Source organism: Lysobacter sp. TAF61 (genome assembly GCF_052113485.1).
Taxonomy (GTDB): Bacteria; Pseudomonadota; Gammaproteobacteria; order Xanthomonadales; family Xanthomonadaceae; genus Lysobacter_J.
The window spans coordinates 1-55137 of the sequence record NZ_JBFRDH010000001.1 but is presented as its reverse complement, the minus strand read 5'-3'; the positions used below and the strand labels follow the sequence as shown (position 1 = coordinate 55137).

Below are 55137 nucleotides of genomic sequence, written 5' to 3'. Positions count from 1 at the left end.
GACATCGAGGAAACGGTTGCTGACGCGCTGCAGCTTCTCGAACAGCTGGCGGCCCTCGGCGGCGTGCTGGACCTGGTTGGCCAGCACCTGGATGCGGGTCAGGCCGCGCTCGCGGTTGAGCACCTTGATCAGTGCGTAGGCATCGGTGACCGAGGCCGGTTCGTCGCAGACCACGACCACGACATCCTGCGCGGCCTGGCAGAAGGTCAGCACGCCGTCGGCGATGCCGGCGGCGTTGTCGATCACCATCGCGTCGATCGGCAGGTCGAGCTGCGAGAACGCGTGCACCAGGCCGACATGCTGCTGCGGTTGCAGTTCGGTCATGTGGCGCTTGCCGGACGAGGCAGGCACCACCATCAGCCCGTTCGGGCCTTCGATGACCGTATCGCGCAGTTCGCAGCGGCCTGCGAAGACGTCGGCGAGGGTGAAGCGCGGCGACAGGCCGAGCATCACGTCGACGTTGGCCAGGCCCAGGTCGGTGTCGAGCAGGAGCGTGCGCTGGCCGGCATTGACCAGGGCGGTGGCGAGGTTGACCGATACCGAGGTCTTGCCGACGCCGCCCTTGCCGCTGGCGACGGCGATCACGCACGGCGCCGCGTTGCCACCGGGGTTGGGCAACTGGACGGACAGGTGGGCGGAGTGCGGATGGGGGTCAGGCAACTGCATGGCGATCCTCGGCGGCGAGGGTGTTATCGGCAGCACGGCACACTTTCTCCAGTGTCCGGGCCAGTCGGGTTGCGTCGGCGGTATCGATGTCGTCCGGCACGTTCTGGCCGTGGGTGGTGTAGGCCAGCGTCAGGCCGTGGCGGACGGTGACCGACAGCGCCGAGCCCATGCGTCCGGCCTCGTCGACCTTGGTCAGCACCACGCCTTCCGGCGCGGCCGGCCCGTAACGACGGACGACTTCGCCCAGGTCGTGCGGGTGGGCGTTGGCCGGCAGCACCAGCAGGCTGCGCACGTTGCGGCTCTGGTGCAGCCAGAGGATCTGGCCGAACAGGCCGCGGTCGCGCGGGGCATACCCGGGGGTATCGACGATCACCAGCGGGTAATCGGTGAGCTGGGCGAGGGCGGTCTGCAGGCCATCGGGGCCAGCGGCTTCGCACACGGTGATGCCCAGGCGGCGCCCGTGCGCATGCAGTTGTTCGCGCGCACCGGCGCGCTCGCCATCGATGGTCACCAGGGCGACGTCGCGGGCGCGGTGGCGCGCGGCGAAGCGTGCAGCCAGCTTGGCGGCCGTGGTGGTCTTGCCCGAACCGGTCGGACCGACCAGGGCGATCACGCCGCCATCGTCGATGGTTTCGCTGCGGGCGATGGTGAGCATGCGGGCGAGCTCGGCCAGCATCGGTTCGAGGATCCGGGCCGGCTCCAGGCGCGGGTCGATCTTTGCCGCGACGGCCTGGGCGAGCATGTCGTCGCAGCCGTATTCGAGCAGCGCCTCGTAGGCCGCCGCGCGTGCCGGCGATCCGCGCAGGCGTTCGAGCGAGAGCTGCTCCATCTGCTTTTCGATCAGCTGGCGCATGCTCGACAGCTCGGAACGCATGGACACCAGGGCCGGGTCGGGTTGTTCGCTGGTGGTTGCGACGGGGCGAAGGGCCGGGATCTGCGGTGGGGTGCTTTCCGTGAGCACGCTCTCCGCCGCGGCGGTCGCTTCGGTCTGTTCCGTCGCGACGGGCGTCACCGGGCTTTCAATCGCGACCGTCGGCGCGATGGCGGCAACGGCTTCGGGAATGGTGAGGTAATCGGTATCGCTTGCGACGACGCTTGCGACGACGCTGGAAAGCACCGGCACCGGAACGGCCACGGGCATGGTGGCCTCGGCCGGATCGAGCGCGGCCATCATTGCGTCAAAGGGCGTGGCGGGCATCGGCGCAACTGTGGCGGTGGCAACTTCGGCCCTCGGTGCAATCGCCGCGGCCGGTACCTTGGAGGTCGGCGCTGCAGTCAGCTCGGCGAGCGTCGGGCCCTCGATGACCTTCGGACCGTCGCCCACCTTGAACACCGCGCGTGCGCGGGAGACCAGCGACGGTTGCGGCCTGGCAAAGGTCGTCACTGCCGCAGCCATTGCCATTGCGGTTGCCATTGCAGGTTCAGGAGTGCTGGCAATGACCGGCGCAGCGACTGGCGCAACTGCAGGCGTCGCGACAGGCGCAGTCTCCAGCGTCGGCAGTGCGGCGCGCAGGGCCTGCGTCACCAGCGATTCGTCGTAATCGGTGGCGGCGACTATCTCGATGCCGCCCTCGGTGGCGCGGTTGGACAGGATCACCGCATCGGGGCCCTGTTCTTCGCGGACCAAGCGCAACGCGGTGCGCATGTCGGGGGCGATGAAACGCTTGATTCTCACTGCTTCCTCCTGCCGCGCCGGAACGCCGACGCCACGTCTGTCTCAGGGCACATCTGTCGAACTAACCAATCGCACCAACCAGGCGCAGGCGCTTGTCCTCGGGGACCTCGCCGTAGGCCAGCACCGACAGCGAGGGAACGCTGTGCCGCACCAGCCGCGCCAGCGTCGCGCGGACCCCGCCCGGTACCAGCAGCACCGCGGGTTCGCCGCGGCCTTCCTGGCGGGTCACGCACTCGCTGAGGTTCTGATGCAGCCGCTCGGCGAGTCCGGGTTCCAGCGCGGCGCCCTGGCCGCTGACGGAGTCCTGCAATACCCGTTCCAGAGCCGGCGCCAGCGTGTAGACCGGCAGCTCGGCGGCCATGCCATTGAGTTCCTGGACGATGAAGCGCCCCAGCGCGGTGCGTACCGCGGCGGTGAGCAGGGCCGGGTCCTGGGTGTGCGCGCCGTGGTCCAGCAGCGCTTCCACGATCTGCCGCATCTGCCTGACCGGCACGCGCTCGGCCAGCAGCGACTGCAGCACCTTCACCACCACCGACAGCGGCAGCAGTTTTGGCGTCAAATCTTCGACGAGCTTGGGGACGCTGCGTCCAAGACCCGTCAGCAGGTGTTGCACTTCCTCGTGACCGAGCAGTTCAGCGGCGCGTTCGCGCACCAGGTGCGACAGGTGGGTGGCGACCACGGTGGCGGCGTCGACCACGGTGTAGCCGAGCGATTCGGCATGGGCACGCTGGCCCGGCGGAATCCACACCGCATCCAGGCCGAAGGCCGGGTCCTTGCCGGGGATGCCCTCGAGCGGTCCGAACACACGGCCCGGATCGAGCGCGAGCTCGCGGTCGGGATGCAGCTCGCCGCTGGCGATCGGCACGCCGTGCACCAGCAGGCGGTACTGGCCGGGGGCCAGTTCCAGGTTGTCGCGCACGTGCACGGCCGGAACCAGGAAGCCCAGGTCCTGGGTCAGCTTGCGGCGCACGCCCTTGAGCCGCGCCAGAAGTTCGCCGCCCTGGGCCTTGTCGACCAGCGCGATCAGGCGGTAACCCACTTCCAGTGCCAGCGGCTCGACCGGGCGGATCTCGTCCCAGCTCAGCTCGGCATTCGGAGAAGGCGTTGCGGCGGCGCTCGGCGCGGGCGCCTGCGCCTCGGCCTGCGCGCGTTGCCGCAGCTTCCAGGCGGCGAATCCGAGGATGCCCGCCAGCAACAGGAACGGCACGTTCGGCATGCCGGGCACGATGCCGACCAGCGCCATCAGCAGCGCCGCGACGGTGAGGGCGCGCTGCTGGCCGAAGACCTGCTTGGACACCGCCGCGCCCATCTCCTGTTCGCCGGTGGAGCGGGTGACCAGCATCGCCACCGCGGTGGCGACCAGCAGCGCCGGCAGCTGCGCGACCAGGCCGTCGCCGATCGCGAGCAGGGTGTAGGTCCTGACCGCCTCGCCGAAGGCCATGTCGTGCTGGAGCACGCCGATGAGCATGCCGCCGACCAGGTTGATCGCCAGGATAAGGATGCCGGCAATGGCGTCGCCGCGGACGAACTTGCTGGCGCCGTCCATCGAACCGTAGAAGTCGGCTTCCTCGCGGACTTCCTGGCGGCGCGCCTTGGCGTCCTCGCGCGTCAGCAGGCCGGCGTTGAGATCGGCGTCGATCGCCATCTGCTTGCCGGGCAGGGCATCGAGGATGAAGCGCGCCGACACTTCCGAGATGCGACCGGCGCCCTTGGTGACGACGACGAAGTTGACGATGGTCAGGATCGCGAACACCACCAGGCCGACCGCATAGCTGCCACCGATGACGAACTGGCCGAACGATTCGATCACATGGCCGGCGGCGCCCGCGCCTTCATGGCCGTGCAGCAGCACCACGCGCGTGGAGGCCACGTTCAGCGCCAGCCGCAGCAGGGTGACCATCAGCAGGACGCTGGGGAAGATCGAGAACTCCAGCGGCCGCTTGACGTAGACCACCGCCAGCATCACCACCAGCGACAGCGCGATGTTGATGGTGAACAGTGCGTCCAGCAGCAGCGGCGGCAGCGGTACCACCACCATCGCCAGCATCGCCATCACCACCAGCGGCGCGGCGGCGCCGTCGCGGATGGCGTTCATCCAGCCGGCGGCAGAAGGGCGGGCCTGCTCGTTCATCGGGCGTCGCCCTTGTCGGCTTCGTCGACGGCGCCGTCGGCGCCGACATCGACCGTCGCCAGCGACGGCATCGGGCCGCGGCCAGGCACCCAGGCCTTGAGCTGGTACACGTAGGACAGCACTTGCGCGACAGCGGCGTAGAGTTTCACCGGGATTTCCTGGTCGACCTGCGCCTGCCGATACAAGGCGCGTGCCAGCGGCGGCGCCTCGACCACGGCGACCCGGTTCTTCTCGGCCACGGCGCGGATGGCCAGGGCCATTTCGTCGACGCCCTTGGCCACGACCGTGGGCGCGCGCATGCGGCCGGCGGCGTACTTCAGTGCGACCGCGTAGTGGGTCGGGTTCATCACCACCACATCGGCGCCCGGCACCGCCTCCATCATCCGGCGGCGCGACATCTCGCGGGCGACCTGGCGCACGCGTGCCTTGACCTCGGGGTTGCCTTCGGACTCCTTGGCCTCGTCGCGCAGCTCCTGCTTGGTCATCTTCAGCTTGCTGCGGTACTGGAAGTGCTGCCACGGCACGTCGATGGCGGCCAGCGCGCCCAGCGCGGCGACCATCGCCAGCAGCGCGGTCGACGCCAGGTCGACGCCCTGGGCCACAGCCGCTTCCAGCGACGCGTGCGGCATCGCCAGCAGCGAGTTGAAGGCGCGGTGCACCACCCACGTGCCAATGCCGCCAATCAGCAGTACGCGCAGCAACGAGCGCAGCACCTCGGCCAGGCTTTCGCGGCCGTACATGCGGCCCAGGCCCGTCATCGGGTTGAGGCGGTTGAAATCCGGTTGCAGCGACTGACCGGCGAAGCGCAGGCCGCCCATCACCATCGGCGCGATCACGCACGCGGCCAGCGCCGCCAGCACCAGCGGCAGCATTGGCAGGGCGAGGCCCGCGACGAGGCTGGCGGCGTGCGGCACGAGCCGGTCCGGCGCATCGATCAGTGCACGGTCGAAGCTCAACGCGGCGCGCAGCCAGTCGCGCGATGCCGCGCCGATATGGCCGCCGGTTGCCTTGAGCGCGATCACCGCGCAGCCCAGCACCGCGACATTGGCCAGCTCGCGCGATCGCGGCACGTCGCCGCGTTCGCGCGCCTCGCGCAGGCGCTTCTGTGATGGTTGTTCGGTGCGGTCTTCCTGGTCTTCGCTGCTCATCGCGGCCCGCCACAGCTCATCGGGTGAGGCCGCGGGCGGCGTTGAAGGCGTCGTCGAACAGGTGCTGCACCGGCGCCTGCAGCTCGCGCGACAGCATCATCAGCAGCAACAGGCCGACCAGCAGCGACACCGGAAGGCCGATCGCCATCGGGTTCAACTGCGACGCCGCGCGGGCGAGCACGCCAAAGGCGATGTTCACCGCCAGCAGCGCCATCACCACCGGCAGCGCCAGCAACACGCCGGCGCGCAGGCAGGTGGTGAAGAAGGTGGGCACGGCGGCCAGGAAGGCCTGGGTGTCCGGCAGCGCGGCGCCGATCGGCAGGCTGGCATAGCTGTCAGCGAGCAGTCGCACCAGCGCCAGGTGGGCATCGAAGCTGAAGAACAACAAGCCGAACACCAGGTAGAACCATTGCGACAGCACCGGCGAGGACGCGCCGCTGAGCGGATCGGCCATGGTCGCGAACGACAGGCCCATGCCCTGGGAGACGAGCTCGCCGGCGAACTGCCCGGCCTCGAAGGCCAGGCGCAGCATCAGGCCGATGGCAATGCCGACGGCGAACTCGCGCATCACGCCGAGCACGGTGGCCGCGTCGACGGCCATGACCGGCGGCGTTGGCAGCACGGTCGAGATGGCCGCCGCCAGCGCCAGCGTGATCATCAGCCGCGCCCGCGCCGGCAGCCCGTGACCGCCGACCATCGGCAGCACCTGGACCGCCGCGCCAATCCTGATCGCGTACCACAGCACCGTGCCGAGCATCGCGAACAGGTCAAGGCCGGTGGCCGAGGCCAGGGTGACGGTGTCGGCGTCCATGCCTGCGATCAACCGATCAGTTGCGGGATGCGGTGGAACAGGTCGATGGTGAATGCGACCATGCGGCCGAGCAGGAAGTGCCCGGTCAGCGCCAGCGTCGCGATCAGCGTGATCGCCTTGACCACGAAGGCAATCGTCGGTTCGTTGATCTGCGTGGCGGCCTGCAGCACGCCGACCACAACGCCGATGGTGAGCACCGCCAGCAGCGGCGGGGCGCCAAGCAGCATCGCCATCTGCAGGCCGCGGGCGATCTCGCCGAGGGCGACTTCAGGACTCATCGTCGTCGCCCCGTCAGACCGGGTTGAAGCTGGCGGCGAGCGAGCCGACGACCAGCACCCAGCCGTCGACCAGGACGAACAGCAGGATCTTGAACGGCGCCGAGATCAGCATCGGCGACAGCATCATCATGCCCATCGACATCAGCACGCTCGCCACCACCAGATCGATGATCACGAACGGGATGTAGACCAGGAATGCGATCTCGAACGCGGTCTTGAGCTCGCTGGTCAGGAACGACGCGGCGAGCACGCTGAACGGCACGTCCTGCGGCGTGGCATAGGGACCAGTGTGCGACAGGCCTGCGAAGGTGATCAGATCGTTCTGCCGCACCTGCGCGAACATGAAGCCACGGAACGGCTCCGATGCGGCGGCCCAGGCACTCTTGAAGTCGAGGGTGTTGTCCAGGTACGGCGCGATGCCCGCGGCCCAGGCCTGGTCGAACACCGGCATCATCACCATCGCGGTCAGGAACAGGGCCAGCGCCAGCAGCACCTGGTTGCCCGGTGTCTGGCCGGTGCCCAGTGCCTGGCGCAGCAGGCTCAGCACGATGATGATCCGGGTGAAGGCGGTGATGCCCATCAGCGCCGCCGGAAGCAGCGTGATGCCGGTCATCAGCGCCAGCACCTGCAGCGGCATGCTCACCGGCTCGCCGCCGATCTTGCCCACCGTGACCGACGGCAGGGAACGCGACGGCGCTGCAGCCACCGGCGCGGCCGCCGTCGGAGCGCCGACCGATGCAGGCGTGGACGGCAGCGACTGCGCATTGGCAGTGCCGGTGCCCGTGGTGATCGTCAGCACCGCTGCAACCAGCAGGCTCGCGATCGCGCGCAGTGACCAGCGGAGGATCTTGTCGCGACTCATGCTTTCTTTCCGAAATGCTGCGCAAGCAACTGCGCGAAGGCCGGCGTGGCGGGCGTGGCGAGCGGAAGCGGCGCGTCGAGGGTGTGCAGCGTGCGCGTGCCACCGGCGCCGACACCGAGCAGCAACTGGGTCTCGCCGACGGCGACCACGACCAGGCGCTCACGCGGGCCCAGCGCAAGCGAGCCGACGATGCGCAGCGCCGGATTGCTGGCGCCGCCCATGCCAGGCATGCGCCTGGCCAGCCAGGCCAGGGCGAAGATCAGACCGATGACCAGCATCAGCGCCAACACCGCGCCGCCGATGCTGCCGGCGCTGGCCGGCGATGCCACCGGCGTCGCCGCCACGGCGGCGTGGGCGGCCTGGGCTGCGTGCGCGGCGCTCATCGCAGCCTCTTGATCCGCTCGGCCGGGCTGACCACATCGGTCAGGCGCACGCCGAAGCGGTCGTTGACCACGACCACCTCGCCCTGCGCGATCAGCGTGCCGTTGACGTAGACGTCGAGCGGTTCGCCGGCGCCGCGCTCGAGTTCGACCACCGAACCCTGGTTGAGCTGCAGCAGGTTGCGGATCGGGATGCGGGCGCGACCGACTTCCAACGACAGCGACACCGGGACGTCGAGGATCACGTCGAGGTTCAGGTCGGTGCCATTGCCGAAGCCGGAATCGGCGGTCAGCGGATCGAATGCGGCTCGTGCTGCGGAAAGATCGGAGTTCATGGCGTCGCCGTGAGTGAGTCGAGGGTGGGAATGGTCCGCGCGGCGTGCACCTGCGTGACCTTGATGGCATTGCGGCCGTTGTGGATGCCGAACTCGCCGGAGAACAGCGGCATCTGCTCCACCTGCAGTTGCACGCTGGTGGCCAGCTCGATCGGGATGATGTCGCCCACGCGCAGGCGCGACAGTTCGCGCAGGCTGATCTGGCGGCGCGCGATCGCCGAGCTCAGCTCGACTTCAGCGTCCTGCAACTGCAGGCGCATGGCGCGCGTCCAGCTTTCGTCCTTCTCGACGCGATCGCTCTGCACGCCGGCATCGAGCTGTTCGCGGATCGGTTCGAGCATCGCGTAGGGCAGGGCGACGTGCAGTTCGCCGCCGCCGCCCTCGAGCTCGACATGGAAGCGGCTGACGACGATGTAGTCGCGTGGGCTGATGATGTTGGCGAAGTGCGGGTTGACCTCCGAATTGAGGTACTCGAACTCCACCGGCATCACCGGCGCCCACGCATCGACCAGGTCGGCGAAGGTCTGCTTGAGCAGCAGCTGGATCACCCGCATCTCGGTCGGGGTGAACTCGCGGCCTTCGATCTTGGCCGGGTACTTGCCCATGCCGCCGAAGAAGTTGTCGACCACGGTGAAGACCAGGCGCGGCTCGAACATCACGATCGCGGTGCCGCGCAACGGCTTCATCTTGACCAGGTTGAGGTTGGTCGGTACCTGCAGCGAGTGCATGTACTCGCCGAAACGGACCAGGTCGATGCCGCGAACCGACAGGTCGGCCGAGCGCCGCAGCAGGTTGAACAGGCCGATGCGCCAGGTGCGGGCGAAGCGTTCGTTGATCATCTCCAGCGTTGGCAGCTTGCCGCGGACGATGCGGTCCTGGCTGGCGAAGTCGTAGCTGCGCGCCTCGCCCGGCGCCGGCGGCGGCTCGGTCTCGACCACGCCGCTGTCGACGCCATGCAACAGCGCGTCGATCTCGTCCTGGGAGAGCAGGTCCGCGCTCATCACTGGGTGACCATGCTGGTGAAGATGGCCGCTTCGACCTTGTCGGGTGCGCCTTCGGCCTTCAGCAGCTGGCGCACTTCCGACAGCGCCGCTTCCTGCAGGCGTTCCTTGCCGCTGCGCTGCGCCAGCCGCACCGAGGACTGTTGGCCGAACAGCAGCAGCAGCCGGTTGCGGATTGCCGGGGCGTGGGTTTCGAACGCGGCCAGGGTGGCTGGATCACGCGTGACCAGCTGCACGTCGGCCTGCAGGTAACGCACTTCGTTCTCGTCGGCCAGGTTCACCACGAACGCCGGCTCGATGGCGAAGTACTGCGCCGCCGCGCGCACGGGGGACTCGGCCTGCGGTGCTGCCGGCGTGGCGGCCTGGGCCTGCTGTTGCTGCCACCACCAGCCACCGCCGCCGGCCGCGGCAAGCAGGACGATGGCAATCATCAGCCAGTTGCGCTTGCCGCCTTCTTCGCGCGGGCGCTGGCTCGACACTGGGGATTGGGAACTGGGGGCTGGCACGAACGGCGCTCCTGGGGGCTATGCCAGAGTCCGTGCAAGCGGTGTGCCGCGACGATGGCGCGGCGTTGCCGGGGTGGTGTCGGGGTTTTGACGGGAAACTGAACCCGGTCGCGCCGGTGTGTTGACGTGGTACGTGCGCCGATCAGGCGTACTCGTCGAGCAGCCCGCGACTGCGCACGACCGGTGCAGCGAGTACTGACGGTCGCGCGCCCGCCGTTTCCACATCGCTGTCGCGGCCGGCGGGCATCGGGCGCTGGCCTTGGCCGGCGTTGCGCTGGCCGACGTCGGCATGACCCAGCTGCAGACCCTGCTGGCCGAGCATCTCGCGCAGGCGCGGCACGCTGGCTTCGATCGCTTGTCGCACATCGGCGTGGGCGCTGTGGAATTCGGCGTTGACGCGCGTGCCGTCCAGTTGCACGCGCACCTCGATCGGACCGACATGCTCGGGATTGAGACGGATCTCGGCATGCCCCACGCGTTGCTCGGCCATCCACGCGATGCGTGCGCCGATGCCGTCACCGAAGCCGGCATCGGGGTTGTCGGGCAACGCCAGCGGCGGGCCCGGCACGGTCGCGGCCGCGTCGGCGCGCAGTGGCGATGCGGACGGAGCCATGGCGGCGAAAAGGGTGTTGTCGAACGGTGAGGCATCGACGGCGATGGCGGCAACATCGCCGTCGCCGTTGAGCGCCGCGGCGGCGAGTTCGGTCACGACGGGCAGCGCGATGCTGGCGTCGGTGGAGGCGGTCGTGGTGGGCGTGGAGGCGAAGGCGAAGGGCATCGCGGCCGCAGGCGTCGCCGGCATTGACCTGGATGTGCCGGCGTCGGTGGGAGGCGCCGGCGCGGCAGTCGCCGGCGCATTCGTCACAACGGGTGCGACAAGACTTCCGGAAAGCAGTGCAAGTAATTGATCAGGCAGGGAACTATTGGCGTCCTCGGGGCCGGCGACGGCCGCATCGCGCGGTGCAGGTGCGGCGACGGTTGCGGCAGGCGCTTCGGTCTTGGCGGCCAGCATCCCGGCAAAGTCGCTCTCCGGTTCGGCATCGCCGGTCGCACCGTCCGCGGCTGCGTCGCGCTTCGCCGACGCGTTGACTGCGCTTGCGTCCTTGCCGCCGTCCGTCTTCGCACCGTTCTTCACGGGCGCATTCGAGCCCTCGGCCACAGCGCCCGCACTTGTCGCATCGGCAGGACCCGGGCGGGCAGGATTGCCCGCGGTGGCCGGCGGCGGCGCAGGCGCGGACGGAACGCTGGCGGCCGCTCCGATCACTTCTTGGCTTCCGCGGCGTCGGCGGTTTCGGCGGCAACCGCCGCGGCGCGGGCGGCGCGACCGCCGATGTCGTCGAGCTCGCGCTGCACGCGCTGTTCGGCGTCCTTCGACTCCTGCGCGCGGTAGCTGTCGGCCAGCTGTTCGAGCACCTTGGTCTCGCGGCTGGCCAGCATCAGGCGTGCGCGTTCGACATCGCTGACGCGGCGACTGTTGTCGACGACACCGGCCTGCTGCACGACCGCGGCATTGAGCCGTTCGCGGAATGCGAGCCGGTTGACCAGCAGCGCCGGCACGATGGTGGTCGATGTCGGCGCGGCCGCGTATTCCTCGGCGTAGCGCCGCAGGGCATCCAGCCGCTCCTGCTGCGCGGCGAGCTCGCGCTCACGCTCGGCGACCTCGCGTGCGGCCTTGTCCTGGCGTTGCTGTACCACCTTGATGAGCGGGTCGAGCCGTTGCGAGCGCATGTGGATCAGGTCTCCAGGATCATCGGCAGGGAGGAGGTGTCGGTGCCGTCGAGCAGGCGCGCGAGAGCGGCGCGGCTGGCGTCGACGTCGGAAGCTTCGGCGACGTCCTGGCCGAGGAAGGCCTGGATCGCCGGCCAGCGGGCCATGGCCTCGTCGACGGACGGATCGCTGCCGCGCTGGTAGGCGCCGATGGCGATCAGGTCGCGCTGCGCCGAGTAGGCCGCCATCAGGCGCTTGAGCTTGCGGATGCGCTCACGCCAGGCCGGGTCGGTGATGTCCTGCATGACGCGACTGACCGAGACCTCGACATCGATTGCCGGGTACTGGCCGGCATCGGCGATGCGACGGGTCAGCACGATGTGGCCATCCAGGATCGCGCGCGCGGCATCGGCGATGGGTTCCTGCTGGTCGTCGCCTTCGGTGAGCACGGTATAGAACGCGGTGATCGAGCCGCTGCCCTCGGCGCCGTTGCCGGCCCGTTCCACCAGCTGCGGCAGCTTGGCGAAAACCGATGGTGGGTAGCCGCGGGTGGTGGGCGGCTCGCCCACCGACAGGCCGATCTCGCGCTGGGCATGGGCGAAGCGGGTCAGTGAATCCATCAGCAGCAGCACGTGCAGGCCCTGGTCGCGGTACCACTCGGCAATGGCGGTGGCACGCAGCGCACCGTGCAGGCGCGCCAGCGGCGGGCGATCGGCCGGCGCGGCGACCACCACCGATCGGCGCAGGCCTTCCTCGCCCAGGGTGCTCTCGACGAAGTCGCGTACTTCGCGGCCGCGCTCGCCGATCAGGCCGACGACGATGACGTCGGCGGCGGTGTAGCGGGTCATCATCCCCAGCAGTGTCGACTTGCCGACGCCGGAACCGGCGAACAGGCCGATGCGCTGGCCACGTCCGATCGGCAGCAGGGCGTTGATCGCACGCACGCCGACGTCGAGCGAACGCGTGATCGGCTCGCGCATGAGCGGATTGATCGCGACACCGCCCAGGCCGACCCAGTGCTCGGCGCGCAGCGGCCCGCGACCGTCGAACGGCACGCCATCGCTGTCGATCACACGACCGAGCAGGCCTTCGCCGACCGCGACTTCGCCGCGGCGCCGCGTCGGCACCACGCGCGCGTTCGGCAGCAGGCCTTCGAGGTTGGCGGTGGGCATGAGGAAGGTGCGGTCGCCGGCGAAGCCGACGACTTCGGTTTCGACCCAGCGGCCACCGGCGGTCTCGACGCGGCAGCGCGAGCCCAGGGGCGCACTGCAGCCGGAGGCCTCGAGGGTGAGACCCACGGCGCGGCGCAGCACGCCTTCGCGCGCCAGCCCCAGCGAGGCCGGTTGCGGATTGGCCGCGGCCAGGCGCGAGGCCAGGCGCAGGCCGCGTGCTTCCTGCCAATGGGCAGCGGCGACCTGACTCATGGCGCGGCCTCCGGGTTGGATACCAGCGCGGCATCGAGCACTGCGGCATCGAGCACCGACTGCAGGCGCGCGGCCAGGGTGCCGTCGATGCGCACGCTCTCGCTGTTGAGGCGCAGTTCGCCGCGGCCGAGCGTGCCGTCGATGGTCAATCGCACGCCGTCGAGTCCGGCCAGGTGCGGGGCGAGCACGCCGAAATCGTCGGGGTGCAGGCGAAGTTCAATCTCGCGGCTGCCGCTGCCGACCGCATCCAGCGCTTCGCGCACGAGGTCGGCAAGCAGGGTGGCATCGGCGATATAGGCGCGGCCGAGCAGGGTGCCGGCGATGCGCACGGCAAGGTCGGCCAGGGCATCGGCCACTTCGCCGTCGAGCCGGGCCAGCGGCCGGGTGAAGCCGTCGAGGATGCCCTCGATCTGCGCCATCGTGCGGCGCACTTCGTCCTGCGCCGCGGCAAGGCCTTCGGCGTGGCCACGCGCATAGCCTTCGGCCTGGGCCGCGCGTTCGAGCGCCTGCAACTCCTCCACGCTGGGTGGCGCGGGCAGTACCGGCTGATCTTCGACCAGCGGCGCCAGGCCCGTCGCCAGGCCAGGAGCATTCCAGCGCACCACGTCGAACGACACGGCCTGGGCACTCATACGAATGCCTCGGTCTTGGCCGCCAGCTGGATCTCACCGCTGTCGGCCATCCGGCGCACGATCGACAGGATCTCCTTCTGCGCGGCTTCGACTTCGGCCAGGCGCACCGGGCCGCGGGCCTCCATGTCCTCGATGAGGATCTCGGCGGCGCGCTGCGACATGTTGCCGGTGATCTTCTCGCGCACCTTGGCTTCGGCGCCGCGCAGCGCCAGCGCGAGACGGTCGCTGGGAACGTCGCGCAGCACGGCCTGCATCGAGCGGTCGTCGAGATCGGAAAGGTTGTCGAACACGAACATCAGGTCGCGGATGCGTCCACCCAGGTCGCCGTCGACCTGGCCGATCGCCCCCAGGATGATTTCGTCCTGGCCCGAGTCCATGAAGTTGAGGATGTTGGCCGCCACCTTGATGCCGCCGACCGAGGACGACTTGAGGTTCTGGCTGCCGGCAAACTGGCGCGCCATGACGTCGTTGAGTTCGTTCAGCGCGTGCGGCGGAATGCCGTCGAGGGTGGCGATGCGCACCAGCACGTCGGCGCGGACGCGGTCGGGCAGGCACTTGAGGACTTCGGCGGCCTGGTCCGCGTCCAGGTGCGACATCACGATGGCAATGATCTGCGGGTGTTCCAGCCGCACCAGGTCGGCGATGGCGCGCGGTTCCATCCACTTGAGGGTGTCGAGCCCGGAGGTGTTGCGGCCGAGCAGGATGCGGTCGATCAGGCTGCTGGCGCGTTCCTCGCCCAGCGCCTGGGTCAGCACCGCGCGCACGTATTCGTCGGCGCCCGAGCCAAGCGCGCTCGGTTGTGCCAGCACGTCGACGAAATCGTCGAACACGCGCAGGACATCATCGCGCGAGACGCCGCCGACCGAGGTCATCGCCACGCCGAGCTTCTGCACTTCCTTGGCGCCCATGTGCTTGAGCACCTCGGCCGCCTGCTGCTCGCCGAGCGACAGCAGCACGATCGCGGCACGCTGGACGCCGGACAGGGGCATCGACTCAGCCATCGGATTCGACCCAGTCGCGCACGACCTGCGCCACGCGTTTGGCGTCGGTGTTGACGGCGGTGCGCGCCACTTCGAGCTTCTCGTCGAAGTTCAGCTGCGCCGGCCCGCCGGCCCTGGCCGATTGCGGCGCCGACAACGCCACCGGCACGTCTTCGTCATGCTCCAGCACCACCGCAGTGGTGGCGGTGGTGCGGGACTTGGGGGCGATCAGCTGGCGCAGCGCCGGGCGCAACACGGTGAAGATCAGCAGCAGCACCGCGAGGCCGCCCAGCACGGTGCGCAGCAGGTCGCGGGCGCGCGGGTTCTGCCACACCGGCGGGCCGTCCTTGTCGACCTCGCCGATGTCGCGTGCGAACGGCGCGTTGACCACCGAGACCACGTCGCCGCGTTGCGCATCGAAGCCGATGGCCTGCTGCACCAGGGTTTGGATGCGCTGCAGCTCGGCTGCGCTCAGTGCGCGCGGCTTGGCCGGCTTGCCGGTTTCGCCTGCGCCCTGGGCGACATTGTCGACCAGCACGGCGGCGGTGACGCGGCGGATCCGTCCCGGGGCCTGGCGGGTGTGGGTGAGGGTGCGGTCGAGCTCGTAGTTGCGCACCGAGCTGCGGCTGCCGGGGCCGGACTGCGCTACCGCAGCGGCCGGGGCAGGGGGCGCGGCAGGCTGCGCGCCGGGAGCGGCAGGGCTGCCAGCCGGGGCGACGGTATTGGCCGCGGTCGGCGTGTTGCTGACACTGCCGGGAATCCCTTGCGGCGACACGGCCGCGGCGCCGAGGTTGCCGGATTCGGAAAGCTGTTCGCTGCGCACCATCGCCGTCTGCGGGCCATAGCGCTCGCTGGCCTGTTCGGTCTGGGCGAAGTCCATGTCGACGCTGACCTGCGCGCTGATGCGGCCGGGGCCGGTCATCGGCTCGAGCAGTTCCTGGATGCGCTGCACGTACACCGATTCCTGGCGGCGCTGCTGCTCGAACTGCTTGGCGCCGATGGCGTCGTCGCTGTCGGGATCGGCATTGGAAAGCATGCGGCCGAACTGGTCGACCACGGTCACGCGCTCGGGCGGCAACTCGGCAATGCTCGATGCGACCAGGTGCACGATCGCATCGACCTGGCCGCGCTCGAGCGTGCTGCCGGTCTGCAGTTGCAGCACGACCGACGCGCTGGCCGGTTCGTTCTGGCGGGTGAACGCACTCGGCTTGGGCAGGGCCAGGTGGACGCGTGCTTCGCGTACCGGGCGCAGGTTGCCGATGGTGCGTGCCAGCTCGATCTCCAGCACGTGCTGGTAGCGCGCGCTCTCGATGAACTGGCTGGTGCCGAACCCCTGGTCGCCCTGGATCGATTCGAAGCCGGCGCTGTTGTCGGCAGGAAGGCCGGCCGAGGCAAGCGCCATCTTGGCCGCGCCGATCTGTTCGGTCGGCACGGCCAGTGCGCCGCTGCCGGGATCGATGCGGAACGGGATCTGCGCGGTGCGCAACAGATCGGAGGCTTCACCGGTCGCCTTGGCGTCGAGACCGGCGAACACCGGCACGTAATCGGGTTTCTGCGTCCAGAAGAACAACCACAGACCCAGCGCGATGGCGGCAGCCACCAGCGCGAACAGGCCGAGCTGGCGAACGGCAGGAATGTCCTGCAGGCGACGCAGGTCGCGCAAGCTGCCGGCAGTGCCTTGGGGAAGTGCGATCACGCTCATCGGTGCGGGTCTGCTGCGGAGAGTGGTGGCGGGAGCGGCGGGTTCGGCTGGTTACTGCGTGCCTCAGATGGGCATGTTCATGACGTCCTGGTACGCCTGCACCAGGCGGTTGCGCACTTCGACGGTGGCGCGGAAGGCGACCTGCGACTGCTGCATCGCCACCATCACCCGCGCCAGGTCGGCGCGCGGATCGCCCAGTTCGAAGGCCGTCTGCAGGCTGCTGGCATTGGCCTGGGTCTGGCTGACCTTGTCGATCACATTCGACAGCGTCTGCTGGAAACCGGGGGCGGGAGCGGTGCCGCCCACGCCGCCGCTGGCGCGGTTGCCGTCGATCGCGATCGCATTGCCCAGCGGCGCGTCGGCCAGGGTTCCGCGCGAGCGCATCTCGTGCGCGCGGATCTGGGAAAGGATCGATGAAATGGCGTCGGTCATCGGGTCAGTCGCTGCCAATCGTGCTTGCAGTGACTAGGCAAGGCGCGTGCCAGAGCGGCGTCAGATTTCTGCCGTCACAGACCCGTCGCCTCAGAATCCCGCCGCCTGGTCCCCCGGCACGTCCGCACCGTCGCGGTCGTCGCGATCGATGCCGTACTTGCGCAGCTTCTCCACCAGTGTGGTCCGGCGCAGCCCGAGCAATGGCGCGGCATGGGCGACCACGCCACCGGACTGGTTCAGGGCGGCGCGGATCAACTCCAGCTCGATGCCGGCGATGTGCCCGCGCAGGTCGATGCCCTGCGGCGGTAGCGTCGCGGTCGGGGCGAGCAGGGTCGGGTCGATCGCCATCGCGTGGCCAAGGTTGGCGGCCTGCGGCGGCGCGATCTGGGTAGGCGTCGGCGATGCCTCGAACATCTCGCCCGGCGGCAGCGCCGCGCGATAGCGCGCGGGCAGGTCGGCGGCGCGGACGTTGCCGCCCGGATGCAGCACGGCCAGGCGCTCGAGCAGGTTGCTGAGCTCGCGGACATTGCCGGGCCAGGCGTAGTGGCGCAGCGCATTGACCGCGTCGTCTGCCAACGCCACGCGGCCGCGGCGGCTTTCGGCCAGCTGGCGGGTGATCGCGGCGATCAGGTCGGGCAGGTCTTCGCTGCGCTCGCGCAGCGCTGGCATCTCGATCGGGAACACGTTGAGGCGGTAAAAGAGATCTTCGCGGAAGTTGCCCTTGGCAATCTGGTCTTCCAGATTGCGATGGGTCGCGGCAACCACGCGCACGTCGCACTTGCGGGTCTCGTTGCCGCCGACGCGCTCGAAGCAGCGTTCCTGCAGCACGCGCAGCAGCTTGACCTGCATCGGCAGGCTCATGTCGCCGATCTCGTCGAGCAGCAGCGTGCCGCCCTCGGCCATCTCAAAGCGGCCTTTGCGCTGGGTGAGCGCACCGGTGAAGGCGCCTTTCTCGTGGCCGAACAGTTCGCTCTCGAGCAGGTCCGGCGGGATCGCGCCGCAGTTGATGGCCACGAAGGGCTTGTCGCGGCGGGCCGACCGCGCATGGATCGCACGCGCCGCGACTTCCTTGCCGGTGCCCGATTCGCCCAGCACCAATACCGTGGTGTCGTGCGGGGCGACCTGGTCGATCATGCGGTTGAGCTGCAGCACGCCTGCGCTGCGGCCGGTCGGGCCGACCTTCGGAATCTCCAGGCGCGCATCTTCATCCAGGCGCTTGAGGCTGGCCCGGCGCAACGACTCCTGCAGTTCGGTGCGGCGGATCGGGTAGTGCAGCGGCCACACGGTCTGCGGATGCAGTGCGGCGCGCCAGGCGGCGTCGGCGGCATGGCCGGGCAGTTCCAGCACCGGCGGATGCAGCGACTGCCGCGCCAGCCAGGCGGCGAACGCCTGCCAGCTGGCGCCATCGCCGACCTCGCCGATCAACACGGCGACCCAGTCGCTGGCGCGGGCGCGGGTAGTATCGATGTCGCCGGCATCGGCGACGATGCGCGGGCTGAAGTCCATGAACTCCAGCAATGTGGAGACGCGCTCGGCGCGCTCGATGTCGTGATCGAGGATCAGGATGCGCGACTCGCTCATGCCACGTCTCCCGAGTCGGCGACGAGCTTCTCGAGCAGCGGCACCACGTCGTGCAGGTAGGCCAACTTGCTCACGAATGCGTCGGCGCCGGCACGCAGGGCGTGTTCGCGATGCTCGCCGTCGTCGAAGTGGCTGGCGATCACGATGTAGGGCGGATTGTCCTGGGCCTTGATCAGGCGCGTGGCCTGCAGGCCGCCCATCTCGGGCATGGCCAGGTCCATCAGCACCGCGTCGGGCCGCAGCGTCTCGCACTGGGCAATCGCCTCGATGCCGTTGCTGGCGGTGCCGATCACGTGCATCCACGGCAGCCGGCGCAGGCTGCGCATCGCCGCGGCGATGAAGCCGGCATGGTCGTCTACCAGCAGTACGTTCAGTTCACGCATGTCATGCACTCCTTTCAGCCGGCCATCGCGCGGCCGGGAAGGCGCTGGCGCGCCCGGGCCGGACCGATCGAGAGCTGGTCGCGATACTTGGCGACGGTGCGGCGCGCAACGCGCACGCCCTGGCGCGCGAGCAGGCCGGCGATGACGTCATCGGCGAGCGGCGCGGCGGCCGGTTCGGACTCGATCAGGCGCTTGACCATGGCGCGTACCGCGCTGCCGGCGACTTCGGCGCCTTCCAACCGCACCGCGAACAGGCGCTTGAGTTCGAACGTGCCGCGCGGGGTCTGGATGTACTTGCCGTTGACGATGCGCGAGACGGTGGACTCGTGCATGCCGATCGCCTCGGCAACCTCGTTCAGCGTCAGCGGCACGATCGCTTCCTCGCCGCGATCAAGGAATGCGCGCTGGCGCTCGATAAGCACCTGCGCGGTGCGCAGCAGGGTGTCGTTGCGCATGGCCAGGCCGCGCACCAGCCAGCGGGCTTCGTCGAGCAGGCCGCGCAGCACCGCATGACTGCTGGCGTTGCCGCCGTGGCTGCCCGCGTTGCCGGCCAGGGCGCGCTCGCAGTGCGCGGCGATGCGCACGCGCGGCGCCGTGCGCTGGTTCAGCGCCACGCGCCAGGCGCCGCCGGCGTGCCAGGCAACCACGTCCGGGACGACCGCCGTGTCAGGTTCGGGCAGGATTTCAATCGGATGGGCGCGCAGGGTGAGGATCAGCGCCACCGCGGCGCGTACGTGCTCGATGTCCTCGTCGAGCGCGGCGGCCAGCGCCGCGTCGTCGTGGGCGGCCAGCAGGGGTAGCTGTTCGCCAAGGATGCGCATGGCCAGGGTGCGCAGGCCGCAGTCGGTGTGCAGGGCCAGTTGCGCGCGCAGGCATTCGCCGGCGTCGACCGCGGCGACCCCGGGGCAGTCGCCATGCAGCAGGCGTTGGCGGACGACCTCCAGGTCATCGACCCATTGCGGGAAGGCCTGCGCACCCAGCGCCAGCAGTTCGGCAACGGAGTGTTCGAGATAGCCGCGATCGTCGCAGTGGTCCAGCCACCAGGCCGCCATTTCCAGGTCGCGCTGGTTCCACTGCAGGGCGAGCTGTTCCAGCAGACGCACGCGCGGGTCGCTGGAGGCCTGTCCGGCAATGCGCAGGGTTGCATCGTCGCCGTCACCGCCGGCAATGCCGCCACCGGACAGGAAGGAGGGTTCGGGCAGTTCGTCCCATGCCGCCGCTTCGAGGGTCGCGCTGTCTGCATCGCCCGACGCTTTGGCGTCGTCGCCAGGCTCTTCCTGCTCCAGCAGCGGGTTGCGCTCGAGCGTCTGGCGAAGTTCCTGTTCCAGCTGCAGGGAGTTCAGCTGCAGCAACCGGATCGATTGCAGCAGTTGCGGCGTCAGGTTGACGCCCTGCACGAGGTTGGCACGTATTGCGGCTTTCACTTCGGTTCCCCTGATCAGCGTCCAGCCGATCCCCGGAATCCATCGTGCTCGTTCTGTGACGGCTATCCGATAGGGGCAAACCTACACGCAACTAGGGGTATACCTGTATCGATGTAGGGGGTTCCCTGACATTGCGTCGTGGTTCCGACGCGATCGGTCCGGACGGCGCCGAACATTGACGCGGAGCGTCAGTATCCCGTTGCGACGGATGTCTCAGCGACGGTCGTGGTGGCGCATGGCGATGCGCAACAGTTCAACGGCATTGCGCACACCCAGCGCTTCCATCATCCGCGCGCGATGGGTTTCCACGGTCTTGACGCTGATGCCCAGGTCCGCCGCGATCTGCTTGGTGGTGCGGCCGGTTCCCAGTGCCAGCAGGATCTCTCGCTGGCGGCGCGGCAGGCTGTCGATGTCCTCGCTGCCCTTGCTGTCGCCGTTGCCATTGCCGTTGTTGCCCTTGCGGGCCTGGTAACCCTGCAACTGCGGCGCCGACACCTGCGGGCTGAGGAAGGTGCGACCCGATGCGGCCGCGCGCACGGCGATCTCGAGCTCGGCGGGTGCCGCTTCCTTGACGACGAAGCCGCTGGCGCCACGCAGCAACGCCTCGCGCACGTGCAGGGCATCGTCGTGCATCGACATGATCACGACCGCGGTGTCCGGGCAGGTGCGGCGAAGTTCGGCCAGCGCGTCGAAGCCGCTGCGGCCGGGCAGGGAGAGATCCAGCAGGACGATGTCGGGCAAGGTCTGCTGCGTGCGCATCATGACCTCGTCGGCATTGCTCGCTTCGGCGACGACTTCTATATCGGCGAACGACTCCAGCAATCGCCGCACACCCGCGCGGACGAGGGTGTGATCATCGCAAATCAATACTCGCACCAACGCCAGATCCCCATTGCACCACCCGGCCAAGATAGCCGCAGTGCGCACAACAGGGCAGCGCCGCTCAACAGTACTGTGACCGTCGTTTGATAAATAAGCGGCCGGGTCAGCGGCCGCGGCGGCTCTCGGCCACGGCCCGGCGGTGGACCCGGAACAGGTGCCGCTCCAGCGCGGCCGCCAGCACCGGCGAAAGCGGGCCAAAGCGCAGCCACAGGCGCGGCCTGCCGGCCTGATCGATGTCGCGTGCGTGCAACGTGGCCGGCAGCACCAGGGGCGAGGGCAGCCAATCGGCGGGCTGGACGCGGAAGCGTCCGACCGTACCGGTGGGAATGTTGGCGTCCGCAGTCAGGCAGGCACCCTGCGACGACCAGCGCAACGGGCGCAGCGGGTCGGCGTCGTGGGCGGTGGCAAGGCTGGCGACCAGGGCGGTCAGCAGGTCGAGCTTGGCCTCGATGCGAAGGACGGCGTGGTCGGAGGGCTGCTCGGGCTCTTCGCCGCCGCTGCCGTCCTCGACCACGGCCAGGGCGCGCAGGAGCATCTCGCCGCGGGCCCACATCGCCTGCAGCTGCGCCTGGTCGAATCCGCCTGGCAGGAACGCGGCCGGCCGGATCTCGTCGCAGACCAGCGTTTCGCCGAATACCGGGTCTGAGGCAATGGGCAGGTTCATGCCAGCTCCCGCAACCAGGCGCGGGCGCCGCGGCGGTCGGCGCCCAGGCGCGCGATCGCCAATTCGGTGGCATCGCAGGCGCTGCGCAGTTCGGCGATCAGCTCGTCCTGCTGGCGCAGCAGGTCCAGCCACGGGCCGTCGGCCGGCAGCGGTGAGCCGGCCTTGCGCAGGGACGCGACGAGGTCAAGGTGGTACTGCTCCAGCAGCGCGTCGGCCAGCGACCAGTCCTCGGCGGCGATCGCAGCGCGCACCTCGACGACCGGCAGGGTAGGCACGACGCCCGCCATCACACCGTCTCCGGCGAAATCGCGCGCCAGGCCGATTCGATGTCGCCGAGCAGCGAGTCCACTTCGTGCAGCGGCGCGGCGTCGTTGTCGAGGTTGGCTGCCAGCAGGCGTCGTTGCGCGTAGTCGTACAGCGCCTGCAGGCCATCGGCGATCTCGCCGCCAGCCTCCAGGTTCAGAGCGCCGTTGAGGCCGCCAATAATCGTGCTGGCGTCGGTGATCGCCTGGGCCTTGCGCGGCAGGTCGCCGCGATCCAGGCAGGCGATCGCCAGGCGTGCACGCTCGCGCGCCCCGGCCAGCATCAACGCGATCAGCTGGTGCGGGTTCGCATCGAGCACGGCGCTGGACACGCCGGTCTGGCGGTACTGGTTGGCGTAGGTGCGGGCACTGTGCATGGCGCGGCTCGTGTCGGTGGTGGTCAAAGCAGGCCAAGTTGCTGGGAAAGGAAGCTGCTGGTCGACTGCATCTTCGACATCAGCCCGTCCAGGGCGACGAACTGCGCCCGGTAACGGGCCTCGACCTGGGTCATGCGGCGGTCGAGCGCATTGCGCTGGTCCTCGATCGAGCTGGTGCGACCGGCGAGGTTGTTGCTGCGGCTGTCGATCAGGCCGTCCTTGTCGAGCAGGCCGGCCAGGGATTTCTGCAAGCCGGCGGCAAGGCTGTTGTCGGCCCCGAACAGTCGCGTGGCGGGCGTCGGGTCCTTGGCGATGGCGGCGTCGAACACCGCATCGTCCATCTTCAACGTGCCATCGGCGGCGATCGTGATGCCCAGCGCCTTGAGGTCGGTGACCGAGCCGCTGAGCTGGTTGCGCAGATCCTGGCCGGTGCCGCGCACCATGGCGTCGCCGTTGAATGCCGCGGCGATCTTGGTGGCGGGGTCGTACTTGGACGTGCTCGCAATCGCGCCGAGCGAGGCGTTGTACGAAGTCACGAAGCCCTTGGCCGCGTTGCGCAGCGCCGCCGGGTCGCTGGAGACGTTGAGTTCCTTGACCGTGCCGACCGCGGCCTTGGTCAAGGTCAGGGTCACGCCCTGCAGCATGTCGGTGATGGCGTTGCTGGCGCTGGAACGGACCAGGCCGTCGATCTTGACGCGCGCATCGCCGGCGGCGCTGAGCTGGGTCATCGTGGTGGCGTTGGGCGGGTCGTGGCGCAGTCCGGCCAGGCCGCCGTCGCCGCCGCTGGTGGTGATGCGCAGCGCATTGGCCGCGCCACTCTGGGTGGCGCTGAGCACCAGGTGCGCGCCGTCGTCGGCGTTCACTATCGTGGCGGTGACGCCCTTGCCGTCGGCGGCGCGATTGATGGCGTCGCGGATGCCGGCCAGGGTGTTGTTGTCATCGCCGATGTCGACGTTGATCGTCGTCTCGCCGCTGACGATGGTGAGCTGGCCGGTGCCGACCGCGGTGTCGCTCTTGGCATACGCGGTCGACGACAGCTTGTGGGTCGTCGCGAGCGCGAGGACTTCGACCTGGTAGTTGCCGGTCGCCGCACCGGCGCTGGCGCTGGCGCTGAAGCCGGCCTCGGCCTGGACGGTGACCTTGCGCGCGAGCGTCGAATCGTCGGAGGTGAGCTTGGTGAGGGCGGTGCGCAGGCCGTCGAAGGCACTGCGCAGCGTCGCCAGCGCGGAGATCTGCGCCTTGGTCTGGCGCTCGCTGCGGTCGATCAGGGCCGCAGTCGGCGCGCGCTCGTTGGCGACCAGCTGGGCAACCAGGGTCGGGACGTCGAGGCCACTGCCGATACCGGCGCTGCTTACCCCAGCCATTGCGATCTCCGCGGGTCAGATTGAAGAAGGTGAAACTGTTGAAGCTCTTGAAACGGCACGTGGCGCGGCCGAAGCCGCGCCACGTGGGTGGATCATCAGCGCAGGAGGCTCAGCACGCCCTGCGGCGCCTGGTTGGCCTGGGCCAGCATCGCCGTACCGGCCTGCTGCAGGATCTGGTTGCGGGTCAGCTTGGCCGTTTCAGCAGCGAAGTCGGCGTCCTGGATTCGGCTGCGTGCGGCCGACAGGTTCTCCGAGGTCGAACCCAGGTTGGCGACGACCGAGCTGAAGCGGTTCTGCACGGCACCCATGTTGGCGCGGGCGGTGTTGATCGCCGTCAGCGCGCCGTCCATTGCCAGCATCGCGGCATCGGCGCCGTCGACGGTGGAGATGTCCAGGGCGCCAAAACCGGTCTGCGCGGTACCGGCGACGGTCGTCGCGGTGCCGTTGGTGGCGCCGGCGGTCACGCCGCTGACGTTGGCTGCATTGGCCAGCGTCAGGGTCTTGTCGGTCGAGGTGATCGCACCGGCGGCACTCATCGTGACGTTGGCCAGGGCGGTGTTGGCCGGGTTGGCCTTGGCGGTGTCGAAGGCAGCCTTGAAGGCGGTCGCGGCAGCGGCGGCATCGGCGGCGCCTGCGGCCGTGGAGATGGTCACGCCGTTTACGTCGATCGACATGCCGGTGGCGAACGCGGTGGCCGTGGCCGCCGAGGTGGTCTGGCTGTAGGTGGTGGTCGGGGCAGACGTCCAGGTACCCAGGGCCGACGAGGAAGCGTTGGTGATGCCCGACACGGTGATCGTCTCACCCTGGTTGGCGCCGACCTGGAACGCCTGGTCGGTGAACGAACCGTCGAGCAGCTTGGTGCCGTTGAAGGAGGTCTGCTCGGCGACGCGGTCGATTTCCGACTTCAGCTGCTGGGCTTCGGCGTTCAGCGCGGCGCGGTCGGTCGAGGAGTTGGTGGCGTTGCGCGACTGCACGGCCAGCTCACGGATACGCTGCAGGTTGTTGCCGATTTCGCCCATCGCGCCTTCGGCGGTCTGCGACAGCGAGATGCCGTCGTTGGCGTTGCGTGCAGCCTGGTCCATGCCGCGGACCTGGGTGGTGAAGCGCTCGGAGATGGCGAGGCCGGCGGCGTCGTCCTTGGCGCTGTTGATGCGCAGGCCCGAGGACAGGCGCTGCAGGCTGGTGGCGAGCTGCGAGCCGGACGTCGACAGGTTCCGCTGCGCGTTCAACGACATGATGTTGGAGTTGATGACTTGCATGGGTGCGATCTCCTGGAAGGTTGGATCCGGCGGCGATAGCCTGTCCGGCTTTCGCAGGGTGTTGGCCGGTGGGCCTAGCGCCGCTGCTGTGATCAATATCGGCGCTGTCCTGTCAAGCTTTAGGGCCAGACCACCCGATCACGAAAAAAGTCCTTCGCTTCCTTACATCTTGTCGAACAGGGACAACGACTGGACGCGAAGCATGGTCTTCTGCGCGGCTTCCAGGGCGGTCAGTTGCAGGGTCAGCTGGCTGGCGGCTTCGGCGTAGTCGACATCGCGCAGCTGCGACAGCGTCTCGGAGAACGTCAGGTCATCGGCGCCGCGCACGTCGGCGGCATTGTCGAGCGAGGCCAGGCGCGTGCCGGTGCCGGCACGCACAGACAGCATGTGGTCCTGCGCCGTCTCGATGTCGCCCAGTGCAGCGCCCAGGGCATTGCTGCGGCGGGCGCGTTCGGCCGGGCTGGTCGCCGGGGTATCGAGGGTGTCGGCCAGGTTCTCGAGGGTGGCGAACACGTCGCGCACCGGCGCGCGTTCGACCGTGAAGGTATCGCCGGCCGCGGGCGCACCGGTCAACGTGACCTGCACGACACCGGCGCTGATCGTGCTGTTGGCCGTGTAGGCGCCGCTGGCGAGCACGGTGCCGGCGGCATCGACGACCTGGTAGGCATCGGGCGCGGTGAACTGCACCTGCAGCGAACGGCCGGCCCACGCCGCGTGGTCGGTGATCGCGCTGGCCTGGAGCACGCCGGTGCCGGTATTGGCCGCGCCGGCAATGCCGCGCGCGATGCCGTCGCCGGTGCGCACGCGCATGAACACGTCGCTGCCCGCATCGGTGTCGGCGACGGTCAGGTCGGGTGCGACCTCGACCAGGTTGCGGCCGTCGTCGCCGGCGTAGGTGACGTTGCCGTTGTCATCGGCAAACGGGATCACGCCATCGCGCGCACCGGCGAACAGCCGTCGGCCAGCGCCGTCTTCGCGGTTGGCGATGCTGATGATCTCGCTGCGGATCGAACGCAGTTCGTCGGCGATCGCCTTGCGGTCCGGGTCCGACAGCACCGGGCTGTTGGCCTGGATCGCCAGTTCGCGCGCCCGCGTCAGATGGCTGCCGACATCGCTCAGTGCCTGTTCCTGCGAACGCAGGCGGTGTTCGAGCAGGCCGGCGCTCTTGCCGTGCTGTTCCAGCGTGGCCAGCGCATGATCCAGGCGCTGTGCCTGCGCCATGCCGGACGGATCGTCCGCGGCGCTCTCGAGCTTGTTGCCGGTGACCAGCTGCTGCTGCGTTCGCGCGACCTGCTGCTGGCGCATCAGCAGGCTCTGCAGGCCCTGCGCATGCAACCCGGCGGTGGAGATTCGTAGGGTCATCGTCTGGTCCTCAGCGGCGCACGGCCGACAGCAGCGTCTGGAACATGTTGTCGGCGGTGGTGATCACCTGCGCCGCGGCCTGGTAGGCCTGCTGGAATCGCATCATGTCGGCGGCCTCCTCATCGAGATTGACGCCGCTGAGCGATTCGCGCTCGGCGATGACCTGGTCGTTGATGGCGGTCTGCGCTTCCAGGCTCAACTTGGCATGGCGGGCTTCGCCGCCCACGCGCGCGGTGAGGCCGCTGAGGCCGGAGGTGAGCGACTGTGTGCCGCCATCGAGCACGGTTTTCTGGTCGAGCCCGGCGAGCGCCAGCGCGTTGCCGTTGTCGCTCGAGCGCGGCGGCGTGCGTGCAAGCAAGAAGCTGTCGCCCGCGGCCGGGGTACCGGTCAGCGTCATCGACCAGCCCGTCGCCGGATCGCCGATGGGCGTGCCGGCGGTGTAAGGGTAGGGGCCGGCGCCGTTGATGGTGTACTGCGTGGCGTCGATGAACTCGACCGTGGCCCCGGCGAAGGAAGCAAATGCCGCCGGGTCAGTGACCTTGGCTGCCGACGCGCGTGCATCGCCCAGGTTGGTCGTGTCGCCCTTGACCTGCAACGGCGAGGCCGCCGCGATCTGCAACGGGTCGCTGATCGCCACCCGCAGGCTGCCGGCGGCGTCGGCCGTCGGCCGCAGCGCGAAGCTGTCGCCGACGGCAGGCGCGCCGCCGACCACCAGCGAAACGCCGGCCACCTTAAAGGGATCGGCAGCGGTGCCGGTGCCGGTCATCGGTACCGCTTCGCCGGTGTCGGCGCGCGTCGCCTTCCAGGTGCCATCGAAGCGCAGTACCAGGTCGTTGCCCTTGAGTGCGGCGACATCGCTGACATTGGCGTTGATCGTCGCACTGCCGGTGTTGCCGGCGTGCGCATCGACCCGCGGCGGGGCGATGGTGAAGAAGTCCTTGCCGGCCGCGCCGTTGTAGTCCACACCGGCGCGATGGGCCGCGTTGAAGCTCTCGGCGAAGGCAGTGGCGAGGCGGCCGAGTTCGGCGCGCGCAGGATCGAGCACGCGGTCGCGGTACTCGAGCAGGCCGCCCAGCTCGCCCGACACTGCCGACTGCGGCAGCCGCACCGCACCACCGCCGCCTTCGAGCGCGACCTGCAGGTGATCGGGACGGTAGGGGTCCGCGATCGTGGTCAGCTTCATCGCGCGATCGGCAAGCACCAGCGGCTGACCACCCGGAGTGAACACGTTGATCGAGCCATCGTCCTGGGCGACGGTCTCCGCGCCGACCAGCGAGGCCAGCTGGTCGATGCGCAGGGCGCGCGCGTCGAGCAGGTCGGGCGCGGCATTGCTGCCGGCGCTGGCGATGTCCTGGTTGAGCGCGGCGATCTCGCTGGCGAGGCGGTTGGCGTCGCCGACCTTGTCCTTCAGGCGCTGCTCGGATTCACCCTCCAGCGAGGACAACTGCCCGTCCAGCGCACGCCAGCGGCTCGCGAGCTGTTCGCCGGAAGCGAGCAGCTGGCTGCGGGCAACCTGCGACGTCGGATCGGCGCTGACACCCTTGGCGGCATTGAAGAATGCCGACCACGGCGTCGACAGACCCGTCGCCGAATCGGACACGAGCTTGTCGATGCGGTCGCTCATCGAAGACAGCTGGCTGAGGCGACCAAGTTCACCGCTGCTGTCGACCTGGCGCGCGAACACCAGGCCGTCGGCCAGGCGCTGCAACCGGGCCACGTCCACGCCCTGGCCGATATAGCCAGGGCCGTTGGCCTGGCCCGGACGTGCGGCGAACTCGACGCGCTGGCGGCTGTAGCCCGGCGTGGCGGCGTTGGCGACGTTGTGACCGACGGTGCCGAGCGCGCGTTGGAAGGCGAGCAGCGCGGAGGTTCCGGTGGAGAGCACTCCAGACATCGTTTATCCCTTGCTCGAAAGCGTACTGCCGGAAGGCATGTCGACCGTGGCGGCCGCGTAACGGTTCATGGAATCCGCGCCTGGCATCGTCGCCAGTGCGCGGTTGAGCGTAGCGCCATCAGCAATCGCGCTGATCTTCGCGGCATAGGATGGATCGGTCGCGTAGCCGGCCTGTTGCAACGCGCTGGCGAAGCGATGCACGTCGTCGCCGGCGCCGCGCGCCGAGGCGTAACGCGGGTTTCCGAGCACGCGCGCGTAGTCGGCGAAACTGTCGGCCGGGGAGGTGTAGGCGCGGAAATCGGCGCGCTCGCTGCGACGGGTGCCGTCTACGTACTCGTGAGTGTTGGCGCTCATGCGCTGCCCATTCCAGCGGCCACCGGCCTTGATGCCGAACAGGTTGTGCGAGGACGCACCGTCCTGGCCCGCGAGGCGACGCCCCCAGCCGGTTTCGAGCGCGGCCTGGGCCACCAGCGCCTTGGCCGGCACGCCGAGTTCGGCGGCAGTCTTTTGCGCGTGCGGCCAGATCGAGCGCACGAAGGCCTCGGGGCTGCTGCAGTCGACCGGGCCATCGGGCGCGCAATCGGACATCGCATCGACGGCCGGCGCCGCGGGTGCTTCGGCCGGCGTCAGCGCCGGCATCGACACGCCCGAGCTGGACGGCGCAAGAGGCATCGGCGCCGCTACTCCCGGAGCGCCCAGCGGCAGGCTGTTCGGTGGCAAGGCATACGAGGTTGCGGCCGGTTTCGCCGCGGTGCCGGAACTGCGTTCGAGCTGGCGCATGATCATCGGCGCCAGGCCGAGGCCGCGTCCCTTGGTCAGCTCGCGCGAGAGCTGCTGGTCGTACATGTCGCGGTAGGTGTTGTCGCCACCCATCAGCGGATCGCCGGGGCTGGCGCTGCGCATCGACTTGATCAGCATCTGCGCGAACTGCGCCTCCAGCTCGTGCGCGGCCTTCTCGATCCGCGCGTGCGGCGTGGCCGACGTCGGTTCGAGCGCGATGGCGGTGGCGGCGGGCAGGCGCATGGCAGCTTCCGAGCGCTGGCTCAGATCACCTCGAGCTCGGCACGCAGTGCGCCGGCGCGCTTGAGCGCTTCGAGGATCGCGACGATGTCGCCCGGTGCGGCGCCGACGGCATTGACCGCACGCACGATCGCCTCCAGCGAAGTACCGCCCGCGAACAGGAACATGCGGCCGCCATCCTGGTGGGTTTCCACCGTCGACTGCGGCGTGACCACGGTGTTTCCGCGGCCGAATTCATTGGGCTGGCTGACCTGCGCGTTCTCGGTGATCGACACCGTCAGCGAGCCGTGAGACACGGCCGCCGGCAGCACCGTGACCTGGCCGCCCATGACCACCGTGCCGGTGCGTGCGTTGACGATGACCTTGGCCGCGGCTGCGCCGGGGTTCACGTCGAGCGTTTCCAGCTGCGCCAGGAACGCGATGCGGTCGCCCGCGGGCGGTGTGACTTCGATGGTGACGCCATCGACGGCATGAGCGCGACCGTTGCCGAACGCGTCATCGATCGCACTGACGATGCGCGCGGCGGTGGTGAAGTCGGACTCGTGCAGGTTGAGCGTGACCAGGCCATTGGACGCGGCGTTGGCGACCGCGCGTTCGACGATTGCGCCGTTGGGAATGCTGCCGCCGTTGGGCGCATTGACCGAGATACGCGAACCATCGCGTCCGGCCGCGCCCAGGCCGCTGACCACCAGCGTGCCCTGCGCGATCGCGTAGATCTGTCCGTCGGCGCCACGCAGCGGCGCCATCAGCAGGCTGCCGCCGCGCAGCGAACCGGCGTTGCCGATCGACGACACGGTGACATCGATGGGCTGGCCGGGCTTGGCGAACGCAGGCAACTCGGCCTGGATCGCCACCGCCGCCACGTTCTTGAGCTGCGGATTGACGCCCGGCGGAATCGTCACGCCGAGCTGGTCGAGCATCGTCTTGAGACTCTGCACGGTGAAAGGGGTCTGGCTGGTGCGGTCGCCGCTGCCGTCCAGGCCGACGACGAGGCCGTAGCCGACCAGCGGGTTGCCGCGAACGCCGGCGACCTGGGCCAGGTCCTTGATGCGCTCGGCACGCGCAGGCGCAGCCGACAGCAGCAGGCCGGCAACGGCGAGGGCGAAGCACATCGGGATGGACGGGCGCATGGTCGCGGACCTCAGTAGGGGAAGGCGGCGGAGTTGAAGAAACGACCCAGCCAGCCCATCGCGTTCGACTGCGCCAGCGCGCCACGACCGCCATAGACGATGCGTGCCTCGCCGACCCGGTCGGAGGTGACCCGGTTGTCGGGACTGATATCGGCGACGCGCACGATTCCTTGAACCTGTACGAGCTCGTCGCCCTGGTTCAGGCGGACCTGCTTCTGGCCGGCCACGCGCAGGTTGCCGTTGCCCAGCTGCTCGACCACGGTCACGGTGATGTCGCCATCGAGCTGGTTGCTCTGCGCGCTGTCGCCGGCGCCGCCGAACTTGCGCTTGCCCTCGACCTCGGCCTGCAGCAGCGGATTGCCGTTGTAGGTGATGTCCTGGCCGAAGATCGTCGGTGCCGCCATGGCCAGGTTGGAGTCCTTGGTCACCGCGGTCTTGGCGTTGGTCTTGGCGCGCGTGTTCTCGACCAGCACGATGGTGAGCAGGTCACCGACCTCGCGCGCCTTGTTGTCCTCGAACAGGCGCATGCCGCGATTGCCCGGGCCATTGCCGGCGAAGATCGAGCCGCCGCCGTTGCCGGGCGCCGGACTGACGGCGGCCATGGCCGTTGCCGGAGACGGCGCCACTTCGTCGAACGGACGCACATTGCCGACCAGGCTTGCACAGCCCGACAGGGTCAGCAGCAGCACGGACGCGAACGCGGTGGACGTCATCGATGCGCTCATCGACGTGCTCACAGGTTGTTGTTGAGGTAGCCGAGCATCGAGTCGGTCGTCGAGATCGCCTTGGCGTTGGTTTCGTAGGCGCGCTGGGTCTCGATCATCGACACCAGCTCCTCGACGACGTTGACGTTGGAACCTTCCAGCGAGCCCTGCACCAGGGTGCCGGCGCCGCCCTGGCCTGGCGCGCCGCTCTGCGCCGGGCCGCTTGCGCTGGTCTCGACATAGAGGTTCTCGCCGCGGGCCTGCAGCCCGGCCGGATTGACGAAGTCGGCCAGCGTCAAGGAACCGACTTGCACGCTGCCGGCCTGGCCGACCAGCTTGACGCTGACCGTGCCGTCGGCGCCGATGGTCACGGACTCGGCGCCTTCGGGAATCTGGATGCCCGGTTGCACCGGGTAGCCGGAGTTGGTCACCAGTTCGCCCTGCGCATTGGGCTTGAAGCTGCCGTCGCGGGTGTAGGCGGTGCTGCCATCGGGCATCAGCACTTCGAAGAAGCCGCGGCCATCGATCGCCACGTCCAGTGCGCCGTCGGTGTGGACCATGTTGCCCTGGGCGAATTCCTTGGCGGTCGCGGCAACGCGCACGCCGGTGCCGGTGGACAGGCCGGTCGGCAGCTGGGTCTGTTCGGACGAGGCGCCGCCGGGTTGGCGCACGGTCTGGTACAGCAGGTCCTCGAAGCTGGCGCGGTCGCGCTTGAAGCCAGTGGTGTTGGTGTTGGCGAGATTGTTGGAAATCACCGCCATGCGCGTCTGCTGCGCGTCGAGGCCGGTCTTGGCGATCCACAGAGCCTGGGTCATGGCGGGTTCCCGTTACGAAGAGTTGGGTGGTGGGGTGGTCAGCGCGACGACAGCAGGGTGTTGGCCGAGCGCGCGCTCTCGTCACCGCTATGCAAGACCCGTACCTGCATCTCGAACTGGCGCGCGAGCTGGATCATCGACACCAGCATCCCGGTGCCATCGACGTTGCTGCCTTCCAGTACGCCCGAGGTCAGGACGGTGCCCGCGGCGGGCGGCGGGGCGGTGGCGCCGGGAGCGGCATGCATCAGTCCGTCTTCGCCACGCACCAGGTCGCGCGTGTTCGCCGCGACGACCTGGAGCCGGCCGACGCTGGCCATGGTCGAGGCGGGCTGGCCCTGCGGCACGATCGACACCGTGCCGTCGCCGGCGATGTCCAGGGCATCGTTGGGCGGGATCGACATCGGCGCGCCGCTCTGGTCCAGCACCGGCAGGCCGCTGGCGGTGGTCAGCAGGCCGTTCTGGTTGAGCTTGAGGTTGCCGGCGCGGGTATAGGCCACGCCGCCGCTGCTGTCCTGCACCGCAAGCCAGCGGTCGCCATGCAGCGCGACATCGAGCGCGTTGCCGGTGTTGGTGATCGAGCCGGGCGCACTGCTGACACCCATGTCGCGCGCCATGGTCGCCACGCGCGAGGCCAGCCCGGCGCCTGCCACCGGCGCGGCGACGGTGCCGTTCAACGTTGCCTGGAAACCGACGGTGTCGGTGTTGGCGAGGTTGTGCGAGACCTGCGCCTGCGCGCGCAGCGTGGCGCTGGCGCCGGTCATCGCGATGTAGAGGCTCTTGTCCATGGCGGCGGGTGCCTTCTACGTCAGCGGATGTTGATCACGGTCTGGGTGATCTGGTCCTGGGTCGAGATCATCTGCGAGTTGGCCTGGAAGTTGCGCTGCGCGGTGATCATGTTGACCAGTTGTTCGGTGAGGTCGACGTTGGACGCTTCCAGCGCGCCGCCCTGGACCAGGCCGAACTCGGACGTGCCGGCGCCACCGCGGCGCGCCTGGCCCGATTCGAACGTTTCCGCCCAGCCGTTGTCGCCAAGCGGTTGCAGGCCCTGCGGGTTGTCGAAGGTGGTCATCGCGACCTGGCCCAGCGGCGTCGACACGCCATTGGTGTAGCGCGCGTTGACGACGCCTTCCGGCGACACTTCGATGCCGGTCAGGCGGCCGGTCGTGTAGCCGTCCTGCACCAGCTCGGACACACCGAACGCCTTGCCGTACTGCGTCGACGCGCCGATATCGAGCGTCAGCGCCATCGGCGCCGCGCCGCCCGGCGGGGTGTGGGCAGGCAGGGTGATGCGGCCCGGCACGGCGGGCGTGACCAGGTCGCCGTTCGACGAATACTGCAGCGTCTGCGCCGTGCCGACGGTGGTGCCGTCGATCTGGGTCTGCAGCTGCCATTCGTTCGGGTTGGCGGTCTTGATGAAGTACAGCGACTGCGTGTGCGGTGCGCCGAGCGAGTCGTAGACCGTCAGCGAGGTGGTGTGGTTGTAGCTCAGCGGTTCATTGGGATCGAACGGCGTCAGCGTCGGCGCAGTGGCGTTGCCGGGCAGGTTGGTGCCGACTTCGACCTCGGTCGTCGCCAGCGGCGGCGAGTCGCCCTTGCTCAGGCGCAGGTCGCCCATGCGGCCGGTGTCGAAGCCATTGCCGCCGGCATTGGGCAGGAACACCTGCAGGCGCTGGCCGGCCGGATTGACCACGTAGCCGTCCTGGTCGGGGCCGAAGTTGCCGGCGCGCGAGTAGACCGTGGCGCCGTTCGCCGACAGGGTGAAAAAGCCCTGGCCGGAGATCGCCATGTCCAGCGCCTTGCCGGTGAAGTCGGTGTTGCCCTGGCCGAACTGCTGGGCCACTTTCTCCAGCCGCACGCCGGCGCCGATCGCGTTGCGCGACAGGCCGTACGGTGACAGCGCGAACACGTCGCCGAACTCCGCGCGTGACTGCTTGAAGCCGGTGGTGTTGGCGTTGGCGATGTTGTTGGCGGTGACGTTGAGATCGGCCGAGGCCGCGTTCATGCCGCTGAGCGAGATGCGGAAACTCATGGTGTGCTCCTGGAAGAGGGTCAGCCGATGCGACGGATGGACGAGAGCGGGTGGCTGCCCACGCCCGCTAGGTTGAGCACGAGCCCGGTCGGTTCGACCGAGACGCTGTCGACGCGGGCCGCCACGCGCACGGCCAGCGATTCGCTGTCGGTGGTGCTGCCGGTGGTGGCGCGGATCGTGTAGCGGCCGGCCGGCATCGGCTGGCCGTTGTCGTTGAGACCGTCCCAGCGGAATTTCGTGTCGCCGGCGGCGCCGGCCTCCACAGCCATCTGCCGCACGCGCACGCCGGCAGCGTCGACGACTTCGAACGTGATCGTCCCCGCCTTGGCCGCGGTGACTTCGCCTTCGACTCCGGCGCCCGCGGCGAGCTCGACCGTGTCGACCTCCACCAGCGCGTCGTGACCCACCAGCGAGGCCGCACGCAAGGCCTGGTCGGACTCCATCACGCTGGCCACCGCGTCCATCGCGCCCTGCATCTTGTCGATGCCCTGCACGGTGGAGAACTGCGCCAGCTGGCCGAGGAACTGGGCGTTGTCGAGCGGCTTGAGCGGATCCTGGTTCTTGAACTGCTCGGTCATCAGGCGCAGGAAATCGGTCTGGCCCAGTGAGCTGTTGCGCGTCGCCTGCGGGGTCTGCAACCCCAGCGAGGCGTAACTGTTGTCGGTGCTGCCAATCGTGTTGCTCATCGGGATCCTTGCTTGCTGGCGGGTCGCGTCAGCGGCCCATGTTCAAGGTGGCCAGCGCGAGTTCCTTGGCGCTGTTGAAGACCTCGACGTTGGCCTGGTAACTGCGCGAGGCCGAGATCAGGTCGACCATCTGCGCGACCGGATCGATGTCGGGTGCGTACACGTAGCCCTGCGCGTCGGCGAGCGGATGGCCCGGTTCGTAACGCTTGAGTGCGGGCGCATTGCTCTGGGTGATTTCCTTGACCTGCACGCCGGCCAGCTCCGGGCTGCCTGCGACCGGATCGGCGGAGAACACCGGCTGCCTGGCGCGGAAGACCGCATCGGGCGAACCGGAGATCGAGTCGGCGTTGGCCAGGTTCGAGGCGACCGTGCTCAGGCGCACCGACTGCGCGTTCATCGCCGAACCGGCGACGTCGAAGATCGGCAGGTTGCTCATTGGCCGGTGATCGCGGTCAGCATCGAGCGGACCTTGGATTCGACGAACGACATCGACGCGCGGTACTCCAGCGTCGCCTGCGCGAAGGCGGCGTTCTCGCGATCGCCATCCACGGTGTTGCCGTCGAGGCTGGGCTGGCTGGACGCGCGCGTGTAGCGTGCCGCGGCGGCGGCGCTGCCGATCGCATCGCCGCCCGTGCCCGGCTGCAGCGCGGCCTGCAGCGCGCCATTGAAGTCGAGGTCCTGCGCCTGGTAGTTGGGCGTGTCGGCGTTGGCGATGTTGGCGGCCAGCACCTGCAGGCGCTGTTCGCGCAGGGCGAGCGCAGTGCCGTGGATGCCTAGGAAGTCGGACATGGGCCCTCCGGGGGCGGGTTCTCCCCCCGGATCAGGCAAGCCACGTGCCAGACGCCGCGCGCAGGCGGCCAGCTGGGCTCAGCGCAGCGCGCCGATCCGCGCCGCCACCCGTTGTGCCAGCTCGCTTTCCGAGTACTTGGGCACGAAATCGTCGGCGCCCACGCGTTCGACCATGGCCTGGTTGAACACGCCCGACAGCGAGGTGTGCAGCAGCACGAACAATCCGCGCAGGGCCGGGTCGCGACGGATTTCCGTCGTCAGGGTATAGCCGTCCATCGCCGGCATCTCGATATCGGAGATCACCATCGCGTAGCGCTCGCACGGCGACTGGCCGGCCTGGACCAGCGCTTGCAGGTGGTCCAGCGCCTGGCGTCCGTCCGACAGCAGGGTCGATTCCAGCCCCAGTTGCTGCAGCACCGCCCGGATCTGGTTGCGGGCCACGCGCGAGTCGTCGACCACCAGCACCTCGCGCGAGCCGCCGTGGACGGGGAGGGCGGACAGGTTGCCGGCATCGCTCGCCCGCGGCACCGATTCGGCGAGGACGCTTTCCACGTCGATCAGCTGGATCAGTTCGCCCTGGTGGCGGGTGACGCCGGTGAGGTAGTGGCTGTCGCCGCCCAGTTCGGGCGGCGGCTGGATCTGTTCGACGGCGATGTTGACGATGCGGTCCACACCGGCGACCAGGAATCCCTGCACCGAACGGTTGAACTCGGTCACCACCAGGTATCTGGGTTCGCCGCCGTCCTCGCCGGCATGGCCGATGACGCGGGCCAGATCCAGCACCGGCACGGTGCGGCCGCGCACGTCGGCAGCGCCGGAGAAGGCCGGTGGCAGCTGCGGCAGGGTGAACAGCGGCGGCCGCGGCAACACCTCCTGCACCTTGAACACGTTGACGCCAAAAAGCTGACGCGAGCCCAGGCGGAACAGCAGCAGGGCCAGCCGGTTGTGGCCGGCCAGGCGGGTACGTTGGTCGATGCGGTCGAGCAGGTCCTGGCTCATGCCCCGTTTTGTCGGCCTGCGCGGGCGTTCCTTGAGTCGACGTACACGCTTCGTCGTGGCACAGCGCTTGCAGGCACCGGGGGATGCATCCGCCCGTCGAGGCAGCCCCGGTCATGCCACACCTTCCAACGCGATCGCCATCAGTGCGCCGGACCGCCGGTGCCCGTGCCGTCGCGATGGCGCTGCTTGCGGTCGCGCTGATGGCGATCGCCGCTGCACAGGCAGCCACGCCGCAGCCGCTGGCGTCGATCCGCTCGGCTGCCATCGCCGCGGTCGGGGCAGGCGATGCCCAGGCCGAGGCCACGCTCGACCCGGCGCTGCACCTTCCGCAGTGCCGCCAACCCCTCAAGGCCGTCGCCTCCGGGCCGCGAACCGCACAGGTGCGTTGCGACGACGCCCCGGGCTGGCAACTGTATGTACCCGTGCGAGTCCGCCGCGAGGCCGACGTGGTCGTACTGACGGCCCCGGCCGCGGCCGGCGTCGCCATCGCCGCCAACCAGCTGTCCGTGCAACGCCGCGATATCGGCCGCGCCGGTGGCGCCACCTTCAGCGACCCGGCCGCACTGGTCGGGCGCACGCCCAACCGCGCACTCGCAACCGGCGCGGTTCCCACCGAGGCAGATCTTTCGACCGGCAGCCCCCTTCGCCGCGGCGACCCCGTCGTGCTGGTGTCGCGCACCGACGGGGTAGAGGTCCGGATGCAGGGCCGCGCGCTCGGCCCGGACCGCGCCGGCGGCATGGTGACGGTGGAGAACGCCACCTCGCGCCGCGTCCTGCGCGGCCGGGTCACGGCCCAGGGTGAGGTCGAGGTCATTCCATGAAGAGGCGCGCCTTGAAGTGCCGCCCCCAGACAGATGAACGGGGATCCCTCAAGTTCCCCCATGCCGTGCCGTTACAGTGTTCGACCGAGCCACCCAGGAGCGTGCCATGACCCACAAGATCGACGGCGGATTGCCCGCCGCCAGACCGCCGGAAGCCGCCGTGACGTCGGCCACCGCGCGTGCCGGCACCGAGCGCAACGCGCCGGTCGGCGCGACCACCGCCACCGACAGCGTGCGCCTGACCGGCGAAGCCGAAGGCCTGCAGGCGCTCGAGCGCCAGCTCGGCAACGGCCCGGCCAGCATCGACATCGCCCGCGTCAACGCCGTTCGCAGCGCGATTGCCGACGGCAGCTACCGCGTAGATTCGCAGGCCATCGCCACGCGCATGCTCGACCTCGACCGCGAGCTGAGCAAGTAACGATGGGCACCGCCATCGACGCATCGCTTGAAGCACTGGAGCAGGCGCTGGTCGCCGAGCGCCAGGCGCTGCTCGCCCATGACGTCGATGCCTTGCTTGCCTCAACCGCTGCCAAGCTGATTGCCCTGCGCCATGCCGAATCACTGGCACCCGACGCTGCCGCTGCCGGTCGCCTGACCGAGTTGCGCGCGCTCAACCAGGCCAACAGCGTGCTGCTCGCGCGCCGACGCCGCGAAGTGAACTGGGCCTTGCGCCACCTCGGCCGCATCGAGTCGACGAGCGTGTACGATTCCACCGGACAGCCCGGCGCCCGCCCGCAGGCGCGCTGTCTTGGAGTGGGATGAACCAACCCGGCACGACAAAACCGACTTCGACCTGGAGCGACGACATGCTCTGGGCGCTCAGCGTCACCGATAACGCGGTGATGCTGGTGGACTGTGCGGGCAGGGTCACGCTGGCCAATGCCGCGACCCGCGCGTTGGCCGAGCGCGTCGAGTCCGGCGCAGCACCCGAGTACCTGCTCAACCTGCTGCCCAAGGACGCCTGGACGCTGGCCTGCCAGTCCGGCAGCTGGCATGGCGACATCACCACACCTTCCGGCGTCCTGCTTGCAATCGCGCTGCACCACGACGAGCAGGCTGGGCCCGCCGGTCACGCCGGCATGGTTCGCAGCTTCGTGACCTTCGACGACCTGTCGGCACGCAACGGCCGCGAGCGCGAACTGCAGCTGCGACACGACGAGTTGCAGAACACCTACCGCCGCCTCGCCGGCACGCAGGAACAACTGCTGCAATCGGAGAAGATGGCATCGATTGGCCAGCTGGCCGCCGGCGTCGCCCACGAGATCAACAACCCGATCGGCTACGTGCATTCCAACCTGGGCACGCTGCAGGAGTACATCGGCGCGCTGTTCGCGCTGGTCGAGGCGCACGAGGCCGCACTGCAGTCGGCCGATCCCGCCGCATGCCGTGAAGAAGTGCGGGGCAAGCGTGACCGCCTCGACATCGACTTCATCATCGGCGACCTGCCCAAGCTGCTGGCCGAATCGCGCGAAGGCATCGAGCGCGTCACCAAGATCGTGCACGATCTCAAGGACTTCTCGCACACCGGCCGCGACGAGGCGATGCGCCCGTCGGACCTGCACCGCGGCCTGGAGTCCACCCTCAACATCGTATGGAACGACCTCAAGTACAAGGTCCGTCTGGAGAAGCACTACGGCGAGCTGCCGCTGGTCGAATGCCATCAGTCGGAGATCAACCAGGTGCTGATGAACCTGCTGATCAACGCCGGCCAGGCGATCACCGAGCGCGGCAGTATAGTCATCGCCACCGGCGCCGAGAGTGGCGAAGCGTGGATCAGCATCGCCGACAGCGGCTGCGGCATCTCACCCGATGCATTGCAGCGCATCTTCGAGCCGTTCTACACCACCAAGCCCATCGGCCGCGGCACCGGCCTGGGCCTGGCGATCGCCTACAGCATCGTCGCCAAGCACCACGGCCGCATCGAGGTCACCAGCACGCCAGGCGCCGGCAGCGCGTTCCGGGTGGTATTGCCGGTGGTCCAGCCGCGCGACGCCGAAGGCGCCTGACCTGAAGCGCGGGGAACCCCGCCGTCAGAACCCTTCTTCGCCTGCGGCGCGCCGCTCGTGCGCGCGGAATGCAGCCTGGATGTGTTCGCGCAGTTCGTCGTCGTTCCAGGGCTTGGTCAGGAAACGATAGATCGCGCCCAGATTGATTGCTTCGGTGATCGTCGCCAGGTCCGTGTAGCCCGACAGCACCATGCGGATCGTGTCGGGGTAGAGGTCGCGCACGCGCGCCAGGAACTCGGTGCCGGTCATGTCGGGCATGCGCTGGTCGGACACGATCACCTGGACCGCGTTGCTCGCCAGCAGGTCGAAGGCCTCGCGCACGCTGCTGGCGGTGAGGATGTTGTAGCCGTCGCGACGGAACAACCGCGCCAGTGAACGCAGCACGTTCTCCTCGTCGTCGAGCAGCAGCACCGTGCGCTCGGGACGGGTCGCGGCGAACGCACCCGGCAGCAGGAAACGGCGCCGGATCAGGTCGTCGAGCTCTTCCGCCGGCAGCGGCGGGCTGAACAGATGGCCGACGAAGAAGTCGCAATGGTTGCGGCGCAGGAAGCCCAGCTCGGCTTCGGTCTCCACGCCCTTGGCGGTGACCTTCATGCCCAGGCGATGGCCCATCGCGATGATGCCGCGCACGACGGCCGCGCTGCGCGGATCGCTGGCGACATTGCGGAAGAAGCTGCGGTCGATCTTCAGCCGGTCCAGCGGGTACTGCGCGAGCGAGGCGAAGCTCAGACCGCCCAGGCCGAAGTCCTGCACCGTCAGCGTTGCGCCGAGTGCGCGCAGGCCGACCAGCGTTTCATGGATGCGGTGCGCATCGAGGGCGAGCGCACTTTCCGAGATCTCGAACTCCAGCGATTTGCCGGGCAGGTTGAAGCGGTGCAGCAGTTCGCCGATCTCATCGAGGCAACGCGGCTGTGCCAGCAGCGGGCTGGCCAGGTGCACCGACAACGTCAGGTAATCCAGCCCCTGGTCGCGCCACTGCGCGAGCTGCCGCGCCGCCGCCTCGGCGACCCAGGAACCCAACTGCGCCGACAGGCCAACGCGCTCAACGATCTCCAGGAAGCGGCTCGCGCGCAGCAGGCCATTGCCCGGCGTGTCCCAGCGCAACAGTCCGCCGAACCCGATCATGCCGCCGTCCTGTGCGTCGATCAGCGGCTGGTAGAACAGGTGCAGCTCGCGGTTGTCCATCGCCTCGACAAAGCGCTCGGCGAAACCGTCGTTGGGCGCCTTCTTGTCGGCGTTGGCGGAATACAGGCCGACGCTGTTGAGGCCTTGCCGCTTGACGTCCAGAAGCGCGCGCTCGGCACTGGCCAGCAGCGACGGCGCATCGTTGGCGTGATCGGGGAACACCGCGATGCCGATCGACAGCGTCACCGGCAGCGAGTACGGCGGGATCCACAGCGGCGTCTCGAAGGCGTCGCGCAGCATCTCGGCCAGGGCCTCGCCGTCGGTCTCGCCGGGCAGGTAGCGGATGCCGGCGATGAACTCGTCGCTGTTGAGCCGCCACAGCCAGCTCTCGTCCGGCATGGCCTTGCGCAGGCGCTGGGCGATCGCCGCCAGGGCCTGGTCGCCGACCGCCTCGCCCATGTTCGAGTTGACCGAGCGGAACATGTCCACATCGACGTGCAGCAACGCCAGCTGGCGCTTGGTCGCACGCGCCGCGGCCAGCTCCTTGGGCAGGCTCGGCCCACCGGCGCCAAGCCGGTAAAGCAGGGTCACGGGATCGACAGGAATCCCGCTGAGCGCGTCGTAGGGTTGCTTCATCGCGACAGGGTAGCGTTTTCGTGCGCCGGCGCGGAGGGGCAGGGTGGTGCACCGGCTCTGGAGCGGCGGTACCCTTCGCAGCGGGACAGCTCAACGAAGGGACGTCACCATGCTCAAGGTCTACGGCTTTTCGAAGGTCAATGCCGGCGCGCGCGGGTTCACACGCGATCTGCGCGTTCTGTGGGCGCTCGAAGAGATGCAGCTTCCGTTCGAGCTGGCCGGGATGGACCACCCCGCGCACGACCTGAACACCGAGGAATATCGCCGCCTCAGCCCCTTCGAACAGATCCCGTCGATCTACGACGATGGACTGGCGATGTCCGAGTCGGCCGCGATCGTCTTCTACCTGGCGAAGAAGTCCGGCCGCCTGATCCCTTCCGACCGCGCCGGCGAGGCGCAGGTCATGCGCTGGTGCTTCGCCGCGATGAACACGGTCGAGCCGCCGCTGCTCAGCCTGCTCGTCCTCGACTGGAGCGCCGACGGCGGTTGCGGCAAACACCGCGAGTTCTTGGTCGGCTGGTCGGATCGAATGCTGAACAACCTGCAGCGCTGGCTTGCCGACCGCGAGTTCGTGGCGACAAAGGATTTCACCGTCGCCGACATCCTGCTGGTGCACGTCCTGTCGGGCATCAAGGACGAGCGACTGATCGCGCCGTATCCGGGCGTCGCCTCGTATCGGGACCGTTGCCTGGCCAGGCCCGCGTGGAAGCGGGCAATCGAGGCGTACTGCGCGCGGGTCGAACCGGCATAGAGGGCAGGACCATGAAACGCACCTGGACGATCATCGGCGTGGCGGATGTTGCCCGCAGCTTCGCGTGGTACCAGACGCTCCTTGGGCTGCCCACCAGCAGGCCTGCCCACGACTTCTTCGGGCAGATCCTCGACACAGACGGGACCGTCCTGCTCTGTCTTCACCAATGGGGCGCCCATGAGCACCCGACGCTTTCCAGCCCCGACCGCGCCGAGCCTGGCAACGGCCTGCTGCTGTTCTTCCGCGTCGATGACTTCGACGAGGCCCTGGATCGCGCGCGCGGCCTCGTCGAAGCCCTGGAGGAGGAGCCCAACGTGAATCCCAGCACGGGCACCCGGGAAATCGCATTGCGCGACCCCGACGGGTACTACGTCATGCTCAGCGCGCTGCCGGCGGCCTAGCGGCCACGCAGGGCAGGGGGGAGCCCCCCGGCGGGGGCACTTCGATTTGCCCCCTTTGTCCGATTAGTATTGGGCCGGTTCGATCGCAAGGGGGCGACCACGAATGCAGGCACTATTCCACGAGGCACTCAGATGCGCCTGCTGCGGTATTGGAGGGCTCGTCACTGCCGCAGCGGTCACCCGCGCCTTTGACGCGGGCTCGCTGGGGCAGAGCAGATTGCTGCTGCGGCTCTGGCTGGATTGAACCTTCGCAAAGCAGTCATCGGGACTACCGGTAACCGTCCAGATAGACCGGTGGCAGCTCCCTGGCTTGCTGCATCCACTCCTCCACGGCCGGGCGGCTCAACAGGCGCGAAGCCCACTCCACGCTCAAGGGATAGGCGCGCAAGTCCGGCGCATGCGCCAGCAACCGGATGACCGTGGGCACGAATGCCAGATCGGCCAGAGACAGCTGACCGACCAGATACGGTCCACCACAAAGTTCGAGGGTGGACTCCCACGTCGTGGCGACGCGCTCAGATTCGGCTTGCTCGTTCGCGGTAATCGCGCGGCGATCCGGATAAAACGCGCTTTCGAACGACAGCCGCGCACAAAGGCCCGACAGCCCGGCGTGTTGCCAGGCCAGCAATGAGCGTGCAGTGGCGCGGACCGCGGGGTCGAGTGGAAGCAGACGGCCCCCCGAAAGATCATTGGCATATTCCATGATCGCCAACGAGTCGTAGATCACGTGGTCGCCTTCGACCAGAACCGGGACAGCGCCGGGCGGCGAGAACGCCTGGATGCGCGCGAGGTTGTCGAAACGCTGAGGGACGCGAATGTCGACGATGCGCTCCTCGAAATCGATATGCGCTTCCTTGAGTGCGAGCCAGGCGCGAAACGCCCAACTTGAGGCATTGCGCGTGCCTGAATACAGGATCCTGCTCACCATTTCCTCCAGACCGACGGGCTGCGGAATGCAAGCCCGCGCACAGCACGGCGCGTCACGAAAGTGAATTGTGGTGCGCAATACGGCCCGCGCAGTGTGCCGTCAGTCACAACCAGTCAGATCCTGAAGTAGGCGTGCGAGCGTCGCGTCGGCCGGGCTCACCAGGTTGGAAACAGTTCGCCAGGAGGCAGGCCCAGGGCCAGTCCAACCATGAGGCGCAGGCGCGCCTTCAAAGGAGACAAATGCCCCACCGGCAGCAGGCCCCGTTCGAGGAGATGAGTCTCGGAACCCGATCCGCGATAGGTCGAAGTAAGCACCGGACCGGCGCCACAGCGGGTCGCAAGGACAACGGGAAGCCGTCGAGCGAGCTTCACCAGAACTTCGGCAGCGCGGGGCGGAACATGACCGCCCCCCATCCCCGCGACGACCAGACCATCGGCGTACTCGCCAGCGGCTTCGGCCAGCCGCCCATCATCGCCGAGGCCGATGTACAGCAGCTCGACCCGCTGCTCCAGGCAATCGGGCCGCCCAAGCGGCGGTCCTGCGCGGTCGCCACCCCATAGCCGCACACGCCCTTCGCCAACGATGCCGACGGGCCCGCAACCCGGGCTGGCGAACGCAGCCGGCCTGCTGGAATGCGCCTTGGTCACCCAGCGGGCGCAATGCACTTCGTCGCCCAGCACCACCAGCGGTCCATGCCGCGCAGCGTCCTCGTGGGCTGCCACCGCGATGGCAGCGGAGATGTTGGCGGGACCATCCGCGCCAGGCATTGCACCCGCTCGCATGGCGCCCGTCAGCACAACAGGCATCCGCGCCGACGAGATGAGTTCGAACAGGTAAGCGGTTTCCTCGAGACTGTCCGTTCCCTGGCTGATCACCACCGCGTCGATCTCGTCCCATTGTTCGAGTGCATCAACCTGCTGGATCAGGCCAAGGACGTCATTGGTGCTCATCGCCCGGCTGGGCACCGTCGATGCGTCCAGTGCGCGAATCTCGACACCCGGAGGAACGAGCACCTCCGACAGAAGCTCCGCGGCATGCCTGCCGGGGCTGAATCCGCCATCGCGTTCGCGAACACCCGAGATGGTGCCACCGCATGCGATCAGTGCGATGCGGCGGGGGATACGTTTGCTGTTATCCATTGTGGCCTCGGCAGTAGGGATCCGTGGCCGCGTTCAGCCACTGACGGGACCAATGGCATATGGCCGAAGCACCCCCGCGGATATATAACAGCACTTATACACTATCGGAGCGTCGCCATGCAGGCGTGGACGCGAAGGGCTCCCCCAACGTGGTTGCAGCAGAGGATTGCCATGACCAGGAAGATCGAGAAAGTCGGGTTGGATGAAAAGTTCAGTCGTTTCAACGAACACTGGCGCCCGAAGACGGTGGCGCGGCTGAATGGGCAGGAGATGAAACTCGTCAAGGTCAAGGGCACGTTCCCTTGGCACACCCATGAGGTTGAGGACGAGATGTTCCTGGTCTGGCGCGGAGTCTTCCGCGTCGAGTTCCACGACGCCGTTATCGAACTGCGCGAGGGCGAGATGCTCGTCGTTCCGCATGGTGTCGAGCATCGCACCGCTGCCGACGAAGAGGCAGAGGTCGTGATATTCGAGCCCGCCGCAACCCGCAATACCGGAAACGTCGTGGACGCCGTCTTTACGGCACCCGACCAAGTTCAAATCTGACCGGGAGATCAACGTGAGAACGTGGCAAGGACTGTGCTGTGCGGGGCTGTTGGCGATGACCGCGGGGGCCGCCCATGCGGGCTGCGCCACTGGCGTTCACGGCAACGACGCTGGAGATCGCGTGGTTATCACCAACCCTGTCGGGACGAACTCGAAGACCCGGTATACCTTCCTGGACGGCCGCAAGGGCGACGTCAACGGCGACGACACATTGGTCCGCTGCGAGAACGACCAGGTTGCCGTGAAGGGCATGGATGGAAAGTTCGCTGCATGGAAACGGGTCGAGATCAGCGAGACGGCGGTGCACTTCACCAGCCATGGGACGAAGCTGTCCGGCGTTCTGATGGAACCCAGCCATCCGCAGGGCAGGCCGCCACTGGTGGTCTTCGTCCATGGCTCCGAGCGCTGGCCCGCGATCGGCTTCTACTACCCCTACGTGCTCGCCGCGCAGGGTCTGTCCGTGCTCGTATACGACAAGCGAGGCACCGGCAGTTCGGAAGGCGAGTACACCCAGAACTTCGAACTGCTTGCCGACGATGCCGTCGCCGCCCTGGACGAGGCGCGACGGGTAGCGGCGGGACGCTATTCGCGCGCGGGCTACTTCGGCGGAAGCCAGGGCGGCTGGGTCGCGCCACTCGCCGCCAGGCGGGCTCACGCCGACTTTGTCGCGGTCGGCTTCGGGCTGGTCATGACGCCACTGGAGGAGGACCGGGAGCAGGTGTTCAAGGAGCTGCGGGAGAAGCACGCCCCGCCGCAAACCATCGCCGATGCGCGTGAAGTCACCAACGCTACCGGCGCGGTCATGGCCTCGCACTTCACGAGCGGCTACGACCAGCTGACGCGGGTCAAGAAGCGATTCGGTTCCCAAGCATGGTTCAACGAAATCAACGGGGAGTTCACCGGACGAATCCTGCGGGATGACGAGGCCGACCTGCGCCGCACCGGTGCGGCGCGCATGGACAATCTCAACATCATCTGGGAGTACGACGCGCTTGCGGCCATCCGGGCACTGGACATCCCGCAACTGTGGGTGCTCGCTGGCGAGGATCGTGAAGCACCCGGTACGGTGACGAGAGAACGTCTGATCGACCTGGTCCATGCGGGCAAGCCGATCGATCTGTACGTGTTCCCGCGAACCGACCACGGCATCAACGAATTCACCGAGGACGCCGACGGGAAACGTCACTTCACCCGCGTCGCCGACGGCTACTTCCGCCTGCTCGGCGACTGGATCAAGCAGGACATCAAGCCAGCGTACGGCCGGGCGGAGCAGATCCACTAGCGCTTGCCAATGACCGTGGCGATGCGCCAGACAACCTGTCTGAGCGTCGCGACAACCATCCATCAGGGGACCCCCATGTTGAAAAGCTTTTCCCTCGTTGCCGCGATATCGCTCGCGCTCGCTTCGACTCCTGCGCAGGTTCGGGCCACGCCTTCCGCATCGCCCGAGGCGACCTCCAACGCTCCCGCCTGGATCGCCAGAAGCAACGCTGATGCGCAGATCCTGCTCGACGTCACCGCACGGTTCAGCCCCGAGGATGCGTCCGATTTCGGTGCGGCCCAGTACGACGCAAAGGTGATCGACCTCAAGCCGCAGGCCAGCGCACGCATGCGCGAAGCATTACTGGCGGCGCGCGGCAAGCTGCAGTTGCGCCTGAAGGCAGAGAAGGACCCCAATGTCCGCCAGGACTTGTCGATCCTGATCGACCAGATCGACCTGCAGGTCGAAGACGTGGACCTCAGCTCGAAGTACCTGCTGCCCTATACCGACGTTGGCCAGGTGATGTTCTACGGCATATTCGTGCTGCTCAAGGACGAAGCCGATCCCAAGCGCCGGCCTGCGGCACTCGAACGCCTGAATTGCTACGCGGGCTTGACCCCGGGTTGTGAGCCAATTGCCGAACTGGCCAGGGCGCGCACGATGGAGCGGCTCGACGACAAATCCCTGCTGGCGCCTTACCGGGGCGAGGTCGAGCAGAAGCTGGGAAAGACCGACAAGTACATCGGCGGGCTGCGCGAGCTTTTTGCCAAGTATCAGATCACCGGTGCCAAGGCCCCCTTGGACAAGCTCGAAGCGCAGATGAAGGCGTATGACGCCTGGACCCGCGAGACCGTATTGCCACGCGCCCGTGACGACTTCCGGTTGCCGGAGGCGCTGTACACGCACCGGATGAAGCAGTTCGGGCTGGTGGTGGATCCGGACCTGCTGATCAAGCAGGCGATGCTCGAGTTCGCCGAGACGCGTGCAGCGATGCAGATGATGGCGCCGATCGTGGCCCAGGCCGAGGGCATCGGGGCGACCGACTACCTGGGGGTCCTGAAGGGCCTGAAGGCCAGGCAACTGGACAAGGATTCGGTACTGCCGACCTACCGCCGGGCCATCTCCGGTATCGAGGCGGCGATCAGGAAGGAGCGCATCGTCGCATTGCCACAGCGCAGCATCGTCATCCGCATTGCCTCCGATGCCGAGAATGCCGCGATCTCGTCGCCGCACATGGACCCGCCGGCCTTCATCGACAACCAGGGCGAGCGCGGCACCTTCGTGCTGACTACCAGTCACCCGGGTACGGGTGGTAAAGCGGGTGAAGCCTACGACGACTTCACCTACGAAGCCGCGTCATGGACCCTGACCGCCCATGAAGGCCGGCCCGGTCATGAGCTGCAGTACGCGGGCATGATCGAGCGCGGCGTGTCCTTGACGCGCGGCCTGTTCGCATTCAACAGCGTCAACGCCGAAGGTTGGGCGCTGTACTCGGAGATGGAGATGCTGCCGTACGAGCCGCCGGCAGGGCAGTTCGTCGCATTGCAGTTTCGCCTCCTGCGCGCGGCCCGCGCTTTCCTGGACCCGATGCTGAATCTGGGCCTGATCACGCCGCAGCGCGCACACGACGTGCTGGTGAACGAGGCAGGCTTCTCCGATGGCCTGGCCAAGCAGGAGATCGACCGCTACACCTTCCAGACCCCTGGCCAGGCGGCGGCGTACTTCTACGGCTATTCGCGAATCATGCAGTTGCGCCAGAGCACCGAGCTGACCCTGGGCGACAAGTTCGACCGCCAGTCCTTCAACGACTTCCTGGTGGCGCAGGGCATGCTGCCGCCGGACCTGATCGCCGAGGCAGTACGCAACGAGTTCATTCCGTCCCAGCTCAAGAATTGATTCGAGAAGGAACATGGGCAATCGCGCAAACATCGCCGTGTACGGTGCCAGCGGCCATACCGGTCAGCTGGTTGCAACGGAGCTTTCACGTGCCGGCCATGTGCCGCTCCTCGTGGGGCGCGAGATGCAGGGGCTCCAGCGGGTCGCCGACCGCCTGGGCGGCAACGCACGCACAGCCGTTGCCGCCGTCGACGATCCGGCCGCACTCAACGTCGCGCTGGCCGGGGTGGATGTGCTCATCAACTGCGCAGGCCCCCAGAGCGACACCGCCTATCCGCTGGCGCTCGCTGCGATCAACCACGGTGCCCACTACCTCGACACCAACGCCGTGGAGCAGTTGACAGCCAAACGCCTGTTCGACGAGTTGCACGGCGAAGCGCGCATGGCCCGCGTTGCCATCATTCCCGGAATGGCGACGTTCGGTGGTCTGGCCGACCTGCTGGCGGGGCGGGCCGCGCGGGACCTCGGTTCGGTCGACGAGGTTTCCGTGGGATACCTGGTGACCGGTTGGATCCCGACGCGGGGGTCGCAGGCCACGGCGCGCAAATCGCAGGGCACGCCGCGGCTGAAGTTCAGCGCGGGTCAGTTCTCGACCGTGGCCGAGCCACCGAGCGTCGGCACTTTCGACTTCGGCCCTCCGAACGGCGTGCGCGAGGTTGTCGCCCGCTATCCTGGCGTGGAAGTAGCCACGATTCCAATGCACGTGGCAGCGCAGCAAGTGACGGTGCAGATGGCGCTGTCGACCGTGCAGGAGTTCCGTGCCCACGACCCGGAAGTGGCTGCGCAGTCGCCGGCGGCGTTACGCAAGCAGACCGGCTATCTGGTCGTGGTGGCACTTCGTCATGCCCGCGGCGAGAAGAGGATGCAGGCGCGCGGCACGGACATCTACGGTTTCACCGCAACCATGATGGCCGCCGCCATAGAGCGCATGGGTCCCGATTTCGCCCGGGTCGGCGTGTTGAGCCCCGGCCAGGCGTTCGATCCGGAAGAATTCCTCAATGAGCTTTCGCACCGTGGCTTGCGTGTCCAGATGGAATGAACTGCGCTAAAGGCTGACCGCGTAGCCCCGGCGTCAGGCTCAGCGCGATGCAGGCGGCCAGGAAAAGGGCCGAAGTGCTGGATGCCATACATGGGTGTAATCCTCGGATCACTCGTTGCGTTGCGGAAATCCAATAGCGCTTATATATTCGGTGTTCACCATCTTCCGCCTGGGCTGACCGGACAGACTGTCATGAGCATCAAGTCTTCAACCCTCGGAACTCTGCTCCGCAACCTTATCGAGCATCTCGACGGGGCTGTCGAAGAAGCCTATTCAAAGGTCGGGCTGGACTATCGGCCTCGCTACACGCCGGTCATGCGGGCATTGTTGGAACTGGGTCCGTCATCCATCCGATCAATCTCAGAGCACGCGGGCATGACGCACTCGGCGACCAGCCAGACGGTCTCGCAAATGGCGAAGCAGGGTCTCTTGCGCCTGCGGAGCGGTGATGACGGGCGCGAGCGGATCGTGGAGTTCACCGCAGCGGCGAAGCGGATGATTCCGCAGCTTGAGCAGCATTGGTCTGCCACCGAGAAAGCGGCCAGGTCCCTCGAGAAGGACATGTCAATGCCGCTGTCCGCCGTACTCAGGGATGCCATCGCCACCCTGGACAAGAAGTCCTTTGCAAGCCGCATCGAAGAGGCGCATCGAAGTCTCGCGAAGGCCCGCAAGAACAGTTGAAGGGCAGGGTTCGCGGTCACAGCGCCGGTACTCATGTTTCCACCTCTGCAGAAGATCCCACGCACTCGCGGATTGGCCGCAATAACACACGAAAAACTGCACGAAAGCGACACCGGTATCTTGAGAAGATCATGATCGGCGCTGCAGCTTGGCCAGGTCTCTCGCGCACTGGTCTTCGTCATCGAAGAGGCGCTGTTGCCGACCTCAAGCATCTTGAGGACACAATCATCGACAAACGAGGAACTTGCTGTGCCTGAAATCCTTCCGCTGGGTGATCCGCGGCTGCGGCAGCTGAGTGCTGCCGTTGGGATGGGCGATCGAACCCTTTCCCGCCACTTCACCGACCTGGCCGCCGCCCTGTCGGATTTTCGGGCGTCGCATGGCTGGGGCAGGGCAGTGGCTCTGCCCCAACTGGGCGTTCCCAAACGCGTCATTGCCTTTGACCTGGGCGATGGGCCCTTCTTCATGGTCAATCCGACAATAAGCTGGATCAGCCGGGCGGAGTTCGAGGTCTGGGATGACTGCATGTGCCTTCCCGAGATCGCAGTCCGTGTCCGACGCAGCCGCTCGCTGAGCATTTCGTACCTTGATTCCGAAATGCGGCACGCGCAGCTCGATCACGTCGCCGAGGACCTTTCCGAACTGATCCAGCATGAGATGGATCACCTCGATGGCATCCTGCTTACGGATCGAATGCTTCCTGAGTGGGGAGTGGTTGCGAGATCGGCACGGGAGCGCGCCACGAAGGTTCACCTGTTGCGGAAGTGAACACGTCTCCCACATGTGCCAGCAACCCGTCGCGTCCAACCGCGACGTCGCTGGCCAGAACGTGACCGTCGGGGTAGTCCCCATTGTTCTGCGCCCGGAAGGGAATGGGCGCCTCGTCGAAGAGCCGGGCAAGGCGCAGCCGCCACGCAGCTTTCGCTGCGTCCACGCTTTCTGTGGTCATGCGGCCGGTTCCATAGATGGCATGCGTGGGCAATACGTCCATGCCCGGGAAGAACAACGTGCCGTGTGTAATGGGGAACAGCAACTGGTCGAGCGGGCCGTTGATGCCTCGCTCCGAGTAGTCCAGGGCCGGACCGCCGACCGTCACTGAGAGCAGCGCTCGCTTTCCCTTGAAAGCCCCATCGCCGTAGCGGTATCGGTTCCCGGCATCCCGGTACCCATACGCCAGACCGTAGGCCCAAACACGGTCGATCCAGCCCTTGAGGATGGCAGGCACGCTGAACCACCACAGCGGAAACTGAAGGATCACGGCGTCGGCGGCGAGCACCTTGTGTTGTTCGCCGGCGATGTCGGCGACCTGCTGCCCACTGGAGTAGGAGTGTCCGGACTCTTTCACGAAGTCCAGGCGCTCCGGATCGGCCCGGCTGGGAAAGTCCCATTCGTCATAGATGGCTTTCCAGCCCATCGCGTAGAGGTCCGACAGCAGCACTTCGTGCCCCTGCGCCTCAAGCACCTGTATCGCGTCTGCGACCAGCTGGCGGTTCAGCGAAGCGGGCTCGGGGTGCGCGAGCACGATCAGTACCTTCTTCTTCATGTGTTCAACCTTGCCGGGAGCGAAGCAACTACCCGGCACTGTCCGACACCGCGGACCGTCGGTGAAACTGCGAAACTTTTTGGCTACCATCCACACCATGGATAGCAGGCGCTTGGATCTGAATCTGCTGGTAACGCTTGAGGCACTGCTGATCGAGCAGAACGTCACCAAGGCCGCCGCCCGCCTGCATCTGAGCCAGCCGGCAGTGAGTGCGCAGCTGAGCCGGCTGAGAGACCTCTTCGATGATCCGCTACTGATTCCAGCGCAGCGGGGGATGACACCCACTGCCAAGGCCATCGACCTTCTCGAACCATTGCGGCAGGCGTTGGACCAGGTGCGGGCAACGGTGCACGCAAACCAGGGCTTCGACCCCTCCAGCGCCAACGTGGTCGTCTCGATTGCCTGTACCGACTATCTGCAGGCGGCGGTGGTGAAGCCACTGGTCAGGACACTCAGGGAGCGAGCGCCGTCCGCACGGTTGGCGATCCGGAATCTGGACGCCTCGCAACTGGAGGCGCAGATGGAAAGAGGGGAGGTCGATCTGGCATTCATGACAACGCAGACAGCGCCGCCGGACCTTCGCGCCAGACGCTTGTTCGACGAGCGTTACGTGCTCATCGGTCGAAAGATGCACCCCCACCTGCGGGACCAAATGACGGTCGAAGCGTTCTGCGAGCTGGAGCACGTGATCGTTTCTCCGAGGGGAAACGGATTCGTCACGCCCGTCGATTCCGCCCTGGATGCACTGGGGCGCCGCCGCAACGTCGTTCTTTCGGCGGCCTCGTTCCTGTTCGTTCCGCAGATCGTGTCGCAATCGGATTTTGTCGCGCTCGTCCCCGAGCGGCTGGTGCTGGACCAGAAGGACACGCTGCAACTGATCGACTGTCCACTGCCCGTTGATGGCTTCACCGTGGCAATGGTCTGGCATGAGCGCGCCCACAACCACCCCGCGCAGCGCTGGATCCGCGAAACGGTTGTTTCCCTGTTCGATCATTGACCCAGACGAACCGGCAATCCTCCGTTGATGCCACTGATCGGCAATGTCGATCAATCGGATCGGAAATTCCTGCTTTTCAGATTTCGCCCCAGGTCGCAGAGTCTTGCCGTCATCGAAACGGACATTGACCGGGACCAGCGCTTGAGCAACCAATCGGAATCAGAACGCACCATCATCGTCGGCGGCAGCTCGGGCATGGGTCTGGCGCTTGCGCGGGCGCTCTTGGCTGACGGCGACGAGGTCGTAATCGTCGGCCGGACCGAGACCAGGCTCGCCGCCGCGCGCGTATCGCTGGGCCATGCCGATCGCCTGACGACACTTGCGGCAGACATCACGCAGGAAGAGCAGGTGGCCCGCCTCTTCGATCGGATCGGACCGGTGGACCACATCGTAACCACGGCCGCCGATATCGAAGGGGCCTATCGGCTGCTGCCTGACATGGAGATGCAGGCCGCGCGCAGGGTCGTCGATTCCAAGTTCATCGGGCCCCTGTTGCTGGCGAAATATGGCGCGCCGAAACTGTCACCGCGGGGGTCGATCACGTTCACCTCCGGCATCGCGGCCTATCGTCCCGCGGCGCGCGGGTCGGTGGTAGCGGCGATCAATGGCGCACTCGAGTCGCTCACCTACGCGCTGGCCGTCGAACTGGGCCCCATTCGCGTGAATGCCGTCTCGCCGGGCTGGGTGGACTCACCGCTGTGGGACTTCGTTGCCGGCGACAAGAAGAAGGAAACACTGGAAGCCATGGCAGAACGCTTGCCCCTGGGGCGCATTGGGACGCCGGAGGATATCGCTGACGCGATTCGATTCCTGATGCACAACGCATTCGCGACCGGCAGCGTTCTGCATGTCGACGGTGGCCATCGATTGGCGTAAGGGTCGAGCGGGGGAGGGCGCTCCCGGCAGAATCGTCAACCCTGCAATCGGGAGCCTTCGCCCTGCGCGGTGCTGGCGTGGGTATCGCCCAGTCCATTCCTGGCCGCGTCCAGGAATTCCGCCAGCGGCGGGGACGGATCTCGCCGCCCGCGCCACAACATTGAAATCGGCACCGCACCAGCGCCTTCAACCCATGGCAAGCGCAGCGTTTCCAGTTCGACGCGACCCAATGCCGCACGGGGCAGGACCGCGCAGCCCACACCGCTGACCACCAGCGATTGAATGGCAGCCAGGCTGCCGAATTCGCCGACCACGCGCGGGATCGATCGGCGGAACGCCTGCTCGAACATCGACTGGTACACACAGCCAGGCCCTGTCACCAGGAAGGGCTCGCAGGCCAACTCTTCTGTCGTGACCGACGCGCGACGTCGCAAGGGATGGGAAGCTGGCGCGATAGCGATGAGGTCCTCGTGGCCGACGATCTCCCCCTGCAGCTCGGCGGAAGCCGGCGGCTCCCCGAACGCGAAGGCGACATCGAGCTCACCCGATGCAACGGCCTCACGCAAAGCAGCGCTGTTTGCGGAACTCAGCTGGAACCGGATCGACGGGTGTGACTTGCCGAAGGTCGCCAGCAAGGTCGGAAGCTTCGTCGAACATAGCGTCTCAAGCGCCCCGACCCTGAGCGTCCCCGACATCGCCGTTGCCCGCCCGCGGAATGCAGCGCGAACTTCCTCTGCGGATGCCAGCAACTCGCGTGCGTGCGGGCACAGACGATGGCCGGCGTCGGTAAGGCGAAGGCGGCGCTGCGAGCGATCGAACAAGGCTACGCCGAGGTCCGCTTCGAGCGCCTGGATCTGCTCGGAGACACTCGATTGCGCCAGGTGCACGTGCTGGGCGGCCCGGGTGATGCTCAACGACTCGGCGACGACCAGGAACGTTTTCAGGTGGCGGAGCAGCATGGCGCCGATTATATCCCAGCGCTTGTATATGCCAGACAGGGCCACGGAGTACACATGGTCGAGCGGGCCCGATGTTCGGGTCGATCGGCTACCGCCTTGAACGCCATCTACTTGAAGCCTCGCCCGGCAGCTTGATCGCATGGTACGTGCACTACGTGCGATGTATCGGACACTCACCCGGGCGCCTTCGGGCCCTTAGCGCCACCGACAGTCCGACCATGATCCAGAACACGTTCGTGGCTGCGGAAGGAAGCGCCTGGTAGTACAGGCTGTTGAGCAGAATCAGGGCGCTGCCGGCGATGTTCAGGATCGGCTGGAGCGCACGCTACTTGGGGCGGTCTTCCTGACGATGATGGTGCTGCCATTCATCGCGGTGCTCACGCCGTGGCTGTCGTTCGTTGACTACCGGCTGCTGTCCTGGGCAGGACAGACCGGCGTGGCAATGTCTGCAATGACTGCATGGTTGTTCTGGCGGTCGCACCGTGACCTGAGTGCAAACTGGTCTCCTTCGCTCCAGGTCCGTGAAGGCCATGAACTGATCACCTCCGGAATCTACGCCCATGTTCGCCATCCGATGTATGCGGCAATCTGGCTGTGGGCGCTTGCGCAGGCGTTGCTGGTCCAGAACTGGATCGCCGGGCCGCCGGCCTTGCTCGCCTTCGGCATGATGTACGCGCATCGGCGCAAGGCCGAGGAAGCGATGATGATCAATCAGTTCGGCGAGGCCTACTGGACCTATGCCGCCCGGACACCGCGGCTGCTGCCGCGTCTGTTCGAACGGAGCCGGTGATGGGGCCAGGACAGCGAACGCGTTGCAGACGACATGGCGGAGACTGCGGAGGCGGACGTCCGACCGGGGCAAACGTGCAGGGGGACCGGAACCGCCTGGACGATGCGACCCAGCAGCGGCGTCTGGCCGAGCGGCAGGAGTGGCGGACGGTACTGGGCGGGGGTTAGGGGGCGAACATGCGTATTGCTCGCCTCACGCCACTGCGCATAATGCATATCGACGGGACTGCCTTAGGGCAGGGCACAATGACCGCTTCCGACTGCGGTTTCAACCGGTGGATGCAACAGATTGTTGAAATCGTTCGGCCGGTGTTTCGTAGCCTAGCGTCTTCCGGGGCCGTCCGTTCAACTCTCTGGCCACGGCGTCAAGCTTGGCCTGCGTGATCGTGGACAGATCGAGACCCTTGGG

At 67.9% G+C, this 55137-nt stretch carries 59 protein-coding genes and 1 pseudogene (1 of these 60 only partly in view); 15 read left to right on the top strand and 45 right to left on the bottom strand.

Going from position 1 to position 55137, the window contains the following annotated elements:
• The 39 genes from AB4Y64_RS00300 to AB4Y64_RS00110 all read right to left on the bottom strand — a co-directional run.
• Positions 1-666 carry the 5' portion of a MinD/ParA family protein gene (locus AB4Y64_RS00300; RefSeq protein ID WP_441814465.1) on the bottom strand. Its footprint begins 252 nt before the window's first position, so only the first 666 of its 918 coding nucleotides appear in the window; its start codon is at positions 664-666; the stop codon falls past the left edge of the window.
• Positions 653-2341 (bottom strand): flagellar biosynthesis protein FlhF, encoded by a 1689-nt coding sequence (locus tag AB4Y64_RS00295; RefSeq protein WP_441814464.1) that lies wholly within the window; start codon positions 2339-2341, stop codon positions 653-655. The genes AB4Y64_RS00300 and AB4Y64_RS00295 overlap by 14 nt, the downstream gene beginning before the upstream one ends.
• A gap of 61 nt (positions 2342-2402) precedes the next feature.
• Positions 2403-4472: a flagellar biosynthesis protein FlhA gene (gene flhA, locus AB4Y64_RS00290; protein WP_441814463.1), complete on the bottom strand. Its 2070-nt coding sequence runs from the start codon at positions 4470-4472 to the stop codon at positions 2403-2405.
• Entirely contained in the window at positions 4469-5620 is a 1152-nt protein-coding gene (gene flhB / locus AB4Y64_RS00285) for a flagellar biosynthesis protein FlhB (RefSeq protein WP_441814462.1), read from the bottom strand. Before flhB ends, flhA begins: the two co-directional genes overlap by 4 nt.
• Before the next feature lie 16 nt (positions 5621-5636).
• Complete coding sequence (gene fliR, locus AB4Y64_RS00280) at positions 5637-6431, bottom strand: flagellar biosynthetic protein FliR (protein ID WP_441814461.1); 795 nt, start codon at positions 6429-6431, stop codon at positions 5637-5639.
• Positions 6432-6439: 8 nt separating this feature from the next.
• Positions 6440-6709 carry a flagellar biosynthetic protein FliQ gene (locus tag AB4Y64_RS00275; RefSeq protein WP_441814460.1) on the bottom strand — a complete coding sequence of 90 codons (270 nt, stop codon included), beginning with the start codon at positions 6707-6709 and terminating at the stop codon, positions 6440-6442.
• Positions 6710-6722: 13 nt separating this feature from the next.
• Positions 6723-7571: a flagellar type III secretion system pore protein FliP gene (gene fliP, locus AB4Y64_RS00270; RefSeq protein WP_441814459.1), complete on the bottom strand. Its 849-nt coding sequence runs from the start codon at positions 7569-7571 to the stop codon at positions 6723-6725.
• Positions 7568-7954 carry a flagellar biosynthetic protein FliO gene (gene fliO, locus AB4Y64_RS00265; RefSeq protein ID WP_441814458.1) on the bottom strand — a complete coding sequence of 129 codons (387 nt, stop codon included), beginning with the start codon at positions 7952-7954 and terminating at the stop codon, positions 7568-7570. The genes fliP and fliO overlap by 4 nt, the downstream gene beginning before the upstream one ends.
• Positions 7951-8286, bottom strand: coding sequence for a flagellar motor switch protein FliN (gene fliN / locus AB4Y64_RS00260; RefSeq protein ID WP_441814457.1), 336 nt, complete (start codon positions 8284-8286; stop codon positions 7951-7953). Before fliN ends, fliO begins: the two co-directional genes overlap by 4 nt.
• Positions 8283-9290: a flagellar motor switch protein FliM gene (gene fliM, locus AB4Y64_RS00255; protein WP_441814456.1), complete on the bottom strand. Its 1008-nt coding sequence runs from the start codon at positions 9288-9290 to the stop codon at positions 8283-8285. Before fliM ends, fliN begins: the two co-directional genes overlap by 4 nt.
• Complete coding sequence (locus AB4Y64_RS00250; RefSeq protein ID WP_441814455.1) at positions 9287-9793, bottom strand: flagellar basal body-associated FliL family protein; 507 nt, start codon at positions 9791-9793, stop codon at positions 9287-9289. The genes fliM and AB4Y64_RS00250 overlap by 4 nt, the downstream gene beginning before the upstream one ends.
• A 142-nt stretch (positions 9794-9935) precedes the next feature.
• A complete protein-coding gene (locus tag AB4Y64_RS00245; protein ID WP_441814454.1) occupies positions 9936-10928 on the bottom strand; it encodes a flagellar hook-length control protein FliK in 993 nt (330 codons plus the stop codon).
• 125 nt (positions 10929-11053) lie between these two features.
• Positions 11054-11521, bottom strand: a complete 468-nt coding sequence (locus AB4Y64_RS00240) for a flagellar export protein FliJ (RefSeq protein WP_441814453.1) — start codon at positions 11519-11521, stop codon at positions 11054-11056.
• 5 nt (positions 11522-11526) lie between these two features.
• Positions 11527-12924, bottom strand: a complete 1398-nt coding sequence (gene fliI, locus AB4Y64_RS00235) for a flagellar protein export ATPase FliI (RefSeq protein WP_441814452.1) — start codon at positions 12922-12924, stop codon at positions 11527-11529.
• On the bottom strand, positions 12921-13556 hold the full coding sequence (locus AB4Y64_RS00230) for a FliH/SctL family protein (RefSeq protein WP_441814451.1): 636 nt from the start codon (positions 13554-13556) through the stop codon (positions 12921-12923). Before AB4Y64_RS00230 ends, fliI begins: the two co-directional genes overlap by 4 nt.
• Positions 13553-14539, bottom strand: a complete 987-nt coding sequence (fliG, locus tag AB4Y64_RS00225; protein ID WP_441815197.1) for a flagellar motor switch protein FliG — start codon at positions 14537-14539, stop codon at positions 13553-13555. Before fliG ends, AB4Y64_RS00230 begins: the two co-directional genes overlap by 4 nt.
• Before the next feature lie 10 nt (positions 14540-14549).
• On the bottom strand, positions 14550-16238 hold the full coding sequence (gene fliF / locus AB4Y64_RS00220; RefSeq protein WP_441814450.1) for a flagellar basal-body MS-ring/collar protein FliF: 1689 nt from the start codon (positions 16236-16238) through the stop codon (positions 14550-14552).
• 63 nt (positions 16239-16301) lie between these two features.
• The gene (gene fliE, locus AB4Y64_RS00215) at positions 16302-16670 is read right to left on the bottom strand and encodes a flagellar hook-basal body complex protein FliE (protein WP_441814449.1); all 369 of its coding nucleotides are present in this window, start codon (positions 16668-16670) and stop codon (positions 16302-16304) included.
• 90 nt (positions 16671-16760) lie between these two features.
• A complete protein-coding gene (locus AB4Y64_RS00210) occupies positions 16761-18251 on the bottom strand; it encodes a sigma-54 dependent transcriptional regulator (protein WP_441814448.1) in 1491 nt (496 codons plus the stop codon).
• A complete protein-coding gene (locus AB4Y64_RS00205; RefSeq protein WP_441814447.1) occupies positions 18248-18634 on the bottom strand; it encodes a response regulator in 387 nt (128 codons plus the stop codon). Before AB4Y64_RS00205 ends, AB4Y64_RS00210 begins: the two co-directional genes overlap by 4 nt.
• Positions 18635-18648: 14 nt before the next feature.
• A complete protein-coding gene (gene rpoN, locus AB4Y64_RS00200) occupies positions 18649-20058 on the bottom strand; it encodes an RNA polymerase factor sigma-54 (protein WP_441814446.1) in 1410 nt (469 codons plus the stop codon).
• 213 nt (positions 20059-20271) lie between these two features.
• Positions 20272-20934 carry a response regulator gene (locus tag AB4Y64_RS00195; protein WP_441814445.1) on the bottom strand — a complete coding sequence of 221 codons (663 nt, stop codon included), beginning with the start codon at positions 20932-20934 and terminating at the stop codon, positions 20272-20274.
• Positions 20935-21043: 109 nt separating this feature from the next.
• Entirely contained in the window at positions 21044-21604 is a 561-nt protein-coding gene (locus AB4Y64_RS00190) for a PilZ domain-containing protein (protein WP_441814444.1), read from the bottom strand.
• Positions 21601-21879, bottom strand: coding sequence for a hypothetical protein (locus AB4Y64_RS00185; protein WP_441814443.1), 279 nt, complete (start codon positions 21877-21879; stop codon positions 21601-21603). The genes AB4Y64_RS00190 and AB4Y64_RS00185 overlap by 4 nt, the downstream gene beginning before the upstream one ends.
• Before the next feature lie 11 nt (positions 21880-21890).
• Positions 21891-22283 carry a flagellar export chaperone FliS gene (fliS, locus tag AB4Y64_RS00180; RefSeq protein ID WP_441814442.1) on the bottom strand — a complete coding sequence of 131 codons (393 nt, stop codon included), beginning with the start codon at positions 22281-22283 and terminating at the stop codon, positions 21891-21893.
• Between the two features lie 23 nt (positions 22284-22306).
• A complete protein-coding gene (gene fliD / locus AB4Y64_RS00175) occupies positions 22307-23647 on the bottom strand; it encodes a flagellar filament capping protein FliD (RefSeq protein WP_441814441.1) in 1341 nt (446 codons plus the stop codon).
• A 95-nt stretch (positions 23648-23742) separates the two neighbouring features.
• Positions 23743-24906, bottom strand: a complete 1164-nt coding sequence (locus AB4Y64_RS00170; protein ID WP_441814440.1) for a flagellin — start codon at positions 24904-24906, stop codon at positions 23743-23745.
• Positions 24907-25068: 162 nt separating this feature from the next.
• Positions 25069-26268: a flagellar hook-associated protein FlgL gene (flgL, locus tag AB4Y64_RS00165; RefSeq protein WP_441814439.1), complete on the bottom strand. Its 1200-nt coding sequence runs from the start codon at positions 26266-26268 to the stop codon at positions 25069-25071.
• 10 nt (positions 26269-26278) lie between these two features.
• The gene (gene flgK, locus AB4Y64_RS00160; RefSeq protein ID WP_441814438.1) at positions 26279-28162 is read right to left on the bottom strand and encodes a flagellar hook-associated protein FlgK; all 1884 of its coding nucleotides are present in this window, start codon (positions 28160-28162) and stop codon (positions 26279-26281) included.
• Between the two features lie 3 nt (positions 28163-28165).
• Positions 28166-29185 carry a flagellar assembly peptidoglycan hydrolase FlgJ gene (gene flgJ, locus AB4Y64_RS00155; RefSeq protein ID WP_441814437.1) on the bottom strand — a complete coding sequence of 340 codons (1020 nt, stop codon included), beginning with the start codon at positions 29183-29185 and terminating at the stop codon, positions 28166-28168.
• A 20-nt stretch (positions 29186-29205) separates the two neighbouring features.
• Positions 29206-30312: a flagellar basal body P-ring protein FlgI gene (locus tag AB4Y64_RS00150; protein ID WP_441814436.1), complete on the bottom strand. Its 1107-nt coding sequence runs from the start codon at positions 30310-30312 to the stop codon at positions 29206-29208.
• A gap of 11 nt (positions 30313-30323) precedes the next feature.
• Positions 30324-31037: a flagellar basal body L-ring protein FlgH gene (gene flgH, locus AB4Y64_RS00145; protein ID WP_441814435.1), complete on the bottom strand. Its 714-nt coding sequence runs from the start codon at positions 31035-31037 to the stop codon at positions 30324-30326.
• An 8-nt stretch (positions 31038-31045) separates the two neighbouring features.
• On the bottom strand, positions 31046-31831 hold the full coding sequence (gene flgG / locus AB4Y64_RS00140) for a flagellar basal-body rod protein FlgG (RefSeq protein ID WP_441814434.1): 786 nt from the start codon (positions 31829-31831) through the stop codon (positions 31046-31048).
• Positions 31832-31869: 38 nt separating this feature from the next.
• Complete coding sequence (locus AB4Y64_RS00135; protein ID WP_441814433.1) at positions 31870-32616, bottom strand: flagellar basal body rod protein FlgF; 747 nt, start codon at positions 32614-32616, stop codon at positions 31870-31872.
• Between the two features lie 20 nt (positions 32617-32636).
• A complete protein-coding gene (gene flgE, locus AB4Y64_RS00130) occupies positions 32637-33860 on the bottom strand; it encodes a flagellar hook protein FlgE (RefSeq protein ID WP_441814432.1) in 1224 nt (407 codons plus the stop codon).
• 20 nt (positions 33861-33880) lie between these two features.
• Positions 33881-34546, bottom strand: a complete 666-nt coding sequence (locus AB4Y64_RS00125; protein ID WP_441814431.1) for a flagellar hook assembly protein FlgD — start codon at positions 34544-34546, stop codon at positions 33881-33883.
• A 28-nt stretch (positions 34547-34574) separates the two neighbouring features.
• Positions 34575-34982 carry a flagellar basal body rod protein FlgC gene (gene flgC, locus AB4Y64_RS00120; RefSeq protein ID WP_441814430.1) on the bottom strand — a complete coding sequence of 136 codons (408 nt, stop codon included), beginning with the start codon at positions 34980-34982 and terminating at the stop codon, positions 34575-34577.
• Positions 34979-35335, bottom strand: a complete 357-nt coding sequence (gene flgB, locus AB4Y64_RS00115; RefSeq protein WP_441814429.1) for a flagellar basal body rod protein FlgB — start codon at positions 35333-35335, stop codon at positions 34979-34981. Before flgB ends, flgC begins: the two co-directional genes overlap by 4 nt.
• Positions 35336-35413: 78 nt before the next feature.
• Positions 35414-36334 (bottom strand): chemotaxis protein, encoded by a 921-nt coding sequence (locus AB4Y64_RS00110; protein ID WP_441814428.1) that lies wholly within the window; start codon positions 36332-36334, stop codon positions 35414-35416.
• Between the two features lie 143 nt (positions 36335-36477).
• Here AB4Y64_RS00110 and flgA point away from each other — a divergent pair, with 143 nt between their 5' ends.
• The 4 genes from flgA to AB4Y64_RS00090 all read left to right on the top strand — a co-directional run bounded on the left by flgA (position 36478) and on the right by AB4Y64_RS00090 (position 39161).
• Positions 36478-37155 carry a flagellar basal body P-ring formation chaperone FlgA gene (gene flgA, locus AB4Y64_RS00105; RefSeq protein ID WP_441814427.1) on the top strand — a complete coding sequence of 226 codons (678 nt, stop codon included), beginning with the start codon at positions 36478-36480 and terminating at the stop codon, positions 37153-37155.
• Between the two features lie 106 nt (positions 37156-37261).
• Positions 37262-37573 carry a flagellar biosynthesis anti-sigma factor FlgM gene (gene flgM, locus AB4Y64_RS00100; protein ID WP_441814426.1) on the top strand — a complete coding sequence of 104 codons (312 nt, stop codon included), beginning with the start codon at positions 37262-37264 and terminating at the stop codon, positions 37571-37573.
• A 2-nt stretch (positions 37574-37575) separates the two neighbouring features.
• Entirely contained in the window at positions 37576-37917 is a 342-nt protein-coding gene (locus AB4Y64_RS00095; protein WP_441814425.1) for a flagellar protein FlgN, read from the top strand.
• Between the two features lie 44 nt (positions 37918-37961).
• Positions 37962-39161 (top strand): ATP-binding protein, encoded by a 1200-nt coding sequence (locus AB4Y64_RS00090; protein ID WP_441814424.1) that lies wholly within the window; start codon positions 37962-37964, stop codon positions 39159-39161.
• A 24-nt stretch (positions 39162-39185) separates the two neighbouring features.
• Here the strand turns inward: AB4Y64_RS00090 and AB4Y64_RS00085 are convergent, their stop codons facing one another.
• A complete protein-coding gene (locus tag AB4Y64_RS00085) occupies positions 39186-40922 on the bottom strand; it encodes an EAL domain-containing protein (RefSeq protein WP_441814423.1) in 1737 nt (578 codons plus the stop codon).
• 109 nt (positions 40923-41031) lie between these two features.
• On the opposite strand from AB4Y64_RS00085, the gene AB4Y64_RS00080 reads away from it, so the two are divergent.
• Both AB4Y64_RS00080 and AB4Y64_RS00075 read left to right on the top strand, forming a co-directional pair.
• The gene (locus AB4Y64_RS00080; protein ID WP_441814422.1) at positions 41032-41673 is read left to right on the top strand and encodes a glutathione S-transferase family protein; all 642 of its coding nucleotides are present in this window, start codon (positions 41032-41034) and stop codon (positions 41671-41673) included.
• 11 nt (positions 41674-41684) lie between these two features.
• Positions 41685-42074, top strand: a complete 390-nt coding sequence (locus AB4Y64_RS00075; protein WP_441814421.1) for a VOC family protein — start codon at positions 41685-41687, stop codon at positions 42072-42074.
• A 268-nt stretch (positions 42075-42342) separates the two neighbouring features.
• Here AB4Y64_RS00075 and AB4Y64_RS00070 read toward each other — a convergent pair whose 3' ends face one another.
• Positions 42343-42999: a glutathione S-transferase family protein gene (locus AB4Y64_RS00070; protein ID WP_441814420.1), complete on the bottom strand. Its 657-nt coding sequence runs from the start codon at positions 42997-42999 to the stop codon at positions 42343-42345.
• A gap of 158 nt (positions 43000-43157) precedes the next feature.
• On the bottom strand, positions 43158-44141 hold the full coding sequence (locus tag AB4Y64_RS00065) for an asparaginase (protein ID WP_441814419.1): 984 nt from the start codon (positions 44139-44141) through the stop codon (positions 43158-43160).
• Between the two features lie 171 nt (positions 44142-44312).
• Here AB4Y64_RS00065 and AB4Y64_RS00060 point away from each other — a divergent pair, with 171 nt between their 5' ends.
• From AB4Y64_RS00060 to AB4Y64_RS00035, 6 genes are all read left to right on the top strand, one after another.
• Positions 44313-44687: a cupin domain-containing protein gene (locus tag AB4Y64_RS00060; protein WP_441814418.1), complete on the top strand. Its 375-nt coding sequence runs from the start codon at positions 44313-44315 to the stop codon at positions 44685-44687.
• 121 nt (positions 44688-44808) lie between these two features.
• On the top strand, positions 44809-45969 hold the full coding sequence (locus AB4Y64_RS00055) for an alpha/beta hydrolase (protein WP_441814417.1): 1161 nt from the start codon (positions 44809-44811) through the stop codon (positions 45967-45969).
• Positions 45970-46044: 75 nt separating this feature from the next.
• On the top strand, positions 46045-47844 hold the full coding sequence (locus AB4Y64_RS00050) for a DUF885 domain-containing protein (protein ID WP_441814416.1): 1800 nt from the start codon (positions 46045-46047) through the stop codon (positions 47842-47844).
• A gap of 13 nt (positions 47845-47857) precedes the next feature.
• The gene (locus AB4Y64_RS00045) at positions 47858-48883 is read left to right on the top strand and encodes a saccharopine dehydrogenase NADP-binding domain-containing protein (protein ID WP_441814415.1); all 1026 of its coding nucleotides are present in this window, start codon (positions 47858-47860) and stop codon (positions 48881-48883) included.
• Between the two features lie 192 nt (positions 48884-49075).
• A complete protein-coding gene (locus AB4Y64_RS00040; protein ID WP_441814414.1) occupies positions 49076-49564 on the top strand; it encodes a MarR family winged helix-turn-helix transcriptional regulator in 489 nt (162 codons plus the stop codon).
• Between the two features lie 309 nt (positions 49565-49873).
• Positions 49874-50332, top strand: a complete 459-nt coding sequence (locus AB4Y64_RS00035) for a peptide deformylase (RefSeq protein ID WP_441815196.1) — start codon at positions 49874-49876, stop codon at positions 50330-50332.
• Here the strand turns inward: AB4Y64_RS00035 and AB4Y64_RS00030 are convergent.
• Positions 50247-51107 (bottom strand): NAD(P)H-dependent oxidoreductase, encoded by an 861-nt coding sequence (locus AB4Y64_RS00030; RefSeq protein WP_441814413.1) that lies wholly within the window; start codon positions 51105-51107, stop codon positions 50247-50249. The genes AB4Y64_RS00035 and AB4Y64_RS00030 overlap by 86 nt on opposite strands.
• A gap of 112 nt (positions 51108-51219) precedes the next feature.
• Between AB4Y64_RS00030 and AB4Y64_RS00025 the strand changes: the two genes are divergently transcribed.
• Both AB4Y64_RS00025 and AB4Y64_RS00020 read left to right on the top strand, forming a co-directional pair.
• On the top strand, positions 51220-52104 hold the full coding sequence (locus tag AB4Y64_RS00025; RefSeq protein WP_441814412.1) for a LysR family transcriptional regulator: 885 nt from the start codon (positions 51220-51222) through the stop codon (positions 52102-52104).
• Between the two features lie 27 nt (positions 52105-52131).
• Positions 52132-52980: an SDR family oxidoreductase gene (locus AB4Y64_RS00020; RefSeq protein WP_441814411.1), complete on the top strand. Its 849-nt coding sequence runs from the start codon at positions 52132-52134 to the stop codon at positions 52978-52980.
• A gap of 35 nt (positions 52981-53015) precedes the next feature.
• Here the strand turns inward: AB4Y64_RS00020 and AB4Y64_RS00015 are convergent, their stop codons facing one another.
• Positions 53016-53939, bottom strand: a complete 924-nt coding sequence (locus AB4Y64_RS00015) for a LysR family transcriptional regulator (RefSeq protein WP_441814410.1) — start codon at positions 53937-53939, stop codon at positions 53016-53018.
• Positions 53940-54195: 256 nt separating this feature from the next.
• On the opposite strand from AB4Y64_RS00015, the gene AB4Y64_RS00010 reads away from it, so the two are divergent.
• On the top strand, positions 54196-54729 hold the full coding sequence (locus AB4Y64_RS00010; protein ID WP_441815195.1) for a protein-S-isoprenylcysteine O-methyltransferase: 534 nt from the start codon (positions 54196-54198) through the stop codon (positions 54727-54729).
• A gap of 267 nt (positions 54730-54996) precedes the next feature.
• Here AB4Y64_RS00010 and AB4Y64_RS00005 read toward each other — a convergent pair.
• Positions 54997-55137, bottom strand: a pseudogene (locus AB4Y64_RS00005) (IS30 family transposase); the annotation flags it as partial.

Bases quoted from the DNA above. Each gene is read 5' to 3' on its own strand.
- flhA (WP_441814463.1), bottom strand. From the start codon at position 4,472: ATGAACGAGCAGGCCCGCCCTTCTGCCGCCGGCTGGATGAACGCCATC.
- flhB (WP_441814462.1), bottom strand. From the start codon at position 5,620: ATGAGCAGCGAAGACCAGGAAGACCGCACCGAACAACCATCACAGAAG.
- fliR (WP_441814461.1), bottom strand. From the start codon at position 6,431: ATGGACGCCGACACCGTCACCCTGGCCTCGGCCACCGGCCTTGACCTG.
- AB4Y64_RS00275 (WP_441814460.1), bottom strand. From the start codon at position 6,709: ATGAGTCCTGAAGTCGCCCTCGGCGAGATCGCCCGCGGCCTGCAGATG.
- fliP (WP_441814459.1), bottom strand. From the start codon at position 7,571: ATGAGTCGCGACAAGATCCTCCGCTGGTCACTGCGCGCGATCGCGAGC.
- fliO (WP_441814458.1), bottom strand. From the start codon at position 7,954: ATGAGCGCCGCGCACGCAGCCCAGGCCGCCCACGCCGCCGTGGCGGCG.
- fliN (WP_441814457.1), bottom strand. From the start codon at position 8,286: ATGAACTCCGATCTTTCCGCAGCACGAGCCGCATTCGATCCGCTGACC.
- AB4Y64_RS00240 (WP_441814453.1), bottom strand. From the start codon at position 11,521: ATGCGCTCGCAACGGCTCGACCCGCTCATCAAGGTGGTACAGCAACGC.
- fliI (WP_441814452.1), bottom strand. From the start codon at position 12,924: ATGAGTCAGGTCGCCGCTGCCCATTGGCAGGAAGCACGCGGCCTGCGC.
- AB4Y64_RS00230 (WP_441814451.1), bottom strand. From the start codon at position 13,556: ATGAGTGCCCAGGCCGTGTCGTTCGACGTGGTGCGCTGGAATGCTCCT.
- fliF (WP_441814450.1), bottom strand. From the start codon at position 16,238: ATGAGCGTGATCGCACTTCCCCAAGGCACTGCCGGCAGCTTGCGCGAC.
- fliE (WP_441814449.1), bottom strand. From the start codon at position 16,670: ATGACCGACGCCATTTCATCGATCCTTTCCCAGATCCGCGCGCACGAG.
- AB4Y64_RS00210 (WP_441814448.1), bottom strand. From the start codon at position 18,251: ATGAGCGAGTCGCGCATCCTGATCCTCGATCACGACATCGAGCGCGCC.
- AB4Y64_RS00205 (WP_441814447.1), bottom strand. From the start codon at position 18,634: ATGCGTGAACTGAACGTACTGCTGGTAGACGACCATGCCGGCTTCATC.
- AB4Y64_RS00190 (WP_441814444.1), bottom strand. From the start codon at position 21,604: ATGAACCTGCCCATTGCCTCAGACCCGGTATTCGGCGAAACGCTGGTC.
- fliS (WP_441814442.1), bottom strand. From the start codon at position 22,283: ATGCACAGTGCCCGCACCTACGCCAACCAGTACCGCCAGACCGGCGTG.
- fliD (WP_441814441.1), bottom strand. From the start codon at position 23,647: ATGGCTGGGGTAAGCAGCGCCGGTATCGGCAGTGGCCTCGACGTCCCG.
- AB4Y64_RS00170 (WP_441814440.1), bottom strand. From the start codon at position 24,906: ATGCAAGTCATCAACTCCAACATCATGTCGTTGAACGCGCAGCGGAAC.
- flgL (WP_441814439.1), bottom strand. From the start codon at position 26,268: ATGACCCTACGAATCTCCACCGCCGGGTTGCATGCGCAGGGCCTGCAG.
- flgK (WP_441814438.1), bottom strand. From the start codon at position 28,162: ATGTCTGGAGTGCTCTCCACCGGAACCTCCGCGCTGCTCGCCTTCCAA.
- flgJ (WP_441814437.1), bottom strand. From the start codon at position 29,185: ATGCGCCTGCCCGCCGCCACCGCCATCGCGCTCGAACCGACGTCGGCC.
- AB4Y64_RS00150 (WP_441814436.1), bottom strand. From the start codon at position 30,312: ATGCGCCCGTCCATCCCGATGTGCTTCGCCCTCGCCGTTGCCGGCCTG.
- flgH (WP_441814435.1), bottom strand. From the start codon at position 31,037: ATGAGCGCATCGATGACGTCCACCGCGTTCGCGTCCGTGCTGCTGCTG.
- flgG (WP_441814434.1), bottom strand. From the start codon at position 31,831: ATGACCCAGGCTCTGTGGATCGCCAAGACCGGCCTCGACGCGCAGCAG.
- AB4Y64_RS00135 (WP_441814433.1), bottom strand. From the start codon at position 32,616: ATGGACAAGAGCCTCTACATCGCGATGACCGGCGCCAGCGCCACGCTG.
- flgE (WP_441814432.1), bottom strand. From the start codon at position 33,860: ATGAGTTTCCGCATCTCGCTCAGCGGCATGAACGCGGCCTCGGCCGAT.
- AB4Y64_RS00125 (WP_441814431.1), bottom strand. From the start codon at position 34,546: ATGAGCAACACGATTGGCAGCACCGACAACAGTTACGCCTCGCTGGGG.
- flgC (WP_441814430.1), bottom strand. From the start codon at position 34,982: ATGAGCAACCTGCCGATCTTCGACGTCGCCGGTTCGGCGATGAACGCG.
- flgB (WP_441814429.1), bottom strand. From the start codon at position 35,335: ATGTCCGACTTCCTAGGCATCCACGGCACTGCGCTCGCCCTGCGCGAA.
- AB4Y64_RS00110 (WP_441814428.1), bottom strand. From the start codon at position 36,334: ATGAGCCAGGACCTGCTCGACCGCATCGACCAACGTACCCGCCTGGCC.
- flgM (WP_441814426.1), top strand. From the start codon at position 37,262: ATGACCCACAAGATCGACGGCGGATTGCCCGCCGCCAGACCGCCGGAA.
- AB4Y64_RS00095 (WP_441814425.1), top strand. From the start codon at position 37,576: ATGGGCACCGCCATCGACGCATCGCTTGAAGCACTGGAGCAGGCGCTG.
- AB4Y64_RS00090 (WP_441814424.1), top strand. From the start codon at position 37,962: ATGCTCTGGGCGCTCAGCGTCACCGATAACGCGGTGATGCTGGTGGAC.
- AB4Y64_RS00085 (WP_441814423.1), bottom strand. From the start codon at position 40,922: ATGAAGCAACCCTACGACGCGCTCAGCGGGATTCCTGTCGATCCCGTG.
- AB4Y64_RS00080 (WP_441814422.1), top strand. From the start codon at position 41,032: ATGCTCAAGGTCTACGGCTTTTCGAAGGTCAATGCCGGCGCGCGCGGG.
- AB4Y64_RS00075 (WP_441814421.1), top strand. From the start codon at position 41,685: ATGAAACGCACCTGGACGATCATCGGCGTGGCGGATGTTGCCCGCAGC.
- AB4Y64_RS00065 (WP_441814419.1), bottom strand. From the start codon at position 44,141: ATGGATAACAGCAAACGTATCCCCCGCCGCATCGCACTGATCGCATGC.
- AB4Y64_RS00060 (WP_441814418.1), top strand. From the start codon at position 44,313: ATGACCAGGAAGATCGAGAAAGTCGGGTTGGATGAAAAGTTCAGTCGT.
- AB4Y64_RS00050 (WP_441814416.1), top strand. From the start codon at position 46,045: ATGTTGAAAAGCTTTTCCCTCGTTGCCGCGATATCGCTCGCGCTCGCT.
- AB4Y64_RS00045 (WP_441814415.1), top strand. From the start codon at position 47,858: ATGGGCAATCGCGCAAACATCGCCGTGTACGGTGCCAGCGGCCATACC.
- AB4Y64_RS00040 (WP_441814414.1), top strand. From the start codon at position 49,076: ATGAGCATCAAGTCTTCAACCCTCGGAACTCTGCTCCGCAACCTTATC.
- AB4Y64_RS00035 (WP_441815196.1), top strand. From the start codon at position 49,874: ATGGGCGATCGAACCCTTTCCCGCCACTTCACCGACCTGGCCGCCGCC.
- AB4Y64_RS00030 (WP_441814413.1), bottom strand. From the start codon at position 51,107: ATGAAGAAGAAGGTACTGATCGTGCTCGCGCACCCCGAGCCCGCTTCG.
- AB4Y64_RS00020 (WP_441814411.1), top strand. From the start codon at position 52,132: ATGCCACTGATCGGCAATGTCGATCAATCGGATCGGAAATTCCTGCTT.
- AB4Y64_RS00015 (WP_441814410.1), bottom strand. From the start codon at position 53,939: ATGCTGCTCCGCCACCTGAAAACGTTCCTGGTCGTCGCCGAGTCGTTG.